Genomic DNA, 57,671 nt, shown 5'->3' on the forward strand with positions numbered 1-57,671 from the left:
GTTCCACTTCTTCCATGATATATGCTTCAACAATGTCGCCTTCTTTGACATCATTGAAGTTTTTAATGGTAATACCGCATTCATATCCAGCAGAAACTTCCTTGGCATCATCCTTGAATCGTTTTAACGCGTCAATCTGTCCTTCAAAGATAACTACGCCGTCACGAATCAATCGCACACCACTATCGCGGGTAATTTTGCCATCAGTAATATATGAACCGGCAATTGTACCAATTTTTGATACCTTGAAGGTCTGACGCACTTCTGCCTGGCCAATAACCTTTTCGGCGTATACCGGATCAAGCATACCCTTCATGGCTGATTCAATTTCTTCGATAACCTTGTAGATTATGCGGTGCAGGCGGATATCAACCTTTTCTGAGTCCGCGGCACGTTTCGCATTATTATCAGGACGTACATTAAATCCAATAACGATACCATTTGAAGCTGCTGCAAGTGTGATATCAGACTCATTGATCGCACCAACACCAGTGTGAATGATTCTTACATTGACGCCTTCAACATCCAGTTTCTGCAATGCAGCAGCAAGTGCTTCAACTGAACCTTGTACGTCGGCTTTAATGATTAGATTTAAATCTTTCATTTCCCCTTGTTTCATATGTTCAAACAAAGTATCAAGGCTTACGCGGGCTTTTTCGCTTCTTTGCGCCTGTACTGCTTGTGATGAACGGATTTCACCAACTTGGCGAGCAGTCTTTTCATCCTCAAAGACAACGAAACGATCTCCTGCCTGCGGCACCTCATTTAATCCTGTAATTTCAACTGGAGTCGATGGACCCGCTTCTTTTACTCTGCGGCCAACATCGTTTACCATTGCCCTTACACGACCAAACGTGTTACCAACTACAATTGGGTCACCAATTTTAAGTGTACCATTCTGAACAAGCAATGTTGCTACAGATCCACGGCCTTTATCCAGCTGTGCTTCAATAACTGTACCGACTGCATTTCTGTTTGGATTTGCTTTGTATTCTTCAACTTCACCAACAAGAAGGATCATTTCAAGCAAGCTATCGATACCTTCGCCTGTAAGAGCAGAAATTGGAACAAAAATTGTTTCTCCGCCCCATGCCTCTGGAACTAATCCATGCTCTGTCAGCTCCTGCATAACACGGTCAGGATTAGCAGTTGGTTTGTCCATTTTATTTACCGCAACAATGATCGGTACCTCGGCAGCTTTAGCATGGTTCAATGCCTCAACCGTTTGTGGTTTAACACCATCGTCTGCTGCAACAACCAGGATTGTAATATCAGTGATTGCTGCTCCGCGCGCACGCATTGTGGTGAACGCTGCGTGGCCTGGGGTATCAAGGAAGGTAATTTTTTTGCCGTTCTCTTCTACCTGATAAGCACCGATATGCTGTGTGATTCCGCCAGCTTCCCCTGCAGTGACCTTAGTGTTCCTGATGGAGTCAAGAAGGGTTGTTTTACCATGGTCAACGTGGCCCATGATCGTCACAACTGATGGTCTTTCCACTAAAGTTGCTGCTTCATCTTCAGTGAAGTAAACTTCAAGATCAGTTGCATCAACTTTGATCTCTTCTTCAACCTCTACTCCATAATCAGTTGCAATCAATTCAATTGCATCTTTATCAAGATCCTGATTAATCGTTGCCATTACACCAAGCATGAACAACTTTTTGATGATTTCAGATGGCTCCCGATACAGCTTTTTAGCAAGCTCTGCAACTGTTAAAGACTCAGTAAAAGTAATTTTTGCCGGCAGCTCTTTTACTTTCTTTACTTGAGGCTGTGCAGCTTGATGGTTTTGTTTGCCTCTGTTTTGGTTTTGCTGGTTTCTATTCTTGTTGTTGTTTGGCTTGTTTTTATTGTTTTTATTAAAAGGCTGGGAGTTTGCTGGCTTCTTAGCCGCCGGCCCACTTTTTACCTTTTCCGGAGTTGTTGCACGGCGCTCATCATCAGAAAAAGCACTTGCAGTTGTTTTAAGCTGTGCCTTAGGCTGTGCTTGATTATTTCTTTGCTGATTCTGGCCTTGGCTGCGAGTTTGGTTTTGGTGCTGTCCCTGGCTGCGGTTTTGCCCCTGGGATTGTTTTGGAGCTTGACCTTGCCCCTGTGCTCCCTGTTGCTTGCTTTGCTGTTGAGGCTTTGCCTGTACTGGTTGTTTTTCTTCTTTTTTATTATAAATGGCGTCTAATCTCCTCACGGTTTCATCTTCCATGGCAGTCATATGGTTTGAAACCTCTACATTCATTTCTTTTAATTTTATAATCACGTCTTTACTCGATAAATTATGCTTCTTTGCATATTCGTAAACGCGTGTTTTACTCATATTTTCACCCCCGCTAGAATTAATCGAGCAACGTCAACATTTTTTTTGCAAAACCCTCGTCCAACAGGGCCACTACAACACGGGCATCCTTCCCAATCGCCTGTCCAAGCAGATACCTGTCCGGAACGACCTTTAATGGTACATGATAGGAATTGCACTTGTCGGTAATCTTCTTTGTCGTGTTTGCGGATGCATCCGCTGAAAGCAAAATGAGCTTCGCCTTACCGCTTCTAATTTCTTTAACGGAAAGCTCTTCCCCTGAAATAATTTTCCGTGCTCGATTGGCTAAGCCAAGCAATGACATCCATTGATTCGAGTTCATCAGGATAGTCTGTTCTCCTTTTCGATGAGATCGTTGAGCTCATCATATATTGCATCGTCCACTTGAGTTTCAAGCTGCTTGGACAATATATTTCGTTTCTTTGCAAGCTGTACTGCTTCTTTATCCTTTGATAGGTATGCTCCGCGTCCTGATTTCTTGCCTGTCAGGTCTATGGATACTTCTCCCTCTTTAGAGCGAACGATGCGAACGAGTTCTTTTTTCGGCCTCATTTCACCGGTTGCGACACATTTTCGCATAGGAACTTTCTTTTTGCTGTTCACCATCATTCACCTCTCATTAATCCATATCTTCATCTTCGAAATCATCATCTGCAGATAACAATGGTTCATTGTCTCGTGGATAGATTCCAGACTCACGCGCATCTGTTTCCGGCTTGATATCGATTTTCCACCCAGTCAGCTTCGCAGCAAGGCGGGCATTCTGTCCACGCTTACCAATCGCAAGAGAAAGCTGGTAATCAGGCACAATGACAGTTGTTGCTTTTTCTTCTTCATTCACAATAACATCAAGAACCTTTGAAGGACTCAATGCATTGGCTACAAAAACAACAGGATCCTCTGACCATTTTACTATATCGATTTTTTCGCCTTTCAGCTCGTTGACCACAGCCTGTACGCGAGTTCCTCTTGGGCCAACGCAAGAACCGACTGGATCTACTTCAGGATTATCTGAATGAACGGAGATTTTTGAACGGTCTCCAGCTTCACGAGCCACAGATTTGATTTCGACGGTGCCATCATAGATTTCAGGAACTTCAATCTCAAATAGTCTCTTTAACAGTCCCGGGTGGGTTCTGGAAACGAAGATTTGCGGACCTTTAGTAGTTTTTTCAACCTTGGTGATGAAAACCTTGATGCGGTCATGAGGTTTGTAATGTTCGTTCGGCATCTGCTCATTAGCTGGCAGGATTGCTTCAATTTTACCCAGGCTAACATAAATGAACTTCGGATCCTGGCGCTGGACGATCCCGGTCATGATATCTTCTTCGCGATCAATGAATTCGGAATAGATAATACCTCTTTCAGCTTCACGCACACGCTGTGTAACGACCTGTTTAGCTGTCTGGGCAGCAATACGGCCGAAATCCTTAGGTGTTACTTCAAGCTCAACTACATCTTCAACCTGGTAGTTTGGATTAAGTCCTTGCGCCTCTTCTATAGAGATTTCCAAGCGTGGATCGAACACTTCGTCAACCACTTCTTTCCTTGCAAAGACACGCATGGAACCATTCCCTAAATTAAGGTCGATCCTTACGTTCTGCGCCTGGTTGAAGTTTCGGCGATACGCGGAGATAAGCGCTGCTTCAATCGCTTCAATCAGGACATCCCTGGAAATGCCTTTTTCTTTTTCGAGTACTGTAAGAGCATCCAACAATTCACTGCTCATGAGATTTGAATCCCCCTTTTTTACTTCCCAATATTCATTTATAAATAAACTTCAGATTGTTGCTGGCCAGATTATGAAAAAGTAACTGCAAGCCTTGCGCTTGCAATCTTGTTAACAGGAAGTTCCACCGTTTTCTTGCGGGTCTTGATTTTGACCTCCACAGTAACGGTTTCTCCATTGTAGTCGGTCAGCATTCCCTCAAACGTTTTTTCACCGTCAATAGGCTCATACGTCTTAATGAATACATTTTTCCCGACTGCCCGTTGATAATCCTTTTCCTTTTTAAGCGGGCGTTCTGCACCAGGAGAGGAGACTTCTAAAAAGTAGTTATGCGGGATTGGATCAAGGGCATCCAGTTTTTCGCTTAAGCGCTCACTGACTAAGCCGCATTCTTCTATATCGATTCCGTTGTCTTTATCAATGTAAATGCGCAGGAACCAGTTCTTTCCTTCTTTCACATATTCGATGTCAACTAATTCAAGTCCATTTTCAGTTAAGATGGGAGTTACCAGCTCTTCCACTACCTCGGTAACCTTGCTCATAAAATCCCTCCTTTGACATAACAGCGTTTACCATTCATTAGCATCATTACTTAAAAGAATCTCTTCCAAAAAAGTGCGTAACAACACGAAAGAGTGGGTTTCCCCACTCTCATCTGCCAGAGTTATCCTTAGTATTTCCAATAAAAATATAACATAACCAGTAATTTATTGCAAATAAAGTAAAGGTATTAGCCTTGACCAGCGCTGGCCGACTATAAACGCCACGTCCTGTGGCAACGTCGGCACTAGAACATCGTGTCCGTCGGAGGGCCAGACATTGAAGTCGTACTTTGACTTCATTGAATGTACCGAAAACGAAAAGTATAGCCGACTGCCCAGAAACGCAGAAACTGGAGACTCCACAAAGAAGCGCTTTTTGCTTCTGCCGGCGGAGTTGAAGTTTCGGAGTTTCCAGGAGGCGAAACTAGACAATAAGAAAAGCGGAGGCGACTGCTTAACTCCGAAAAGCGCTGGAGGGCCTGCCAGTGAAGTCGCTCTTTGACTTCAATGGCAGGACCGAAGCGTCTCGAGGAGTTAGGAGCCGCAGCTAGACAAGCGTTTCGAGGGGCTAGGCGCTGGAGCTGGATTAAGACAACTAATATAGTTATCCACATCAAAATCATTTTATAACTTCCTAAACAATGATAAAAACAAGCCGCAGTTTCCTGCGGCTTGTCTTGGAAGGCTCTTATCTTGCTTGCTTTGCAGCTTCTACTGCTGCTTCATAATCAGGGTGGTCTGTCGCTTCGCTGACATACTCAACATATGTCACTTTGTCGCTGGAATCAACAACAAATACTGCACGTGCAAGTAAGCGAAGTTCCTTGATTGCAACTCCGTATGCTTCTCCGAATGAAAGCTCACGGTGATCAGAAAGCGTCTGGACATTCTCGATTCCAGCTGCTCCGCACCAGCGCTTCTGAGCGAATGGAAGGTCCACGCTGACTGTCAAAATTTTGACATTATCAAGATTGGAAGCTTCCTCATTGAAACGGCGTGTCTGTGCATCACAAACACCTGTATCAAGTGAAGGCACTACGCTGATCAATCTAACCTGCCCCTTAGAATCCTGAAGTGTCACTTCAGATAAATCGTTTGCAAGTACTTTGAAATCAGGAGCCTGATCCCCTACTTTCACTTCATTTCCTAGCAATGTAACTGGGTTCCCCTTAAATGTAATAGATGCCATACCTGCCATCCTCCTTGTCCATTTTATGTACAGTGTTAATATATCTTTTAAAGCCAATTTTTGCAATTATTTTACGATATGGTTTGTGCCTTCAGAATCAATTTAACCGTAAATGGCATAGTAAAGCTGCCTCTCCATGCGAAAAGGCAGCTGCATGTTATAGATCAAGATCAGTTTTAGGTCCATCATAGTCGGATCTGTTGCCCTGGCCGCCATTCTGGTTTCCGTTCTGTTTGTCCTGATCCTTCTTTGCCATCATTTGCTGGATCTTATCAACTGCTTGAGGGGCAAGATCCAGGATCTTTTCATACAAATGAGTGCTTTCGTCAAGATGCAGCATCTTCACGCCATGTGAGCTGACAATCAGGAAGGCAATAGGTGTAATGGATACACCGCCACCGCTGCCTCCGCCAAAGGGATGCTGTGAACCGCCGGACTGCCCTCCGGAACCGCCTGATCCGCCAGATCCGCCTTTCGCGCTGTCCAATACAAATTCGCTTCCACCGGCAGCAAAGCCGAAGCCTACCTTCGAAACGGTCAGGATTACACTTCCATCCGGTGTTTCTACAGGGTCTCCAATGATTGTGTTCACATCAATCATTTCTTTTAAACTTTCCATGGCAGTCGTCATTAGTCCTTGAATTGGATGGTCGGACATTCCTGTTTCCTCCTTGTTTAAACGGTATTAGTTTTATCACCTGAAAGGGCGTTCAATGGCCTTGTTTTAAATTCAGGCCATCCGCCTTTCCAATATTTAACCATCTTTATACCTGCTAAAATAGCATGCCCGACTCTCACCTGAAACATACATTTAAAGCTAGTTATCGAGACAGCATATTGAAAGCTAGGTGTGATAGACATAATCGGCATTTCTCTAAGTTTCATATAGCTGCTGATGATTCCAATGATTCCGCCCTTCACAGCCCAGAAAGCGCCCGTTAGCACCCCTGTGGCAGCAGCATCTCCCACACCAACCATAGTGTGCCATTCAATATTGCGGACGGTGACCTTGGCAAGGAAGCTGCGAACGATTTTGTGAAAGCCGGCAATATGCGCAAGCAAATGCCTAAAATCACTCAGACTGGTGAGCAAATCATTTTTATCCACCTGGGATGTTTTCTCCTTGGTCTCATTTTCACCCGGTCCGGACTGAATCTTCTCCTCTGCAATCAGCGTCGGGGAGTTATCATCAATCTTAATAACCGGGATTTCAACTTTATATTTCAAAAGTCCGCCCCAAGCCTTAAAAGTCACCTTCAAATGATCATTATCATTGCCGTGGAAATAATCTAAAAAAATCTTCACTTTTGTAATAAGAATAATGATTACCAGCAAGATGAAAAGCAGTATGGCAAGCAGCACCCATTTCATCGTCTCCACAACCTTTCAGCTTATTAGTATCAACCATTGCAAAAAAAATAAACCTGCCTGGGCAGGTTTAAATATCAGCGTGGTTCATATATAACAGACGTATCGGCAAAAAGGTCATGCAAACCCTGTTTCTTGTTTGTAAAAGCAACAACGATATACAGGATCATGACGGTGGCTGAAATGAAGCGGCCAATCCACTCCCGAAAAATGACGGTCCCCCATGATAAGCGCTTACCGTCAAGCTCAACGACCTTCAGGCCAAACACCATCTTGCCGAGAGTCTGGCCATAGAACTTGGTCATCAGAACAAAATAAAGGTAAAACACAATGGCAGTCGCAATAGACATCGGCGCGAACATTTCATTTTCAGCAAGCGGCACATCAAGCGCCCTGAATACCGGATTCAAAATCATCCTGTTCACACTGCCGATCACAATCAAATCCAGCAGGTATGCCCAAAGACGCATCCAAAAACCTGCGTACAGACCTTCATATGGAGAGATCACCTTTGTCTCTTTTGAAGGTTCATAGTGGCGGTTCTCATCGATTCTTGCTTTATGCTCAACTGCCTGGGGGTCCTCAGTTCTTATAGCATCAGCTTTTGTGTACGGATCAGTTTGAGGAACTTCAGTGTGTATACCTTGTTCAGAGACACTCATACTTTCACCAGAGCCGGGTACCAGTTTTTCAGAATCGTTCATGTAAGAAGATGCTCCGGTCTGCCCATCTTTTTCAAATTCGTTTGAATTCATTTCCGTCCCCCCTTATTCCGCATACAAATACATTAAACGGGGAGAGTTAGGCTGGGACAGCATTTTCATCAGACCGGCCATTTCTGCGTCTTTCCCCATTATTTTTTGTGCACTCATGCTGAAGAAGGAGCCGATGCCCATACTCTCTGTATATTTTACTACCTGGGCATCACCGAGCTTGTTATCCTTGCGCACCGTATCGATGACATCCTCAAGATAGCCAAAGCCATCAATCAGATTCAGTTCTTTCGCCTGGCGGCCGTCATAGATGCGGCCATCTGCGATTTTTTTCACTTCAGCTGCTGACATGCCCCTGCCTTCGGAAATAACCTTCACAAAGCCTTCATAAGAATTATTGATCATGGACTGAAGGATTTTCCTTTCTTCCTCGGTCATTTCCCTGGTAGGGCTCATGATATCCTTATAAGGCCCGCTCTTGATTGTGTTGAACTCGACACCATATTTTTCAGCGAGACCAGCATAATTGATCCCCTGCATAATCACCCCGAGAGAGCCAGTCAACGTTTCAGGGCTGGCGAAAATTTTATTGGCTGGAGCCGAAACATAATAGCCGCCTGATGCTGCCATCGAGCCCATTGAAATATAGACAGGCTTCTTCGTTTCCTTCTGAATCTCTTTGATTTTGTCGTGAATCTCGGCACTCTCAACTACTCCCCCTCCAGGAGAGTTGACCCTTATGATGACAGCCTTTACATCATCACTTTCCTTTACATAATCAAGCTGCTCCATGAACGCCTTGTGATTATACATCGGACTTTGGAAGAATGATTCCGCATCGCCTGTATCCTGGATTACACCATCAATGGAAAGGACAGCGATTTTACTCAGCATATCCCCTTCCTCGACGACTTCCTCCGCAAACATTTCCTCGGACACAGCAAAAATATCATTGAATGCATTCTCAGCATCGCTGAATGCAAATGTCGACAATAGATTGATGACGGTCGAAGCAATGAATAAACCTGCGGCAATCCCTAATGCCGCCCACCTTTTCCCATTCATGTTTATAGCCCCCCTTATATAGCTCATATTTTTAATAGCTGTGGAAAAATGATAAACTGATATCAATAACATTTATTTTAGCAAAAGTTTTCAAATGTGGGTAAAAATATGGAAAATTACATAATGTTTGGAGGAATCACTCATGTCAGACCGCCGCAATATTTATTTTTACCATAAACCTGATGCAGAAATGCTGGAAAAAGTTAAACCGTTATATGACCTCGCCGCCCAATATGAATTCCATGCCGTTTCTGACCACCGGAACGCCAATATCATTGTCAGCATTGGCGATGACGGGACATTCCTTCAGGCGGTACGAAAAACCGGTTTCCGTGAGGATTGTTTATATGCTGGCATTTCAACAACTGGATCCCTGAATATGTATTGTGATTTCCACCTTGAGGATACAGACAAAATGATTGAAGCAACCAGGAATGCGCAAATAGAGGTTAGACGCTACCCGACAATCGAGGTAACGATTGATGAAGAAACTTCTTTTACCTGCTTGAATGAATTCAGTGTACGTACGGCAATTATCAAGGCTTTCGTCATGGATGTATTCATTGATGATATCCATTTTGAAACCTTCCGCGGAGATGGCATGATCGTTGCTACCCCAACCGGCAGCACAGCCTATAATAAATCAGTCAATGGAGCCATCGTCGATCCGCTGCTGCCATGCATGCAGGTTAGCGAGCTCGCGTCCGTGAACAATAACCATTACCGCACGCTCGGATCATCCTTCATCCTGAGCGGGGACAGAAAGCTTACATTCAAGGTTGCCCAGGATGGAAATGATTATCCAATCATGGGGATGGATAACGAAGCCCTCAGCATCCAGCATGTCGAAAAATTCGATGTCAAATTAAGCGGCCAATTCATCAAGACAGTCAAACTGAAGGATAATTCCTTCTGGGAAAAAGTGAAGAGGACGTTCTTGTAACTAGAGCCATATTATTTTAAAAAGCTCTGGTATAGCTGAATGTTCATTTTTAAACCCTTCTGATTGTAGTGGAAGGCGCGAAGACTCCTTCGGGATGCAGCGTGACAGGTGAGACCCTGGTAGAAATGGCCCGATAAGAAGGGGCCGTTTTAACCCGCAGGAGCAAAGCGACGAGGAGGCTCACCGCACGCCCCAAGAAAAATTTGCTCTTGAAAAAGCCGGTAATTGGGCTTTTTCATAATTTTTCAGAGGAAAGCGCAGCGCCTGGAACGGAAATCAACAGCCTTGTTTAACAGAGCTGAAGAATAAAAAAAAGAGCTGCGGAATAATTCTCCGCAGCTCTTTTTACATATGCATTTCCTTTTGTTTTTTCCATTTGAAGGATGTACCCAGTTTCGTTCTTGACAGAGAGTAAAGAATCAAAGCAGACCAGATAAAGGTGAAAGCTAGCAGATGGACTGATGAAAAGCCTTCATGGTAAACAAAAACTCCGAGAATCAAGGTGAGCGTTGGCGCGATATATTGCAGGATTCCTAGTGTGGCAAGGGGAATCCTTTGCGCCCCCTTCGCAAAGTACAGCAATGGAACAGCTGTTGCAGCTCCTGCTCCAATAAGCAGAAGGCTGGTGGACCATCCTGAAGTAAACAGCGAGTTTGTATCCTGGCTGATCAGGTAGCCGATATAAATAGCTGACAGCGGCATGACTACGAGCGTTTCAAGCGCGAGGCCAACGGTGGAATCAACCTTAATCAGCTTCTTGGCAAGGCCATACAGCCCGAAAGAAACAGCCAGCGAGAGCGAAATCCACGGAAATTGGCCATATGATATTGTCAGCACCAGGACGCCAATTGCTGCAAGGCCAAAGGAAGCATATTGCATTTTGCTGAGCCTTTCCTTTAGAAAAACCATCCCCAGCAGCACACTGACAAGCGGGTTGATATAATACCCGAGACTCGCTTCAATCATCTGGTCTGAATTGACGGCCCAGATGTAGATGAACCAGTTGATACTGATCAGCAAAGATGCTACCGTAAGTGCACCAAGCTGCTTCTTATTCGCAGCAAGCCCCTTCAGCGTTTCGGTGAACATGCCCCATTTCTTATTAATCAAAAGAATCGCCGCAACAAAGAAAAATGACCAGAAAACCCGATTTGCCAGGATTTCGTCCGCATTCACGCTGCCAAGCAGCTTCCAATAAATCGGAAGCACTCCCCACAAAATGTATGAAAATGCTGCATACCATACGCCAGCCTGCAGCTCCGTACGATTATTCATATGTTGACACCCCTAATCTTTCTAGACTCGAAATAATATTCATTATAAGGGGCATCTGCGACACTGACAATCTTTTTCTTTTACTAATAAGAAACAAATTGTTGGGATATTATGAGTTATGGATCATGCAAGGGCATGGTCGATGGCTAAAAACAATTGGCGGCCAAAAACGGGAGAGTTAACTTATTGCAATATTTGTAAATTGGATGGATGACCTAAATTCGAAATCTCTCTAATAACCTCCGGATTGATTGAGACGTGCTTACGGACAGCTTTTCCTTTCCATCCTTGCAACCTGTCCGTTTAGACGCGCTTACGGACAGAACATTGCAACCTGTCCTTTTGTGTCACACATACGGACAGCATTCTATTAGTAAAGTAGTGAGGCACCTAGAAAACAATTCAAAAAAAAATAACCCATTAAGGGCTATTTTTAAACATTCTAAGAATTCCTTGCTTTAAGTTTGAAGTTATAGCCAAAGGTTTCTTCTGCGGAAGAAATCTTGTATCCCATCCCTGGTTTATAGTCCAGGAAAATTCTATCCGGCAAAGACTCTATTGATTTTTTAGGAACAAAGAATTGAACACCGCTTTCGTTGACTGCTGTATCCTCTTCCTGCTTTTCTTCTATCTGAAGCTCAATATCTGTAGCGATCGAGCATGTGCCAACGAATTCAGCAAGGATTCTGATTCCCTCATTTTCATTGAATTGAATTTTAGAGAGCTCGCTTAAAGCTGCCTCTCTGATTACGATTTCCAAATGAATCACCCTTTCCATACTTATATATACCCTAATTTTTGCACAATAAAAAGCAGGCTGCATTCAGCCTGCTTTTAAAATTATTTACTTGCAGCTTCCAATTCCTTTTTCCTTAGCTCAATGCGTCTGATTTTTCCAGATGTGGTTTTGGGAAGATCCTCTAAAAATTCGATTTTTCTTGGATATTTATATGGTGCAGTTAAATCTTTAACATGCTGCTGCAGTTCAGTTACTAGATTTTCCTGGTCAGGGCTAACTCCTTCTCTTAAGACGACAAAGGCTTTTACAATATGACCGCGAATTTCATCTGGAGATGCAACAACCGCGCATTCTTTTACATACGGGTGTTTGACAAGCGCGTCCTCTACCTCGAAAGGCCCGATTGTGTAGCCTGAGCTGATAATGATGTCATCACCGCGGCCCTCAAACCAGAAGTAGCCTTCATCATCCTTGGTGGCCTTGTCACCCGTTACATAGTAGTCGCCGCGGAACTGCATGGCTGTTCGTTCAGGATCCTTGTAGTAGTTCTTAAACAATGCAGGTGTTTCAATATGCACGGCAATATCACCAACTTCGCCAGGCGCACAGGGCTCTCCATTCTCATTGATGATATCTACTCTATTGCCTGGAGTCGGTTTCCCCATCGAGCCTGGCTTCAGTTCCATTCCCTTCGTTACGCCGACAAGCAGAGTATTCTCTGTCTGTCCATAACCGTCGCGAACATCAACATTGAAATGCTTCTTGAAGGTTTCGATTACCTCCCTGTTAAGCGGCTCTCCAGCGGAAACTGCGCTGTGCAGCCCAGGCAGGCCGTAATCCCCGATATTCTCAACCTTAGCCATCAGGCGGTACTCTGTAGGCGTGCAGCAAAGAACATTAACATTGTATTTTTGCAGGAGTGACAAATACTTCTGAGGCTCAAATTTACCGTGATAAACGAGACCTGCAGCACCTGTACCCATGACAGACAGGAACGGGCTCCAGATCCATTTCTGCCAGCCAGGTCCCGCTGTTGCCCATACAGTATCCCCGTCTTCAATTCCAAGCCAGTTAGCAGCTGCTGTACGCAAGTGTGCATAAGCCCAGCCGTGAGTGTGGACAACACCCTTTGGATTGCCGGTAGTGCCAGAGGTGTAGCTCAGGAAGGCCATATCATCACGTTCAGTAGCAGCTATCTCAAATTCAGCTGATGCGGCTTCCATTTCTTTATCAAGATGGATCCAGCCTTCTTTGTCGGCACCAATAACGAACTTAGGAAGATTCTGGACATCCTCAATCTCAGAAAATTCCTCTGTAAAAGGTGCAAAACTTATTACCGCCTTAACATCCCCATGTGTAATGCGGTATTGATAATCCTTAGCCCTTAGCATTTCAGAACTCGGAATGACAACAAGTCCCATTTTCAAAGCAGCAATATAAGTCTGGTATGCCTCAATCAGCCGCGGTACCACTACAAGGACAACATCACCCTGCTTCAGCCCGTGCTTCGAGAAAACGTTTCCAATCTTGTTTGCATTTTTCAGCAATTCACTGTATGTAATTTCTTTAGTATTACCTTCTTCATTTTCCCAAAGGATGGCTTTCCTGCCTTCCTCCTTGGCAAAACGCTCAATTTCCGAGACAAGGTTATACTTTTGCGGCGCAATCAATTCTTCCCTGTTCATACTCTTCCCCCTTAAATTTTTATAGATGTATCCCCACTCTCTCATTATACAAAATTATTTTAAAATTAAAAATTATAAGATAAAAATACATAGGCAAGTTATTACCAAATAGGCCGTCAATTGCATGATGATAATTTGGCGCTTTCCAAGACAATTCAAAGCGAAGAATCACGGGTGAATTGTTACAGCAAGGGACGCCAAGACATTTCAAATTGAAAAATCACGGGTGAATTGTTATAGCAAGGGACGCCAAGACAATTCAAATTGAAAAATCACGGGTGAATTGTTATAGTACGGGCGACCAAGACAATTCGAACCCAAAAATCACGTGTGAATTGTTATAGCAAGGCTCCCAAGACAATTCAAATTGAAAAATCACGGGTGAATTGTTATAGCAAGGGCTCCCAAGACAATTCGAACCTAAAAATCACGGGTGAATTGTTATAGCAAGGGACGCCAAGACAATTCGAACCTAAAAATCACGGGTGAATTGTTATAGCAACGGCTCCCAAGACAATTCAAATCAAAAATTGCGCTTAAATTTCCAGTCATCCTAATCAATAAGTCCGCCCAAAAATAAAAGGAGCAGGGCATCTGCCCCACTCCTTGTAGCCATGTTATTTATTTTTGATTAGCGAGAGAATCCGCCACCAAGTTGTTGTTCAGCCATTTGAACTAAACGCTTAGTGATTTCTCCTCCTACAGATCCGTTAGCGCGAGAAGTAGTTTCTCCACCTAGTTGTACACCGAATTCTGTAGCGATTTCGTACTTCATTTGATCAAGAGCTTGTTGAACTCCAGGAACTAGAAGTTGGTTTGAGTTGTTGTTGTTTGCCATGTGTTTTCACCTCCTTGTGAGTATAGAGTGTGTAGAAACACATGGCTTAATACTGAAGATTAATTGGTAATTGTTCACAAATTTTTAACAAAGTTTATATTGTCTTAAAATAACTCATCCATTAGATCGTCTTTTCTTTCAAATGCCGGTTGTATCACGATGCGCTCTGTTCCTTCTACTGCTTTCTGGATCAGCTCTTCAAAATCAAAGTAACTTTCAAAGTTCTGTACTTTTTCCAATTTCGGCTTTGTTTTTGGCGATGCAGGTACAAAGACGGTACAGCAATCCTCATAAGGGCGGATAGAAATGTCATGTGTATCGATTTCATGGGCGATATCCATGATTTCAAGCTTGTCCATCGTAATTAAAGGCCTGATTATCGGCGTGCTTGTGACTTCGTTGATTGCATACATGCTTTCAAGAGTTTGGCTTGCTACCTGTCCAAGGCTTTCTCCGGTGATGATCGCAAGTCCGCCCTGTTTTTCCCTGATGGCGTCTGTAATGCGGAGCATCAGTCTTCTCGTTGTTGTCATCGTATAGTTTTCAGGCACCTGCTTATGGATCGCCTGCTGAATCTCTGTGAATGGCACGATGTGTAATGCAAAATGGCCAGTGACTTCAGCGAGCTTTTCAGACAGGTCGATTACCTTCTGTTTGGCTCTTTCACTTGTGAATGGAGGGCTGAAGAAGTGGACGCCCTCGACTTCAAGTCCTCTCTTCATTGTCAGATAACCAGCAACCGGACTATCGATACCTCCAGACAGCATAAGCATGCCTTTGCCGCCAGATGCAGCAGGAAGCCCCCCTGCACCTTTGATCGTTTCTGCAGAGATATAGGCAGCTTCCTTCCTGATTTCAATCAGGAGATTGATTTCAGGATTTCTCACATCGACGGTCAATCCGTCTGTATTCCGCAAGATATGGCCGCCGAAAGTCGAGTTAATCCCATTTGTATCAAGCTCAAAGGTTTTATCTGAGCGTTTTGCCGTGATTTTAAAGGTCTGGCCAGGTTTGTGGACTTTCCTGAAAAGCTCCAGAGCAGCATCCTGCATTTTCTCGATATCCTTCTCAACCTTGATTGCTGGGCTGAAGGATTGAATTCCAAAGACTTTCTTGATTCTCTTTCCCACTTCTTCGCTGTCTTCCCCATTCAGGAGAATGAACATGCGGTCGCGGTCTGCCTTGATTTCAGCCTTTGGAAAATCGCTTAAAAGCCTTTTGATATTTTTTCTAAGTCTGTCGATAAATTTATTTCGATTTCTTCCTTTGGTCGATATTTCTCCATACCGGACCAAAATGCGATCATACATCATTTTTTTACTACCTCGCTTAAATGTTTTACTGCCTGTTTGATTGCTTTTACCGCAAGATCAGCTTCCTCAATCGTATTGCTGTAGGTAAGACTGATTCGAATCGCACTTTCTGCCTCATCTGCCGGCACGCCCATCGCCAATAGTGTTTTGCTTGCCGCCTTCTTTTTCGAAGAACAAGCGCTTGTAGTAGAAACAAAAATATCTTTTTCCTCAAGGGCATGGACAAACGTCTCTGCCTTCAATCCTTTGACAGAGAAATTCAAAATATGCGGTGCGCTATTTTCCCATGGGGTATGGACGGTAATTCCCTCTGTCTGGCTGATTCCATCCCTTAATCTTTCCATCACCGCTGTCATTAGATTCAGCTTTTGTTTATGCTCATCCAGCGCCATTCTTAGTGCCTTGGACATCGCAACAATCCCTGCGACGTTTTCCGTGCCGCTTCTCTGCTTCCATTCCTGGCTGCCGCCGGTGAATAATGGGGATAACCGTACTCCTTCTTTTATATAAAGAGCACCGGTTCCTTTCAAACCATGGAATTTATGTCCGGAAATCGTGCATAAATGCACTCCTGCTTTATCTAAATCCAACGGCACCTTTCCGACCCCCTGGACATGGTCAACATGGAAAAGAGATTTAGGATGCTTTTTTAACATGTAGCCAATACCCTCAACAGGCTGGATGGTGCCGACTTCATTATTGACGTGAATGACTGAAACGAGGATCGTATCATCCCTCATTTCGGCCTCTATATCTTCTACACGGATAAAACCATTGGCATCAGGCTTGATGTAAGTAATTTCAAAGCCCAGGGACTCTAGCTGTTCCATGGTATTGTAGATGGAAGCATGCTCAATAGCTGTTGTGATGATGTGCTTCCCTCTTTCCTTGTAAGCCATCGCCACTCCCTTAACTGCCAGGTTGTTGCTCTCCGTACCGCCGGAAGTAAATAATACCTCTGTTTCCTTCACGCCAAGAAGCTTTGCGACCTGGCTCCGAGCTTGCTGAAGCAGCTTTTCTGCCTGGCCGCCAATTTTGTGAAGAGATGAGGGATTTCCGAAAAAGTCGGTTGAAACTTTTAGAAATGAATCCAAAACTTCTTTATAGGGTTTTGTTGTCGCACTATTATCCAGGTAAATCATCGTCTTTCCCCCTATTTTTAAACATCGATGCTAATTAAAAATCTTATCATAATAAATGCTTGCAGGAAATGAAAGCAGCAGCGTGAAAGAGAACCTGCCGTTATTATCTCCAAAATCTTCTGCTTTGGCTTATCAAACAATCCTTTCTGTCACTTAATGTTCAATACGTTGCTGCCCCCCCGTTTACTCTTCCAGAAAGTGTCTCCAAAAAAACAGGTCTCCGTTTTAGGAGACCTGATTGGTTAAGATTTTTTATCTGAAAGCATGACTTCGATTTTCTTCAGGGCGCCCGGTTCGACTTCTTCAATTGAAGTTGCTGCCTGCTCGAGTGCCTGGCGATAATCATAATTCCTGAAGTACTCTTCCGCTTCGCGCAGACCTCTGTCTACAGATGGATAACGGCTGCGGTATCTGTTTCCATATTGAATCACATTTTCCGCGAGCATGACTGTTTCCACAATTTCTTCAGTGGATGCTTCAAGCTTATTTACCGTTAAAACAGCAATCTCAAGATACTGATTCACTGAAGGGATATCTAGCGGCTTTTCGTCCAGCTTTTCATTGACTTGCTTTATGCTTTCGTTTGCATCATCCAAAAGATACTTGTAGTCCTGCGATAACCCTGGCATATTGCTTTTGGACACCTTGCGGATCAAGTCGGTAATCTTTTTGGATAGCTCCTTTACCTTTTCCCTTGCGCCAATTTCGTCCTTGCGGAGGGCGCTCAGCTTTTCCATAAGGGCTTTCTGTTCCTCGACAAGAGCATCAAGCTGCTGCCTAGCCTCTTCAAGCTCTGTTTTGATCAAGCTTTGGGCTGTGTCATTATCTGTGATGCGGTGGTCAATCAATTCAAAACGTTTGATCAATGCCTTCAATTGCTGCTCCACATGACTTTGGGCTTCTAGCTCTTTTTCGGAAAGATGGTAGCTTTCCTGGATATGCTTCGTCTCATCCTTAAGGGTTTTGCTTTCTGTAATCGCCTTAACCAGGATTTCCCTAGACTCATGCTCTGTCTTCGTAATGTATTGCTTTGCCATCACTTCTTGTTCAAGCAGGTCAAACAAATTGTCAACCTTACCCCTTAAGCCATGGATTCCCTCTCTCGCTTTTTCCACATCTCCGCTTTCAAGTGATTCCAGGTATTGAGCTAGTTCTAAGCCAATGTTCTCAAGCTCTTCTTCGCCGTTCAAGTGACCAAGGACATATCCTTGTGCGGACATTTCCCTGATTCCGTCTTTAAGATCACTGACCTGGGCCGGGATCACTGACTGGCAATCATGAAGCAATTCGGGGATTGTGTCCATTTTCTCGGCAGCCTCGTCAAGCTTTGCCTTTATGGAAAGGACCGTCTCTCTTGCTTCAAGATAATTCCCATTCTCGGTTTTATCATCGAACTCGGTAAATTTCGCCTGGATTTCCTCCAGCATCGCTTCAAGGCTTGCTTCCGCCTTCCCGAAGCTGTGGCGGTGTGTCAGCAGATTCTTCTTGCATTCTCTATATTGCTCTTTAAGCCCGTCGATTTCCTCACGGTTCTTTTCTTCGCTTCCGACCAGTTCATTCAGTTCGTGAAGGATTTTTTTGATTTTATCCTCGGTTTCTGTCAGCTTGGTGTCAATCGCAGCGAGCGATTCCTTCGCCTTGCTGAAGCGGTATCTGTCGATATATTCCTCGGCATCGAACAAATAATCCTCAATTCCGGGAAGCTTGGCAGTAACGAGTTCATCCCATTCCTGCCGCCAGCGTTCAAACAGCTCCTCCGTTTGCCCGGTCATGTTCAGCTGCTTCACCTTTGACATTTCCTCAAGAACAGGCCTGTTCATGATGTCGATTTTCCAGGCTTCGTATTTATCTACCTCGCTGTAAAATTTTCGTTTCATAAAGTACCCTATAAAATATACAATGATCAATATAGCAATTCCGCCAATTATGTACTCCATTGTTATCCCCCTGGCCTCACAAATTCCAAGTTCTATACCATCTATATAAAAAAGAATTGATAAATGCGTGTATAATGTATTTATATTACCATGTAAACGACATTTTTTGACTATTAATTTCATATTTTTTGTTGAAATTATCCGAATTAAGCCGATTCGGCTCCCTGCCCTGGTAAATTAATAGCTTTTGGAGGTGCGATTTATGAAAGACGGACATGTACATACTTCTTTCTGCCCGCATGGTACGAAGGATACATTTGATGATTATCTGGAGAGGGCTTTGCAGCTCGGTTACACAGAAATTACTTTTGCTGAACACGCCCCGCTGCCGATTGGGTTCACAGATCCAACCCCTTTCAAGGACAGCGCTATGAAGCACGAGGACCTGGATGATTATTTTACCGCGATTGAAAAAGTAAAGCAGGAGTATAGAGGAAAAATAAAGGTCAACACAGGCTTTGAGGTTGATTTTATCGAAGGATACGAAAGGGAGACAGCTGACTTCCTGAATGAATATGGCCGCTGCCTCGATGATGCTGTACTTTCCGTGCACTTTTTAAAAAATAATCATGGCAAGTACGACTGCATTGATTACAGTCCCGACCATTTCTGGGAAATGATCCGGCACTACGGCTCTGTGGAAGCTGTCCATCAACGGTATTATCAGACTGTAATAAAATCCTTGCAGGCTGATTTGGGGCAGTACAAGCCCAAAAGAATTGGCCATATAACATTGGCAAGTAAGTTCCAGCTAAAGTACCCTCCCCTTCAGAACTTTGAAAAGGAAATCGCGGAAATACTGCAGTGTATTGCAGAAAAAGGGTACGAGCTGGACTATAATGGTGCCGGAACAGCAAAACCCCTGTGCCGGGAGCCATATCCGCCTGAGTGGGTCATCAAAAAGGCAGAGGCATTGGGAATTCCCCTGATTTATGGCTCAGATGCACACCAGGCAAAGGAACTGGGCCAGGGGCTGGATAAGATGCTCAGCCAAAAAAAATAGAAACCGGCTTTTAATCAAGCCGGTTTCTATCTATTTATATATTAATTAACATTTTTTGCGGCAGATGCTGGCTGGCACAGATTGTTCCCTTAATCCACTCGGATATCTCTCTGCCATATCGATCGGCAAAATAGCGCTCATGAGGCAGTACATGGAGAACCTCTGTCACATAATGAGTATTCAAAAATGGCATCGACAGAAGGGATTTCAGCTGCAAAATGACGTATTGGTGGGAAAGGTTCCTGAATTCGCCGTTCTCCATCCCGCGGTCAAGCACAAGCTTGAATAAATACCGCTCCTTCACATGATACGTTGACATGATTTCACGAACAACCTGTGAATCTATTGACATTTCCCTGAGGATAAATCTGGTTAACTGGGTATTCTCACACTGGAACCTTAAAACATTGTCTACCATCGCCTTCAGGCAGATTTCCGCCCCGCAATCCAGCAAAGCGTAGCCTTTCTCCAGCTCCTCCAAATATCGTTCAAAAAAGGCTGTAAAGCAGTTTTCGAGGAGGCCATTCTTATTCTGGAAATAGTAAGAGATATTCGCTGCATTCACATCCGCCTTTGCTGCAATATCCCTGATTGATGTACCATTGAACCCCTTCGTATTAAACAAGCAGATGGCCGCATCAATAATGGCAGCTCTCGAATTTTTCCTCATCTCCACCCCTCGCCTTCCTCACATTTCTTCATAGGTTTACCTTTCTTGAAATCTTTGAAATTCCCTTTAAAAAAAGCTCGACAAAGTCTCCATTGTTTCGCTGTTATTTGATACAATGTATAGTAAAACTTCTTGAATAAGGGGGAAAAACAATGTTTAAAGTCGAAACTTACAGCGATAGCCGTGATAAAAATTACGATCTATTAATAAAGCAGTTAAAAGCTCTGGTCGAGGATGAAAAAAATGCGATTGCAAACTTTAGCAATGCTTCAGCTCTCCTTAACCAATTCCTTGACCGCGTCAACTGGACTGGCTTTTATTTGATGGAGGACGGCGAGCTGGTTCTTGGACCATTCCAGGGATTGCCTGCCTGTGTCCGCATTCCGCTTGGCAGAGGAGTCTGCGGTACTGCGGCAGCAAATAAAGAAACGCAGCGAATCGAAGACGTCCATTTATTCCCTGGCCATATCGCCTGTGATGCGGCATCTCAATCCGAAATTGTCGTTCCAATGATTAAAGATGGTGAAGTAATCGGGGTTCTCGATATCGACTCCCCTGAGAAAAACCGCTTTGATGAGCTGGATCAGCAGAAGCTTGAGGAATTTGTAGAGGTATTAGTGCGGTATATCTAATAAAGACAGGAGGCAGTCACCCACTAATGGATGACTGCTTCTTTTATATTTTCTAATTTGCCGCTGTGAAACTTCGCTGCAGTGCAACAGCCTGATTGGCAGTTTTACAGAATGGGTTTAAAAAGTAACTTATAGAGTGCCGCTTTCCTGCTTACTTTCCTTTCTTACCGCTTCAAAAGCAGCTTCAAGGTCATCGCGCAGATCCTCCCATGCTTCCAGGCCAACCGATAGCCTCAGCATATTATCCTTGATGCCCATTTTTTCCCGTGCTTCCTTTGGTACAACTGCATGAGTCATCGTAGCGGGATGCTGGATCAATGTTTCTGCGTCTCCAAGGCTGACGGCGATTTTAATCAGCTTTAATTGATTCATGAAGAGCTGGGCAGCTTCCTGTCCCCCTTTAATATTGAAGGAAATCAGCCCGCCTGGCTTACGCATTTGCTTTTTCGCAATGCTGTAATCAGGATGCTTAGGGTCTCCTGGAAAAATGACCTCCTCAACAGCTGGATGTTCTGAAAGATAAGCAGCCAATTTTTCCGCATTGTCACAATGGCGATCCATCCTGACTGGAAGCGTCTTCAAGCCGCGAAGCAGCAGCCATGCATCAAATGGCGACATGACTCCGCCTATGTCCTTCTGTGTCGTCATCGCGATCTTGGACATGATTTCCTTTGGCCCAACTGCGATACCGGCAATGACATCCCCGTGACCGCAAATGTATTTCGTTGCGCTGTGAATGACAAAATCACAGCCCAGCTCGATTGGATTTTGCAGATACGGGGAACTGAAGGTATTATCGACGACGACCGGGATCCCTTTTTCCCTGGCAACTTCAGCGACCATTTCCAGGTCCACAAGCCTCATGGTCGGATTGATAGGAGTTTCAATATAAATACATGCCGTCTCAGGCTTAATCGCTGCCAATACTTCTTCTCTCGTTGACATCATCGAGAAATCATGATGAATATCATATTTTTCCTGCATAAGCTGAAGCAGTCCGAACGTACAGCCATATACACCCTGAGAACAAAGGATATGGTCACCGCTTCTGGTCAGTGAAATCAGAATTGCAGAAACAGCAGCCATTCCGGAAGCGAATGCCAGTGCTTTCTCACCTTTTTCAATGGCCGCCATCCTTTCCTCAAGCATCGCGACCGTCGGATTTCCCAGGCGGGAATAAATGAAACCATCCTCTTCGCCAGCAAAGCGCCTTGCACCCTGCTCGGCAGTTTCGAATGTGAATGTGCTCGTTTGGAATAGCGGCGGAGCCAGACTTCCCCTGAATTCGTCTGACTTATATCCTGAATGGATTACTTCTGTTTCGAATCGTTTCTCTGTCATACTAATCCTCCTATACTTTTTGTAACCGCTTACAAAATACTCCCATATTCAGGATATGATATTTAACTCATTATGGAAAGCATTTTATCTCAGGAAAAAAAGGAAGAAGTTCTACACAATAAAAAAGCACTCATTCCTGAGTGCTGATGAAATCGAATTGATTTTCTTTCTGGACAACGACTTTGTTTTTGCCGGAGCTTTTTGCCATGTATAAGGCCTGATCCGCCCTCTTGAATACAGACTTTACTGTATCTTCCTGGCCTTTTACCCAGGCAGAGACACCGCACGAGATCGTGACATTCGGCTGGGTATGCTTTTCTACTTTATCAACAAGCCTGTTTGCAATCATGACGCCTATCTCCATTGGAGCTCCCGGCAAATAAATAGCCAGTTCTTCGCCTCCCCATCTTGCACCAACATCCGTACCGCGGATATTTTTTGCAATTTGGCTGGCCAGCTGGATGAGAATATCATCGCCAACCTGATGCCCGTATTTGTCATTCACGCATTTAAAATTATCAATATCGATGAGAATGAAACTTCCCTGAGCATCCTCAAGCATGCTCAGCTTCATTTTCTCATCAAGGTATTTCCTTGAATACAGCCTTGTCAGATGGTCAGTGACAACCATTTTCTCAAGTTCTTCCCGAAGCAGTGAATTTGTGAAAGCAAGTGTCGAGTGATGAATCAATGACTGCAGCAATTTAAAGGTATCAAATGAAAAATGATATGGTGTTTCGTGCAGGACCAGGGCAAAGCCTTTGAGTTCGCCGCTCTGGATCATTGGCACCCCCATGATGGAGCGAAACTGCAAGGATGGTCCATCTTTTTCAGAATCAAGATCACCGATAAACAATGCTTCTCTGTCACGCTGGATCCTCATGCCAATATCCATGATATACCTGGCAGCATGGCTGGAGAAAAAGAAGCTTGTGCTGCCCTGGAGCACAGAGTAATCATCAGTTTCACCATTCAGCATGATGAAACCGACCTCCTGGGCCTGGAAGGACTTAAGAATCTGTCCGCAGATAAACTTCATCGTATCAGACATGCGCAGGCTGGTATTGAGCTGATGAGAGGTTTCATTGATCAATTGCAGGTCGGAAACCAGCTTTCTTGATTGCTCATACAGCTTGGCATTTTCAAGCGCGCTCCCTGCCGTATTGGCCAAAAGCCTGATGAATTCAACCTCATTTGGCGGGAAAACGAGCGAGTCGGGTGCGATAATTTGCAGCACCCCGTATACCCCCTGCTTCCCTTTTAAAGGAGCGTACAAAATAGAGTTTTTATCGGCAAGAGAATCCTCGAATTGTACCTGTCCGCTTACATAGGACTGCATGGCCGTAATATTCTCTCCGTCATATTCCAGCTCCTTGACAGGGAGACCCGCATAGCCATTGTGGTCATGGGACAGCATCAGATAATAGGTGAAAGCAGGATACATCTCCTTCAGTGTTGAGATGATTTCCCCGAGAACAGCATCCATATCCATTGTTGAATGGAACTTTTCTGTCACCCTGAAAAGCTGCTTGTACCTTTTTTCTTCATGTTCTAATGTTTCTTCCATATGTATCACCTGTTTTTCAATCGCAACAGCGATCGGATGTGACTATTGATTGATCGATTTTTATAACTATTTTTCATATGGCAAAGTGCGACGTATAATTAATATCCAAATTTTGAAAAAATGAAACAATCACTATCAAGTATATCATATACATAGTAAAATAGTATGATTTAATAAGAGAATCTTTTAAGCGCAATCCTATTTCTTTTATGAAATTGCCTTGACTTTAGTCCGATAATAATTATATAATACTCTTTGTGTAAAATATCGCAGCCTATGTGGTCTGCATTATGTATGTATTTTGTTCCTCAAACATGGTTTGATGGTGTATCTCGTAACCCGCTGCTGCTAGGGCGAAGGTACATGAAAACAAAATACCCATAATGGTTAGTCACAATCTGTTTTTATTTTACAAAATAAAAACTAAGGAGGAGTCATTCATGGCTCGTTATACCGGCCCAAGCTGGAAACTATCCCGCCGTCTTGGAATTTCACTAAGCGGTACAGGTAAAGAATTAGAAAAACGCCCTTACGCTCCAGGTCCACATGGTCCTAACCAGCGTAAAAAATTATCCGAATACGGATTGCAACTTCAAGAGAAGCAAAAGCTTCGTCACATGTACGGAGTTACTGAGCGCCAGTTCCGTAACTTGTTCGACAAAGCAGGCAAAATGCCTGGTAAGCACGGTGAAAACTTCATGATCCTTCTTGAAGCTCGCCTTGACAATGTTGTTTACCGTCTAGGTCTTGCTCGCACTCGCCGTGCAGCTCGCCAGTTAGTAAACCACGGCCACATCATGGTTGATGGCGCACGCGTAGATATCCCATCTTACCGCGTAGCTCCTGGCCAGACAATCACACTTCGTGAAAAGTCTCGCAACCTTGATGTAGTTAAAGAAGCAATCGAAGTAAACAACTTCGTACCTGACTTCTTGACTTTCGATGCAGACAAGCTAGAAGGAACTTTCACTCGTATGCCTGAGCGTTCTGAACTTCCAGCTGAAATCAACGAAGCTCTTATCGTTGAATTCTATTCTCGTTAATAGTTTGTTTAATGAAATCCCCTGCCATTTGGCGGGGGATTTTTCGTTTTGGGTTTGTTCGTACCGAAGATTTTTGTTACTTTTTGGGTAAAAATATACGAGTTGCGGAATTGAGTGGCAAATTTGCGGGATTTCGACCAACTTCCGCGGAATCATGAAGGTGATTTGCGGGATTTGGACAAGAATTTGCTGTATCCTAGCTATTCTAAGCTGTCTGCAACGATATGAACGCTGTTACCCACAGTAATATCTCCTGAATTTAAGGAAACCTTATCAATTTTACATAAAAAACAGCCTTCCTGCTCTCCAGGAAGGCTGTTTTCACTAAAACTTAGTATTTAATAAGGAAGTATTTCTTTTTACCGCGGCGCACAATTGTAAATTGACCTTCGATCTTGTCCGCTTCACCGAGCACGTAAGCAGTGTCAGTCACACGCTCTCCATTCAATGATACTGCGCCATTGCTGACGTCTTCACGCGCCTGGCGTTTTGATGGAGAAATTTTCGCGGCAACCAAAAGGTCGACCAGTCCTAATTCCTCTTCTCCTTCTGCTTTGAAGGATGGAACATCTTTAAAACCTTGCTTGATTTCATCGGCTGTCAGGTTTTTCACATCGCCGCTGAATAACGCTGCGGAAATTTTAATTGCCTGCTGCAGTGACTCTTCACCATGAATCAAGCGAGTCATTTCTTCTGCCAAAGTCTTTTGGGCCTGGCGAAGATGCGGTTCTTCCTGAACTGATTTTTCAAGCTTTTCGATTTCTTCTTTTCCTAGGAATGTGAAGTATTTCAGGTATTTAACGACGTCGGCATCTGCTGTATTGATCCAGAACTGGTAGAACTCGTAAGGTGAAGTCTTCTCAGGGTCAAGCCACACTGCCCCGCTTTCGGATTTGCCGAATTTCGTTCCATCTGCCTTTGTTACAAGCGGAATTGTCAGGCCAAATGCCTTTGAACCTTCCGATGACATTTTGCGGATCAGTTCCAGTCCAGTTGTAATATTTCCCCACTGGTCACTGCCGCCGATTTGAAGCTTGCAGTCATGCTTCTCATATAAATGGAAGAAATCCATTGCCTGCAGGATCGTGTAAGTGAATTCTGTAAAAGAAATACCTGTTTCAAGTCTTGAAGCAATTGTGTCCTTTGCAAGCATGTAGTTTACACCGACATGCTTACCGAAGTCACGCAGGAAGGTAACGATGTCCATAGAGCCTGCCCAGTCGTAGTTGTTCACCATTACTGCTCCATTTTCACCCTCAACACTGAAGATTTGCTCGAGCTGCTTCTTGATGCCTGCAACGTTCAGCTGAACTTGCTCAAGAGTCTGCAGCTTGCGCTCTTCACTCTTACCGCTCGGGTCGCCGATCAGGCCTGTGGCTCCTCCAACAAGTACTATTGGTCGATGCCCTGCATTCTGGAAACGGCGCAATGTCAGGAATGGAAGCAAATGTCCGATATGCATGCTGTCTGCAGTCGGGTCAACTCCACAGTATAGTGAGATTTTTTCCTTTGTCAGCAAATCTTTAAGTCCTTCTTCATCTGTCTGCTGGTAGACGATCCCGCGCCATTCCAGGTCCTGTAATAAATCCATTTTCCTTCCTCCATTCAATCTTTTCTTTCTATTCATACCAGGTATCAGGGCAAATAAAAAACGCCCCTGCAATAAATGCAGGGACGCTATATATGCGCGGTACCACCCGGCTTGAAAACAAATTTTGTCTTCCACTCAATAATGTAACGGTTATACCGGCCGCAGCTACTATGTGTCCTGTTCACTCGCGGCGCTCGGGGAGGTAATTCATCCTTCTGTTTGTACCGGCTCACAGCAACCGCCGGCTTTCTGGAACATGGACAGAAGCACTACTAATTCCCTTCACAGCTTTTACTATAAAGTTAATAAAGCATTTTTACCATAAAGTTATATCAGTTGTCAAATTCGACATAAATTTTCTGAAAAATGGCGATTCGTGACTTTTCGGATGCTTGTTTATGCTATAATGTATGTGATTTTAGGGGGAATGATACGAATGCAAGATGAAAAACAGCCTTGGAAAGAGAAAATAAAATCCTTGGGTGCTTTTTTTACGAATAAAAAAACCGTAAAAGGGGCCAGGATTACCTACTCGGTTGTCTGGAACATGCTGCTGTTATTGATGATCGTCCTGGTTCTTGGTGCCGGATTTGCCGGCGGAGCCGGAGCCGGATACTTTGCGTCCCTTGTGAAAGATGAACAAATCAGGCCTTACGAAACGATGAAGAAAGATATATACAACTACGAAGAAACTTCGGACTTATACTTCGCCAATGATGTTTATCTCGGCAAGCTCCGGACAGACCTCTACCGTGAGGAAGTCAAGCTGGATAGTGTATCCCAACATCTTGTCAACGCGATAGTGGCGACAGAGGATGAGTATTTCTATGAGCATGACGGCGTTGTGCCAAAGGCAATCATGCGCGCACTCTTCCAGGAAGTCACGAACTCGGCGACATCTTCCGGGGGAAGTACACTGACCCAGCAGCTTATCAAAAACCAGATCCTGACCAATGAGATTTCCTTCGCGCGTAAAGCGAAAGAAATCCTGCTGGCACTCCGTCTGGAGAAATTTTTCGATAAAAAAGAAATTTTGGAAGCGTATTTAAATGTCGCAACGTTTGGCCGTAATGCAAACGGCAGCAATATTGCCGGTGTCCAGGCAGCGGCAAAGGGAATCTTCGGAAAGGATGCCAAGGATTTGACTCTGCCCCAGGCAGCGTTCATCGCCGGTCTTCCTCAAAGTCCCTTCGGCTATACGCCATTTAGCAGCAATCACGGTGTCCTTAAAGATGCTGCCGGCCTTGAACCGGGATTGACCAGGCTCAAAACGGTTCTGACGAGAATGCATGGTGCCGGCTTCATCACCGACCAGGAGTTTAAGGAGGCAATAAACTATGATATTACCAAAGACTTCGTAAAAGAAGTCCCTAGTGATAACACTGTTGAAGAGTATCCTTACCTCACTTTTGAAATTGAGTCCCGTGCTGTTGAAATTTTAGCAGGTATCCTTGCAGAGCGTGATGGTTATGAACTAGAGGATTTGAAGAATGATGATGATCTGAGAAAAGAATATGATGCTCTGGCAGATCGTGATCTTCGCCAGAACGGATATAAAATTTATTCGACCATTAACAAAGATATCTACAACAAGATGCAGGAAACGGCAAAAAATTATAAGTATTATGGCAGTGATAAACCACAGGAAGTTCCTGATCCTGATGATCCGAATAAGACAATCACGATTATGGAACAGGTTGAAATCGGTGCCATGATGATTGAAAACAAAACTGGCAGAATCATCAGCTTTGTCGGCGGTCGTGATTTCAAGCGCCAGCAGGCAAATCATGCAACGTTTACGGAAAGGCAAAATGGCTCTACAATGAAGCCGCTGCTTGTTTATGCCCCTGCGATGGAGCTTGGTAAGCTGCATCCAGGAACGATTTTACCGGACGTTGAAGTGTTCCTATACGGGCCTGGAAAACCATGGCCGCATAACTATGACATGAAATATAGCGGATTGACATCAGCAAGGTACGCACTGACAAAATCCTATAACGTGCCTGCCGTCCTTGCCTACAAGAATATTCTTGGGCAAAAACCTGCTACTTTCCTGGATAAAATGGGCTTCTCCAGTCTGGGAAGAGATGATTACTCCAATCTTGCGACTGCAATTGGTTCGCTGCAGGGTGGGGTAACAGTAGAGGAAAACACAAATGCATTTGGCACATTTGCAAACGGCGGAAAGTTCATCGACGCTTACCTCATTGAAAAGATTGTAGATAAACATGGCAATATCGTCTATCAGCATAAATCCGAGCCTGTAGACGTGTTCAGCCCTCAGACAGCCTATTTGACGATCGATATGATGAGGGATGTTATCCAGCGCGGAACGGCGACTGCTGTCAACGGGCGCCTTAAGTTCGCTTCAGACTGGGCAGGAAAAACAGGTACGGGTCATGAATATTACGATTCATGGTTCGTAGCAACCAACCCGAATGTATCCATGGGCGTATGGCTTGGCTATGACCACAACAAGCCGCTAGAAAAGAAATATAAAGGACTTTCCTATGGGGTCCGCACCCAGTATATCTGGGCTGACTTAGTGAATGATGCTTATGATGTCGCACCACAACTGGTCGATCCGGCTGACCGCTTTAAAATGCCTGGCGGAATCGTGAAGAGAGATTATTGTGCTGTATCAGGCTTACTGCCATCCAGCGCATGTTCGAAAGCTGGCCTGGTTCAGTCCGATTATTTCATAGCCAAGTATGCACCTACAAAAGTAGATGACAGCCTAGTGGAAAGCAAATTTGTCTATGTGGGTGACAAGCGCTATCTCGCATTGGATTCAACTCCAGCAGAATTTGCTGAAACAGGCGTCATCCTGAATCCTGAATATATGGAAAGCATCATCGGCCATAAAATCCGGGATGTTTCCCAGCTCCTTCCTAAGAAGGATGCCTGGTCCAAAATTCTTGTTGCTGAAGATAAGCTTAGTGAAAACGGCAAAGCACCTGCAGCTCCAGGAATCAAACTATCAGGCAATTCGATTGTCTGGGCTAAACACCCTGAAAATGATATTGTCGGATACAGAGTCTATAACGGAAAACAAAAGGTCGGCAGCATCAAAGCAGGTGCAGACCTAGTGTTCAAAGCAGGCAGCGGAGCATTCTACGTTACCGCAGTCGATATTGCCGGGAAAGAATCAGCACCATCCAATATCATAGAGATAGGAGCGCCAAAAGATCCAAAACCAGCCGATCCACCGACAGATCCAAAACCAGACGAACCACCAACCAATCCAAAACCGAAGGACCCACCTACCCCACCACCACCAGGAGGCGGCGATGGTGACGGAAACGGTAATGGAAACAGAAACGGCGGCGGCGGCAATTAAAAGGAAGAAGCAAAGGGACGTACCCTTTGCTTCTTTTTTGGTTAATAGAAGCATGGGGACGTACCCATTGCTTCTATTTTCACCCTTACATAGCGATCAATTATTGAATTGCTCAATCAAAAAAGGAAGCATGAGATACGTCCCCATGCTTCACTCTTCATCACTTCGATATTCTAATATGTCTCCCGGCTGGCATTCTAAGGCCTTGCAGATAGCTTCCAACGTGGATAGGCGAATCGCTTTTGCCTTTCCATTCTTCAATATTGATAGGTTGGCCATGGTGATTCCAACCTTCTCCGAAAGTTCTGTTACACTCATTTTCCTTTTGGCCAGCATCACATCAATGTTGATTATAATCGCCATTTCACTCACCTCAGACTGTTAAATCATTTTCAGATTTTATGTTAATAGCTTCCTGCAGAAGTCTTTGGAGTACGGCCGCAAAGACTGCGATCACCATCGAAGCAAAAATAAGGAGCATCCCAATCAGGATGATACCCGGTGCATCGTCTCTCTCTGCTACAAGATAGAAAAGGGGCAAACCTGCCGCAAATATCGTACTGATTGCGATTGCAGAGTATTTTATATTCATCAATGCCCTGACTGATAAATCCGAGAAAGCATCATTTCTGTCAATAAGGTTTAAAAGTTTAAAAGCCTGATACAAAGCAAAGTAAAAAGGAATGCTTGCTGCATAAAAATCAATGAACACGAGGTATTTAATAAATGTCATCTCAGGATACAATTCAGCCGCAAACCCAGCTATCTCCGGCACCAGAAAAATGCATAACGCTATAACGGGAACTCCCATAAGAATAACAGCCAGCTTTAAAAATAGTGTAGAACTGTGTTTCATACAAAGCACCTCTTTTGGATTATTGTAGATTGATTTTACCATCACATTTATCGATTTACAATAAATTATTTATGTTTTTCATGTTATTTTTATTGTTGGTTCTCATGTTTTTGTTTGAAACTATAAAGAGTGATACTATTTCTTAGCAAAAACAAAAAGCCTTCCAAACCAGGTTTAGAAGGCTTTCATAGGGCTTTTAAAATACCGTTCAGTGACAATAACAAAGGCCTTTCCCAATGTTAAAATTGTCGGAAAGGCCGCATTTAATTTTACAGGGTAATCGATATAGTTTTTAAGCTTTTTTTACCTACAAGGAATTAACCAAAGAGCGGAATTAGAATGTCAAGCTAACATCTGCATCTGTTGCAAATTCCAGGAATGTTACAGCTCCGCCTACTTCGATTCCATCGATGAATGCCTCTTTTTCAAGTCCCATTACATCCATTGTCATTTGGCAGCCAATGAATTTAACGCCCATTTCTTTCGCCATATCAACCAATTCCGGAATAGCAGGAACATTAGCTTTGGCAAAACCTTCTGCAAAATGCTCCTTGCCTTCTGGCATAGGAAGCTGCTTATACGCTTCCTTATGTATTAAATTCAATCCTTCAAATGTGAAGAACACAGCTACTTCCTGATCAGTGGCAGCCGCTGCCGTTGCGATATTGAATACTTTATATGCGTCAAATAAACCACCATTACTTGCGATGATTGCTACTTTTTTACTCATTTTAAATTTCCTCCTTTATTTCGTTCATGTTTTTGCTAATAAAGCCAAATTGTTGTTTCTTAAATACCATTACCCCTATATGTATAATATTAACGTATAAAAAAAATAAGGTCAAGAGCGACGTTTTCCTTGCTTCCTATATTGTCACTTTCCTTTGTTTAAGTTACCTTAATCCTGCTTCTTTAGCTTTAGCTCAAATAGAAAGTACACAAAATGTCGCGTTAACCTCTATGAATTAAATTCAAGCGTATATTTTTACAGCGTACACTTTAAATTACAAAGTGAAGTGGAATAAGCCTACATTTATTTATGCAAAAGCTCTGTTAAACTAGGCTGTTGATTTTCGCTCCAGGCGCTCCGCTTTCCTCTGAAAAATTATGAAAAAGCCCAATTGCCGGCTTTTTCAAGAGCAAATTTTTCTTGGGGCATGCGCTGAGCCTCCTCGTCGCTTTGCTCCTGCGGGGTCTCACCTGCCCGCTTCATCCCGAAGGAGTCTGCGCGCCTGGAACGAAGAGAAACAGGGGTTAAAAATCAACATTCGGCATTAACAGAGCCTATGCAAAAAAAAGCCACAATAAAAGCTTATATATGACCATAGCAGGAAGTTCTAATATTGCCCTCTCCCTCTTTCCAATGCCAACTTTTCCATTCTTCAAACAAAGCAAGGAGGTTAGCATCCCAGGAATGCAAACAACCCATCCTATGCATTAATATGCTTTAAAAGGCTGTTCAGCTGTTGTTCACTTATATCTTCGAATGGTGAAAAGTCCCTTCTAACTGCAGTTCCGAAATGAAACTCAGGAGCTTGGGTTTCTTTCATTATAATTTTTATATTCTCAAAAGTTAGTCCGCCGCCAACTAGAATTTTTATATGTTTGGAGTGATCGATCATTTGCCGAATCACTTCAATGTTATCCTCTACCCTTCCTTTTCCTCCAGATGTGAGAATCCTGTCAATCTCTCTATAACCGGACAGCTTTTTGACCCCTTCTGCAGGATTGAGCAAATCGTCAATTGCCCGATGGAAGGTAACCTCCAGTCCGTCGGTTACATGGAGGAGCTGTTGAAGGCTCCTTTCGCATATTTCACCTTTGCTAGTCAAGGTTCCTAAAACAACCCCATTTGCACCAAGTTCCTTCACTACTTTTATATCATGAATCATGATGCCTATTTCTTCCTCGGAATAGACAAACGATTTTGAATGTGGTCTTATCATAACATTAACCGGGATTTCCACTGCCTCTACAGCCATTTTTATAAGGCCATAGCTTGGGGTCAGCCCTCCCTCCGATAGAGCGGAAACCAGTTCGATCCTGTCACCTCCGAACTGCTCAATTTTTTTTACATCTTCAATGCCTGCTGCGATAATCTCAATCATCACGATACACCTGCCTTATTTTTATTGTTTGAGCTTTATTTGTGGCAACAGTTTTTTCCTCTGCTGCCTTTCTCTTATTACGCCATTAAAAGGATGCCAAATGACCAAAAGAGCCGCTTTTCTTTATCCCTTGACTGAAACGGTTCTCATCCAATGGAATGTTTCTCGCCTTTTTATAATCTGTCAGATTATAACCTTTTTTATTTAGCTTATTGATAAGGTGAAGATTAGATAACATCTTGGCACCTTTTTCAATTGTATACTGGAAAACTAAAACCTAGACATATGTTCATACTACATGTCTAGGTTGTACCCATGAATTTCTTTTTATAGGTTCATTAGTGGCTTTGCCTAATTTGATATAAATTACTACCAGCATGTAAGACGAATAATGTTTAATAAAAAGATTCAATACAATGGGACATGATCCCTTTTAAGCAAAAATGATTTATTCCAAGCAAAGTAAAAGGACCAAATCGCTAACATAGCAATTTGGTCCACGAAGGCATTTTAAACTGCAAATTCAGTTGGAGTAATAGGTATCCGAAGCCGAAATTCTCTGCTGGCGCTTTCTTTTAAACAAAAGCATTAGAAACGTCCCGGTGCTTCCATCCTAATTATCGTTTTCTGATTCCATATCAGATTCCTGGTCATCCTGTTGTTCTTCCATGTTCTCCATATTGTTTTGATTTTCCATATGGTCTTGTTCTTCCATGTTCTCCATGTTGTTCTCATCTTCTGGCGGCGGATTTTCGTCCGCACCGCATCCTGCTAAAAGTAATCCTGCACCTAATGGAATCGACAGCAGTACATTCTTGAATTGCATTCTTGTCATCTCCCTTTTGCAGTATTTTATCAGTTGTCCTTTTCCCTATTACCGCCTATATAAACTTGGAACCTGAGGATTCCCCTTTGCTTCCTTTGTAAAGAAGTGCTTTGTACAAATAAAAACAAGCTTTCTATGTAAACAAAAAGGAAGCACTGGGTACGTCCCCGTGCTTCCATGGATTATTTATTTACGTATTGCATCAGTGTTTCGGGATCGAAGCCGAGTACCCAGTGGCCGTTTACTTTGGTCTGGGGTACGCCCATTTGTCCGGTTTCTTCTACTAGCTTATGGGCTGCTTCTTGGTCGAATTGTACGTTTACTTCTTTGTAGTTTAATCCTTGACCCTCAAGGAATTGTTTCATCATTGTGCAGTACGGTCAAGTATTGGTTGTATAGACTGTAATATCATTCATTCTGCATGCCTCCAAAAGGATTATTGTTTCATCCCAGAAATGATTTTGGTGAAAAGCATTTCCGGGACTTACCTATGTTTTTCCCTATTTTGATAAAAAGAAACAGAGGCCGGGGTATCCTCTCTTGTTTTCCGAAAACTGCATGCTAACCAATACCCCTTTAATCCTCTTTAGACATCAAAACTTAATCCGCTTACCTTCCATTCATCGTTGACCAATTTAAAGGTCAAATTTAAGAATGTCGGCGGACTTACAGGCTCTCCTTCTGCATTTGTGTAAAATTCTCTTATATGTATCATATAAGTATTATTATCCTTATTATATTGAAATCCTTGGATAACCCAGTCATCGAGTTTATCACCAACAGTGAATACCTGCCACTTATAGTTAGTATCATCTTCTATATACAAAGTGTGTTCAATTTGTTCCAGCACAAGTTCATCAGACAATAGAGTTTGCAGCGTTTCTATGTCACCTGAAGTATGCGCACTAACAAACTGTCTTGATAGATCACTGAAATTGGGAAACATCTCAACTTCCTTTTGGTAATTCTCAACTTGCTGTTCTAGTTCTGTCACTCTCTGGGCTAATTTTTCCTGGACAGCTTTATTTTCATTTAAACTCGACGTCAGTTTTTCTTTCTCCTCTTTCAGCTGACTTACGGCCTCTTCACTATTTGTACAGGCTGTAATCAAAGAAACACTGAAAACCAGCATAATTAGAAAACGCTTTTTCATATTTTCTCCCCCAGCTTCTCTGTAGTTTTTCCAATAACACATTCACCGGACATTTTCAGCAAGGTGTATGATTCCCTGTGTTTCATCACTATCCGAAATCACGAATAAATAATCCGCTTCATCTCCCGACGGTGCTGTAACATCAGGGTTTGAAGATTAAGCTTGCTGCCTATCAAGGACCTCTTCGAAAGTGAAGGCACTCCTGAAAATAGTGGTACTGCGGATGCTTTCTGCAATTCTTGTTCGCAGAATATCGTCAGGTATGTTGAAATGAATGAGAATGGTGGTAAAATCTTTATCTTTCAAATAACTTAATAATTGCCGCCGTCCTTTTTGATTTCGATTGGAATTACAGAGAATGAGATGGGACTGTGTCTGTTCGACAGCATGATCAACGATGGTTTTCGTGATCGCATATTTAAGCGTATTAGCTCCTTGTTTCGGCAGGAGCTTTTTATAAAATGTGTTAAGGAACTCGGCATGGTTATCCTGGTCAATCACGATGGAGTTGTTCAGTGCTTGTTCTAAAGCATGCGCGAATGTAGTTTTTCCGCTATGAGTTAAACCGACCGTAATAATGGCAATCCTATTCATTTTAGTCAAATGGACTTCCCTTCTGTCCAGCATGTCTTTTGTAAAAACTGCTCCTCAAATACATCATATTTTACCTCTGAAAAGTTTCTAATCAGAAGCTCTTCATGTACAGAGTCTCCTGTCCTTTTATCGACGACCTTTCTCCAAATTTCGTTTTCGCGGAAGGTTTTGTTGTTTTGTTTCAGAAAGCGATGTTTTTTCTCGAGAATATGATAGGAATATGCTAAAACAGTATCAGAGAAAATTGCTCCCTTTAAATGCTTGCTGGTAACCCAGGTTCTAATCTGGAACGATTGGTCTGAAGGATTTTTAAACCGGAGATCGATGTAATTATAAAATACGCTTGCGCCACTCCCAAATGGCAGCACTCTGCCTTCATCAGGAAAAGGGTCAAAGCTGTGATGATGCCGTTCTGCTATTTCTAGTGGAGTATGGAGAGCCATCCAATACAGCAGATTCGCCAGCTGACAGATTCCGCCGCCTACTCCGGTTTTAACTTCTCCCCTGGAGAGCTGCATTCCCTCAATATAACCTTTTTCTCTTGTCGTCTTTCCGACCAATTCCCAAAATGAAAAGGTTTCACCAGGTTTAATGATAATGCCATCAATTTTGCTGGCAGCAAGCTTCAGGTTTGTGATTTTGTTTTCCTGGAGCTGCGGGTCACTGTTCCCCAGCTTCCTCCTCAAGAGGGATTGATGTTTCTTGCAAGTGTATGGAAAGGATTCCTTACTAAATGATTTAGCGAAGATTTTTCGGTTCTTTATATTTTGAAAAGAGCGGAAAAGCTGCTTTTGTCTAATCCTCAGATGATAAAATATTGGATGGATCTTGGAGATTCTCATTTTTCACCTCGGCTCCTGCTAGAAAGCTCCCTAGCAAACCCTTTTATTACCATATTATCATAAACTAAAATAAAAAATTTTTTTTAGAAAAATTGTTTTGTTCACAAATAGAACAGCAAAAAGAGCATGATATCAATTCATGCTCTTTTATCATAATAGCTCTGTTAAACTAGGCTGTTGATTTTCGTTCCAGGCGCTTCGCTTTCCTCGGGGCGTGCGCTGAGCCTCCTCGTCGCTTTGCTCCTGCGGGGTCTCATCTGCCCGCTTCATCCCGAAGGAGTCTGCGCGCCTTCCACTACAATCAACAGGGTTAAAAAACAACTTTCAGCATTAACAGAGCCATCATAATTAAACGATCAGTCTTCCATTGTGGACAAGTCACCAGTTGGAAGGTCAAGCTCCCATGCTTTCAAGACACGGCGCATAATCTTACCGCTTCTTGTCTTAGGCAGCTTGTCGCGGAATTCGATTTCTCGCGGAGCTGCATGTGCTGCCAGGCCTTTTTTAACAAACTGTCGGATTTCTTCAATCAGTTCATCTGATTGCTCATAGCCGTCACGAAGCGCGATGAAAGCTTTGATGATTTCCCCGCGGACTGGGTCTGGCTTGCCGATGACTCCAGCTTCCGCTACTGCAGGGTGCTCTACTAGCTTGCTCTCAACCTCGAAAGGACCAACGCGCTCGCCTGATGTCATGATGACATCATCAATGCGTCCCTGGAACCAGAAATATCCATCCTCATCCATATACGCTGAGTCACCGGATACATACCAGTCGCCAGGCATGAAATAGGATTCATATTTCTGCGGGTTATTCCAGATGGTATGCATCATGGACGGCCAGCCCTTCTTGATGGCCAGGTTGCCCATTCTGTATGGAGGCAGTTCATTGCCCTGGTCATCGACAATCGCTGCTTTCACTCCTGGTATCGGCTTGCCCATCGAACCTGGTTTGATCTCCATGCTTGGGTAATTACAGATTAGCTGAGCTCCAGTTTCTGTCATCCACCATGTATCATGTATACGCAGATGGAACACCTTCATGCCCCAGCGGACAACCTCCGGATTCAAAGGCTCTCCAACACTCAGGATGTGGCGAAGTGAGCTCAGGTCGAATTTCTTCACTACCTCATCCCCTGCCCCCATCAGCATCCTGAAGGCTGTTGGCGCACTGTACCATACCGTCACTCCATACTCCTCGATCATCTTGTACCATGTCTCAGGGTTGAAGCGGCCGCCAATAATGACATTGGAAGCTCCTGCAAGCCACGGGCCAAAGATTCCGTATGAAGTACCTGTTACCCAGCCAGGATCGGCTGTACACCAGTAAACATCCTCTTCCTTAAGGTCAAGGACCCATTTGGCTGTCTGGTAATGCTGGATCATGGCGTTATGGACATGAAGGACTCCCTTCGGCTTTCCAGTCGAACCAGACGTATAATGTAAAATCAATCCATCCTTGCGGTCAACCCACTCAACATCAAGCTTGCTGCTCGCTTCAGATAGCTTCTGTTTGAAATCGATGTATTCTCCATTGCCCTCCAGATTGTCGCCAACCAAAAGAACATGCTTTAAGTCAGGCAGCTCGCTGACCGGCACCCTTTCCAAAAGCTCTGGAGTCGTTACCAATACCTTCGCTCCGCTATCCTCAAGCCTGTCTCGGACAGCACCTTCCATGAATGCTTCGAATAAAGGTCCTACGATGGCACCGAGCTTGATTGCGCCAAGAACTGCGAAATACAGTTCTGGAGAACGAGGCATGAAGATGAAAACACGGTCCCCTTTTTCAACATCAGCATATGTCTTGAAGACATTCCCAGCCTTATTGGACATCTCTTTCATTTCTTTGAAGGTGTACTTTTCCTTGCGTGTACCATCCTGATAATACAAAGCGACCTTATTTTTTCTGAAGCCCTTGGCATGTCGGTCAATTGCCTCATATGCCAAATTCACTCTCCCTGTTTCATGCCAGGAGAATTCTTTCTCGGCATCAGCCCAATCAAATTGGCCATGGAATTCCTCATAATCTTTAAGATTGTGTTCTCCCTGTGTTACTGGCAGCGCTTCCACTTTCATATATCCATCCCCCTTGTCTTTTTTATTTAAAATACATTATAGTATAAAAATTCTCTTTTCTCAATTTTTAAAATATTCGTAGACAAAATATATCCTTAAGATTTATTAATACCTAGTAATTTTTAGTTCTAGATGCTAACAAGCTCTGAATTTTATTCAAGCCTGTCGATTGTAGTGGAAGGCGCGTAGACTCCTGCGGGCGCAGCTGGTAAGTTGAGCCCCCGCAGGAGCAAAGCGACGAGGAAGCTCAACACCAGCCCCGCGGAAAGCGAAGCGCCTGGAACGAAAATCAACAGCCTTTTATAAAAGCATTTAATAAAACAGAAAATTTTGTGAAAGCGCTTTTATCTGTTAGATTTTATGTATAATAGAATTATCGTTTGAAATGTTGACGGGTGGTGACTGAATGGAACATAAAAAGACTTACAACGCAAAAGAATTGAAAACTCCTCATGGTCCTTTAATCATTGAAGGTCCCATTTCTCCTGAAAAACTGGCAAGCTATGAATTCCATAAGGATTTGGTAGCTTTTCGCCCTCCTGCCCAGCAGCATAAGGCGCTTGTTGAAATTGCCGGGCTGCCTGAAGGAAGGATTATTGTAGCCCGTTCAGGTCATATGATTGTAGGATATGTTACATACCTCTATCCGGATCCGCTTGAGCGCTGGTCTGAAGGCGGCATGGAGGATCTAATCGAGCTGGGCGCAATTGAGGTAATCCCTGAATTCCGCGGCAGCAGAGTCGGGAAAAATCTGCTTGTCGTTTCCATGATGGACGATGCCATGGAGGACTACATCATAATCACGACCGAATATTACTGGCACTGGGATTTAAAAGGCACTGGCCTGAATGTTTGGGAATACCGCAAAGTCATGGAAAAAATGATGAATGCGGGCGGCCTTGTCTGGTACGCCACTGACGACCCTGAAATCAGTTCCCATCCCGCCAATTGCCTGATGGCACGAATCGGGAAAAGAATTGGAGCTGAATCCGTCCAGAAGTTCGACCAGCTCAGGTTCATGAACCGTTTTATGTATTAAAAGCTGTTTAATAGACTTTTATATAGCAATTGCATTGCACGTTCGCATTGTATGCGATGATTGATGCCTCACTTAAGGAGGAAGAAGCATGATCATAGAAGAAATTATGAAGGTAAATGTAGCCTCTCTTTTTCCAGAAAATACGATAGCTGAAGCAATCAAGCTGATGGCTGATAAAAAAATCCGCCATATCCCGATCGTCGATCAAAATAAAAGCATTGTTGGACTGGTCTCTGACCGTGATATCAAGGATGCGGCTCCTTCTATCTTCCATTGGGATGAGCACAAGAGTGAGCTTGAGAAGCCAGTCAGCAGCATCATGACGACAGATGTCATAACTGGACACCCTCTTGATTTTGTAGAGGAGATTTCGGCTGTCTTTTACGAGCACAATATCAGCTGCCTTCCAATCATCAAGGATAAGAAGCTGGTTGGAATCGTGACCGAGACAGACCTCCTTCATACATTGGTGGAGTTGACCGGTGCCCACCAGCCCGGCTCGCAAATTGAAGTAAAGGTGCCAAACAAGGCCGGAATGCTTTGTGAAATAGCCTCGGTGATCAGCATGAGAAAAGCCAATATCCAAAGCGTGCTGGTATACCCTGATAAAAAGGATGAGCATTACAAAATTCTGGTCGTAAGAATCCAGACGATGAACCCGATTGCGGTAATCGAGGATCTAAAAAAGGCCGGACACAACGTGCTGTGGCCTAATCTTCCGGGGATTTCGCCATGAGCGACCGCTCCGTGTTCGTATTTTCAGAGGAGCTGCTGAATTACCGATTCAACAACCATCATCCTTTTAATCAGATGCGGCTGAAACTTACTTTGGATTTATTGCAAAAATTAGGGGCTATCAGCGATGATCAAATTGTGCCTCCGCGGATGGCGACGGACGAAGAGCTAGCCCTTATCCATGATCCCAGCTTCGTGAATGCAGTCAAGCTGGCCGGACAGGGCAAGCTGAAAGGTGATGCAGCGGAAAGCTATGGATTGGGAACAGAAGATACACCAATTTTTGCGAATATGCATGAAGCCAGCGCCTTATTGGTTGGAGGCACCCTGAATGCTGTTGATTATGTCATGACCGGGAAGGCCAATCATGCCCTGCATTTGGGCGGCGGACTGCATCATGGCTTCAGGGGAAAAGCATCTGGTTTTTGCATTTATAATGACAGTTCTGTAGCCATCAAATACCTGCAGGAAAAATATAATGCACGGGTCTTGTATGTGGATACGGATGCCCATCATGGAGACGGCGTACAATGGTCATTCTATGACGATCCCAATGTTTGCACGTTATCGATTCACGAAACCGGCCGATATTTGTTCCCGGGTACAGGGAATGTCAATGAACGCGGGCAGGGAAAAGGCTATGGATTTTCCTTCAATATTCCTGTAGATGCCTTTACAGAGGATGACTCCTGGCTTGATGCGTATAAGAACGCACTCACTGAAGTGGCTGAGTTTTTCAAGCCTGATGTGATCCTCACACAAAACGGCGCCGATGCACATTATCTGGACCCTTTGACACACTTGTCCGCTACCATGAAAATTTATCGGGAAATTCCAAAGCTCGCCCATGAAATAGCCCATAAATATTGCGGAGGAAAGTGGATTGCAGTCGGAGGCGGCGGCTACGATATCTGGCGCGTCGTACCAAGAGCATGGTCATTAATCTGGCTTGAAATGATTGAAAACTCAAACTGTTATGGCAGCTTGCCACAGGCTTGGATTGATGAATGGAAGGAAAAGGCACAGACCGAGCTCCCGACTCAATGGGATGATCCGGCTGACCTGTATCCTCCGATTCCGAGAAAACCTGAGATAACAGAGAAGAACGCTCAAACAGTAGAAAAAGCTTTGTATCCAATCAGGTCAAATAAAAAGTCTGAAACCGTATAATGGGCTCGGAAATAAACACAGATCTCTTTGTCCTGTTTTTAATTAGAGAATTGATTAGTGGCCTAATAAAACCAGATTAAGGATCGCACTTATACCATGAGTGCTGCTTGATAGGGAAAATACTAGTGTCAGCCGAAATATCCCTAATTAACTTACAGTAAATTAGCAATATAAATGGCAAGAAAAAACGCTCAGGAACACCTGAGCGTTTTTTTACCGGGATAGTATTTACAGTTAGTGAATTATTCATTTATAACTTTTGCAAATACGCTTCTATTCTAGTGGTTTTAGTAAGTCCCCTATTAATTCGTTTGATATGCTTAATGCTTCTTTTCTACTTGTTGCTGGTCCAGATATTAATAGCCCGTCTTCAGGATCCCACCTATAAGAAGCATTATCTCTTCCTGATTCAATGAGTTCATGAACAATAATGGAAAGTTCACTAAAATCTTTGTTTACATAAAGAAAACCGTAGGGGGCATCCCCGAACAATAAAGAACCTCTGTTTTCAATAAAAACAACTTCAACTGGTTTCTTATCAATTATTATATTTGTCGGCACCTTTCCATTTATATCAATAGTTCCTTTAAAACGATCTTGGTTAAAAAATTTTTTATATAATTTCCCTTTAATTGTAATTGTAACTTCTTTATTTATTTGATTACTTTTACTTCCGACTCCGTAAACGATTCCGTCAAATGCCTGATTGATTTCTTTTGGTATGGAATACCAAACTATAAAGCTAACTATACCTACAACACATATGAAAACAAAATACAACTTCTTCAGTTTTATAGGAATAAACCTCCTGATTATTATTAATTATTTTATTGCACCGATTTCGATTTATTATCCTTTTTATATAAAGACCTCACCATTTATGAATATTCAACATTAACAGAAGATTCCCTTATTATGAAATATATTGCACCATTTGTTTATAAAAAAAAGGCGGTTAATCCTTTGTGGATCAACTCACCCTATAGCTCAATAAGGAGCATCATCAATAATGCACTAACTTTGTACTGATCACTGAAATCTTCCATTACTCACCTTAATTTTGTTCTAGTTCTGTTTCCAACTCCAAATAATGAACCAATTCAATTTTATACTTATTGTCATGTTCCCGTATTTCCCAATAACCAGAATCGTATTTACATAATACTGTATAAGCCTTGCCCTTATACCAGACCAAATTATCCATCCTGGTTCCTCCATTAATAATAATAGTAATTAAGTATTACCCCCCTCTAAGTATTTTTACTCATAAAGTGAAATTCCCGAGATAAAAAACTGACTTTTTACATAAACAATTCGATGTTTAACTAACCTGTCCCGTTCATTAGTTTTTTCGAAACTGTATTCCACAAAGGTTGGGTCTAAACCAATTCATCGAAGTTGCCAAAAATATCACATTCCAGTTCAGATTTCGTGATTATTTTGCCAGATTAGGTCGTGGCCGACACATCCATCTTTTCAGCAGCCTTCAACAAACATTACTTTTCTGCTTATCCCTTCGAATGACATACCATCTTCTAATGTTATTTTTCTAAGATGGGAAAGACGCTCCGTTAGGTACATCAGCAAATTTTTTTAAAGTATTCATGAATTCATAACTTTACAAAATATTTTCACCTGAATCCAAAAAGACCCTTGCACATTGGCAAGGGTCTTTCGTTTACTACTTCGTAGAATTTCTGTTTTCAATGCGGTGTGGCAATACCACGATATTCTCATCCACATTCTCTTTGTTCATATATTTTGTCAGCAAGCGCATCGCGACTGCACCAATGTCATATAGAGGCTGGACAATCGTTGTCAGCTGCGGGCGCACCATCAGTGTCAACCTAGTATTGTCTGAGCTGATGACCTCGAAATCATCAGGAACACTGTAGCCGCGGTCAAATGCGCCATGAACCACTCCCAGTGCCATTTCATCAGAGCCAACAAGGATTGCTGTAGGTTTTGTTTCCAGCTCAAGAATCCTTTCGATTGCTTCCAGGCCAGAATCATAGGTATAATCGCCTTCAACAACGAAGTCTTCTTTAAACTCGATGCCTGCTTCACTTAAAGCCCTCTTATAGCCTTCAAGCTTCTTATCCTTGTTGATTGGCTCGTGATAAGGACCGACAACGAATGCGATTTCCTTGTGGCCCTTTTCAACAAATGCAGTAACTGCATCAAAGGATGCTTGTTCATAATCAATGTTGACAGACGGAATCTCGCCTGTTTCTTCAATTGAACCAGCCAGAACGATTGGAACTGGAGACTTTTTGAACTGCTCTACATGCTCTTCTTTAATATTTCCACCCATGAATACAATCCCGTCAACCTGTTTTCCGAGCATCGTATTTAAAAGGTGCAATTCCTTTTCAATGTTCTGGTCAGAGTTGCTCAAGATAATATTGTATTTATACATCGTTGCGATATCTTCAATTCCGCGTGCAAGTTCAGCAAAAAACGGGCTTGAAATATCCGGGATGATGACGCCAACGGTGGTTGTCTTTTTGCTGGCAAGTCCTCTGGCAACCGCGTTCGGCCTGTATCCAAGGCGATCGATAACCTCCATAACCTTCTTTCGCGTAGCAGGTTTAACATTCGGGTTCCCATTGACTACACGTGAAACCGTTGCCATCGATACGTTGGCCTCTCTCGCTACATCATAAATTGTGATATTCATCTATTTCCACTCCTTCAGCTAATAAACGGCATATATTTTTTATAGTTTACAGCAAATATTGCCACAATAATCATTTTTTAAGTTTGTGATTATATGTACAAGTTTAATTATGTTATTAATGATACGATATCCGCATAAATCCCGCAATCTGAAGCGCTTATTTTAACAAAGATTTTATAAAATTGCACGTTTGCTGATCTGCACATCCATTTTAAAAGTAGAATCACAGTTGATATTCCCTATTCCTAAAAAGAAAAACGATAAAAAACCCTCCTGGCGAACCAGGAGGGTTTAAGATATTTTATACTCTCACAAAAGGAGATGACTTCAGTCCGCTCAAGAATTCGTCGAATTGTTTCAAGTCCATCTGCTGAGCGTTGTCTGATAAAGCTACTGCCGGATCCGGGTGGACCTCTGCCATAACTCCGTCAGCCCCGATAGCAAGTGCTGCTTTCGCTGCCGGAAGAAGAAGGTCTCGGCGGCCAGTTGAATGGGTAACGTCGACCATTACTGGCAGGTGAGTTTCTTTCTTCAAGATTGGCACTGCGGAAATATCCAGTGTATTTCTCGTTGCACGTTCGTAAGTACGGATTCCTCGTTCACAAAGAATGATCTGGCCATTGCCCTGTGCCATAATGTATTCTGCTGCATTGATGAATTCTTCAATCGTTGCCGCAAGCCCGCGCTTCAACAGGATTGGTTTGTTCACTGCACCAGCAGCTTTGAGCAATTCAAAGTTTTGCATATTCCTTGCGCCAATCTGAATCACATCAAGGTAATCTACAGCAATTTCTATGTCATTAGGTGTAACAATTTCACTGATGACAGCCAGGTCGTACTCATCCGCAACGCGTTTTAGTATCTTAAGGCCTTCGATTCCGAGACCCTGGAAATCATAAGGGGATGTTCTTGGCTTGAACGCACCGCCTCGAAGCAGCTTGAATCCTTTAGCTTTTACTGCTTCTGCAACAGTCGCAACCTGTTCATAGGACTCAACTGAACATGGACCAAACACAAAATCAGGAGTTCCATCACCGATTTTTAATCCCTTCACATCGATCACTGTATCCTCCGGCTTTTTCTTCCGGGAGACAAGAAGTGCCTTTCGATGGTCATCTGATTGGAGCTCAAGTCCGGCTTTAAAAATCTCCTTGAAGATATGTTCAATTGTTGAACTCTCAAAAGGACCGTTATTGTTTTCCTTGATCAAATCGAGCATTTCTCGCTCACGAACCGGATCATAGCGGTACACACCCTGTGTTTCTTTTGCGCGGCCAATTTCCTGGACGAGCAAGGCTCTTTCGGTAATTAATGAAAGAAGCTCTAAATTCAGTTCGTCAACTCGGTTTCTTAGCTGGTCTAGATTTTTACTCATTTTCCGTCCCGTCCTTTCGAAATTCATTTTAGTCCTAAATCTGCTGATCATCAAGAAAAGAAACCTGGGCTTCCTTTCATTTCCATTACTGCTCTTGGGAAAGATTTCGTTATCTGAATCTTCTTTAATGGGACAGCAATGTGTGATACATTTTAATAGAAAAAAGCAAGCATCACAGCCGGCGAAGCAGCCTGGCTGGAGCTGGACAATTTAATAAAAGTAATTATATCTGAATTAGTTTTAATTGTCACGCAATTTTCTTTAATGATTGAACGCTTTTAAGTAATAAAGCATCGTATGATTAATTAAGTTAGAAGGTGCGTTGATTTGCAGGGAAAAGATAAGCTGTTCGCTCTTGATATTGGAACTCGCTCCGTTGTAGGGATTATCCTCGAGGAAAGTGATGGCCGCCACGAGGTTATTGACATCCTTGTCCGCGAACACAAGGAACGCTCGATGCTTGATGGTCAAATTCATGATGTCTTATCAGTATCTGAGATCATCAAGGAAATAAAAACAGAGCTTGAAGCAACTCATGGCCCGCTAACCAAAGCGTGTGTAGCCGCTGCCGGCCGAGCCTTGAAAACTGAGGTCTCAAAGGCTGTGGCGGATATATCCGGCCAGCCAATGCTATCCAATCAGGATATCCTCCATCTGGAATTGAGTGCTGTCCAGCTTGCCCAGGCTGCGGTTGCCGGTGAAAAACACAACGAAAATAGCCATCACTATTATTGTGTCGGATATTCTGTACTTTATTACCAGCTTGATGGGGAAGAAATCGGCAGTTTGATCGACCAGAGGGGGAACGAAGCGTCTGTAGAGATCATTGCTACTTTCCTTCCAAAGGTTGTTGTTGAATCTCTGTTATCTGCTTTGGACCGCGCCGGACTGGAAATGGATGCGCTGACCCTTGAGCCAATCGCGGCCATCAACGTATTGATTCCTGCTTCGATGCGAAGACTGAACGTAGCGCTAGTTGATATTGGTGCAGGTACCTCAGATATAGCACTGACAGACTCCGGGACAGTGATTGCCTATGGAATGGTTCCGGTTGCCGGTGATGAAATCACGGAAGCAGTAAGTGACGAATTCCTGCTTGATTTCCCCCTTGCTGAAAAAGCAAAGCGTGAGCTGTCTGACCAGGAAAATATTATCGTGAAAGATATTCTTGGTTTCGAGGAAGAAATCAGCAAAGAAGAAGCCATTTCACGCATCAGCACAGCCATCGACCGGCTGGCTGCAGCCATTGGTGATGAGATTTTAAAACTTAATAACTATAAATCTCCTAAAGCAGTCATGCTTGTCGGCGGGGGAAGCCTGACACCAGAACTGCCGAAAAGGCTTGCCAGCAAATTGAACCTGCTGGAAAACAGAGTAGCGATCAGGGGACTCGATGCTATTTCTTCTGTCACATTTGCAGACCATATTGAAAAAGGGCCAGAACTTGTCACGCCAATCGGAATAGCCATCGCTGCTAAAAAGTCGCCTGTTCAATACCACACTGTTTATGTAAATGGACAGCCAGTAAGGCTATTTGAGGTAAACAAGCTGACTGTCGGTGATTGCGTGCTCGCGGCTGGAATTAAAATGAACAGGCTATATGGAAGACCAGGGCTGGCAATGATTATCTCCCTGAATGGAAAGAACGTAACGATTCCTGGCAAGCATGGAAAGCCGCCAATCCTTATGCGAAACGGTTTGCCGTGTTCTTTTGACGATGAAGTACATAGCGGTGACGAAATCACTGTCATCAAAGGAGAAGACGGAGCAAAAACGGTCATGACACTCTTTGACTTAATTGAAGATTTACCCGCAAAAGCTGTCATCATCAATGGCAATAAGCATGAAATCAGCGCCGCGCTTAGCTGTAACGGCCTGCCGGTTCCAATGTCCAAGGAGCTTGAAGACAGGGACGAGATTATTTTTGAGATGCCAAGAACGATTGAAGAGCTGCTAAAACAGCTCAGCCTTGCCGATCTTCTGAATGAAGCCCGCCCTTTCCATCTGACCATCGATGGAAAAATGGCAAAGATCCCTGATTTTACCGGGAAAATTTTTGTGAATGGCCGTGAAGTTAGTATTAAGGAGCACTTCGACCATCTTGATGATATTCGGATTGAAAGAAGCTCGCAGCCTTTATTGATGCATGCTGCTGAATCCCTAAATATAAAAATGAATGAATCTTTGCCGGTCTTTTTTAACGGGCAGGAATTGACCCTGAAAAAAGAAGTGGTTGAATTCTTCAGGAATGGCACCAAACTGACCGAGGTTGATCTCCTTTTAAATGGTGATGTACTCACTACCAAACTAAAGAAGCTATCCCCGTTCATATTCCAGGATATTTTCAATTTTGCACAGGTAGAGATTCCGATGGATAGCGGCCGGTTCACTCTGTTGAAAAACGGGGAAAGTGCAGCATTTAACGATACCCTAAATGCTGGCGATGAACTAAGCATTATTTTTGATAAAAAACAGTAACTAAGAGCAAAAAAAACATCCAACCGGATGTTTTTTTTGTTTATTTAACGCTTTCTTCCTTGGCAGCTGCCATGCCTTTTGCTGTAATTTTAAAATGGGAAGCATGCCATGCGACATCTGAATTAACAAACAGGAATGCCTGCGGGGACTCGTGCTTGACATGGAATTTTTCAGCAATATGGTTTGACAGCTCGCGTGAATCCTGGACAGTCAGGAAGTATAATTGATCATTTCCGTTACTATCAAATTTCGCGAATTCATCATATCCTGCCTGGCTGATTGGGCACGTTGTACTATGTTTTAGAAAGAAGAAGGTTTCACCAGAATCTACAAGCTGGTCGAATTGTTCAATGGAATCGATTTTTTGCATTTTGCTGCTCTCCTTTTTAAATAGCCGTATTAGCTGACGATAGAGTCAATTAACTAATTTAGCCAAAAAATAAACGGTGAAGTAATCTTACCACTTCACCGTTTTTATGACAAACTTACTGATTCAATTTGCTCTCTGTTTCGTCAAAAGCTTTCTGGGTTTCTTCAAGCTTTTTTTGAAGTTCCTCACCTGTTGCTGTGTGAGTGTTTGCCATTGTGCTTGTCTCAGCCATGGACGTAGGAACTTCCTGAAGTTCATCTTCTGCTGATTGTGAAGTGTCAGTATTTTGCTGGTTTTTCATGTCCTTCACTTTGTTGACGATGGTCGAAGACTGCTGTGAGACAGTTTCCTTCAGCCCGCTCGCCTTTTCCTTTGCCACTGAAGCAAGGTCGATTCCCTTGCTCTTCAGCGTGGAGGTCTGCTCATTTAGGTTGCCTCTTAGCTCTTTCCCTGACTTGGGTGCCAGCAATAATGCTGCAAGAGCACCTGCCAGCCCGCCTACGATCGCTCCAGTTACGAAGTCCCTTGAATTGCTGCTGTTTTCTCTGGTTGTGCTGTTTACGTCATATTGCCTTGTTGAATTGTTCGGATCATACTGTGTGTACTCTCTGTCTCTGTTATTCATGTTTATCTCCACCTTTCTTTAATACCTGGCTCTTTCACGCTGCCTTGCAACCATTTGTTCAGCAGCCAATTGATCTTGTTCAATTTGCTTTTCGATCATTTGGTGATCAATCTGTCCTGTTTTTTTTGTCTTCCACTTATCCTTTAATTCAAGGAATACATTGCTCCACTGAACAACCTGGGAGATTTTATCCTTATTCTTGTCAAGCTGCACGTCAACCATTGCATGTACATTGTGGATTGACTGGTTGAAACGCTGTACAGTATTCCCAACATCCTTAACAGCATTTACGACGCTATTCAGGCTTTCTGATTTCCTGGAAATGTCATCTGCAAGATTATTCGTCTTATGAAGAAGCTCCGTTGTTTCACGAGTCACCCCATCCAATTGCTTCTCAAGACCATCAAGAGTGCCTGACACACTGTCTAAAGTTGTTTGTAAGGATTTCAGTGTTTTCGATAATGAAACGACCAACACTAAAAATGCAATTGCTATTACAGCAACACTTAAGTATAAAATAATTTCCACTGTTTATACACCTCCGTTAGCATATGTACATTTTACCCCGCAAAATGTGACATAAACCATCTTGTCCAATAAGTATTTCCATATAGATGTCCCCTTTTCCTTCCTCAAAAAGAATATCTTTCTATTTCATGAATTCTGTAAGTTTACTTAATTAGTAGTCATTGTCGAATAAGAGGTAAAATCCATAATAGCTTAGTTTTTTCCAAATGTAATTTTTATAAAATCATGTTGATTGTAGTGGAATGCGCGCAGACTCCTACGGGATGTAGCAGACAGGTGAGACCCCGCAGGAGCAAAGCGGCGAGGAGGCTCACCGTCTGCCCCGAGGAAAGCGAAGCGCCTGGAACGGAAATCAACAGTTAAAAAAAAGTACAAAAATAATTGTTTCAGGTTACAATATGTATATGTGTCCAATTTTACTAAAAATAGGAGTGATTTTGTGAAAGACCCACGTATTCAAACACTGGCCAAAAACCTGATTAACTATTCTGTTAAGCTGCAAAAAGGCGAGAAGGTCCTGATTGAGAACTTTGGCCTGCAGCGTGAATTAGTCACTGCACTTGTCAAAGAAGCTTATGCTGCAGGCGGCTATCCTTTTGTATCCTTGAAGGATCATCAAGTAGACAGAGCTTTGCTTATGGGTGCACAACAGGAGCAATTTGACATGATTGCTGATTTTGAAGCTAATGTCATGAGCAAAATGGATGCTTATATTGGATTGCGTTCCGGCGATAACATTAATGAACATGCAGATGTGCCAGCGGATAAAATGAAGATTCATGGCAGCACAGTCGGCAAGAAAGTACATAGAGATATCCGTGTTCCAAAGACGAAATGGGTTGTGCTCCGTTATCCAAACTCTGCAATGGCACAGCTGGCTAAAATGAGCACTGAGGCATTCGAGGACTTTTATTTCGATGTCTGCAACCTTGATTATGGAAAGATGGACAAGGCAATGGACAGCCTTGCTGAATTAATGAACCGTACGGACAAGGTTAGAATCACAGGACCTGGAACAGACCTAACTTTTTCTATTAAAGATATTCCTGCGGTTAAGTGTGCAGGCGAGCTGAACATCCCGGACGGAGAGGTTTACACTGCTCCTGTACGTGATTCAGTTAATGGAGTGATTACTTATAATACGCCATCTCCATACCAGGGCTTTACATTTGAAAATGTGAAATTAACCTTCAGGGACGGCAAGATTGTTGAAGCAGAATCAAATGACAGTGAGCGCATCAACAAGATTTTTGACACAGACGAAGGTGCTCGTTATATCGGGGAATTTGCAATCGGCGTGAACCCGTATATCCTTCACCCGATGCAGGATATCCTGTTCGATGAAAAAATCGATGGCAGCTTCCACTTCACACCGGGACAATGCTATGATGATGCTTTCAATGGCAACCATTCCAACATCCACTGGGATATGGTGAACATCCAGCGTCCGGAATACGGCGGAGGAGAAATTTATTTTGACGATGTCCTGATCCGTAAAGATGGCAGATTTGTCATTCCAGAACTAGAAGGACTGAATCCGGAGAACCTTAAATAATAACGAAAATAAAAAGGATGCACCCAGCCGGGTCGCATCCTTTTTCATATTCTTAAACATTCAATTGTTTTTCATAAGCTTCCTGGAATTTCTGGATATCCCCAGCTCCCATGAATAGGACCACACCGTTTTCATGTGTTTTGAGAACCGATGTATCATCCTCGGCAATGATTTCTGCTCCATCTATTTTATCCTTCAGGTCGGTAATGGAAAGCTTTCCATGAACCTCACGTGCTGATCCAAAGATTTCGCAAAGATATACTTTATCCGCTTTATTCAAGCTTTCCGCAAACTCAGTCAGGAATGCCTGGGTCCTTGTGAACGTATGAGGCTGGAACACCGCTACGATTTCACGGTCTGGATATTTTTGCTGCGCCGCTTCAATCGTTGCTTTTATTTCAGTAGGGTGATGAGCATAATCATCAATGATGATCTGGTTTCCAACCTTCTTTTCGGAGAACCTTCTCTTCACACCTTCAAAGCTTTCCAGCTGTTCCTGAATCACCTTCGACTCAATGTTTTCATAGTGGCAGAGGGCAATGACCGCCAGTGAATTCAAAACATTATGGTCACCGAATGCCGGAATCGTGAATGTATCATAGAATGTATTCCTCACAAAAACATCAAAGGTAGTCCCAGTTGTTGATTTAATTATATTCCTTGCCTGGAAATCATTTTGTTCTCCAAAGCCGTAAAACACTACAGGCACCTTTGCCTGGATTTTCTGCAGCTGTTCATCGTCGCCGCATGCGAAAATACCCTTTTTAACCTGCCATGACATCTCCTGGAAAGCAGAGAACACATCGTCAATGTTGGCAAAATAATCCGGGTGGTCAAAATCAATATTTGTCATGATTGCATAGTCCGGAAAATAGGAAAGAAAATGGCGGCGATATTCACAAGCTTCGAATACAAAGTATTGTGCTTCCCTGTCACCCTTCCCAGTTCCATCGCCAATCAGGAAGGACGTAGGCTTGGCGCCTCTCATGACATGCGCAAGCAGGCCTGTCGTCGACGTCTTGCCATGTGCTCCGGTAATCGCCACACTTGTGAAATTCTGCATGAAGTCTCCAAGGAATCTGTGATATCTGATAATTGGAAGTCCATGCTTCATTGCCTCCTGGATTTCCTCATGCGTATCAGGGTAAGCATTGCCCGCAATGATCGTCATTCCAGGCTGTATATTTTCCTTATTAAACGGAAGGATCTTTATTCCGGATTTCTCAAGGGCCACTTGGGTAAAAAAGTGCTTGTCATAATCGGAGCCCTGCACCTGATAGTCCATATCATGGAGAACTTGAGCTAACGCACTCATTCCAGACCCCTTTATACCTACAAAATGGTAAATAGTCATATAAAGAACCTCCAACAACGTCTGTATGTAACACAGTATATGACAGATATCCTGTTTTGCTCATTGTGCTGGATGGGCCTAAAAAAGCCATAAAAGCAGCTGCAACGAAACACAGGGGTTAACTTTAATCTATCTGTTTTCATGTATTGAATCATTATAACATCATTTTGTATGAATATCATAATGCACGATTAATCATATTCCTGCATAACTGTACATTTTCCCTAATTCATACTTTTTAAAACAATCTTAATCCAAAGTTACAGTTACAATTCAACTTTTTCAAGACGAGGGTTCGGCCTGAACTTCCTCCCCGATTTTGCCTGGTGTTTTCCATCAAGCATGACATTATCTCCTGTAAAACCGATTGACAATTTTAACAGGCTGCCGCCGACGCCGTACATATCTACCGGCACATCATGCTTTTCGAAATCGAGAATTCTTTGTTCGCTAAAGCCGCCGCTCACTACAATTTTCACGTGGCTATAGCCTTCATCATCCAATGCTTTCCTCAGTGCGAAAATCAGCTCAGCATTAACCCCGCGCGGATCGAAGGTGCCCAGGAGATGCTGGTTGCGCAGGAAATATTGGTCAATCATCGTACGTGATGTATCCACTCTGACTCCTTTGAGCTTTTCGCCAAACTCTCTTGCGACTCTTAAAGAATCCGTAACCGCATCATTATTATAATCGACTAAAGCAATCAAATCATCATTCGGAAAGGTCTCATGATAGGCTTGTGTCGCAGCAACAATATCTCCATTGAAAAGCTGGATCATAGCATGCGGCATCGTGCCCATTCCCTGTTTCCCCCACCATTCGTTCATCGCGTGTGTTGCCTGGGCAGTCGCACCGCCTATGTATGCTGCATACCCATCTCCGGCTTGAGTGGTGTAATGGTCATCCCGGTCTCCCATGAAAATGACAGTTTTTTGTTTTCCAGAATAACTGGCTGCCTTAACAACATTGTATACATTCGTCGCAACAGAAGTCCTTCTTGCCAGGATTCCATCGATGATCCCCTCAAGGTAACCGAAATGCTGGTATGGACCTGTAATCGTCAAAACGGTTTCGAACGGGGCGATTTTATCCCCGTCCTTCAGAGAATAGATTTCCAGCTCCTCAGGATTGTCAGCGAATGTCTGCACAAGAGCGATGACTTCATCAGTCCCGCAGAGCACTGCCTCATCCTTTTGGAAAAACTGCATAGTCACGATATTCTCTTCATGATATTTCTTTACAAGCTCTCTAGTCTTAAGAAAATACACGGCCGAAAACCAGCCATCCCTGATCCTTTCATCAAATTTGAAAGTATGATTGGTCAGGCGGCTGATTTTCCCCTGCATTTTCAATTCTATTTCTTTCATCCAAAAGCTCCTTCAATCTGAACCCTAAGCGGGCTTAAGCTCACTATTCTTATTATAAGAATATGCACATAAAGAATACCACTAATTAATTAAATGTACTAGTATCCTGAAGAGACTCCAGATCAGCTGCGGTAATCAGGACATCACGCGGCTTGCTGCCCCGCCCTTCAGATATGAAGCCTTGCTGTTCCATCATCTCAATTAGCCTTGCTGCCCGGTTATAACCAATTTTGAAGCGACGCTGAACACTAGAAGTAGAAGCACCGCCCTGTTCGACGACAAACTCACAGGCTTCGTAAAATAGCTCGTCCTCATCTTCAGTAATCTGCGCCTTCTTCAATAGCTCTTCCTGCTCAAACAGAAATTTAGGGGCACGCTGGTCTCTTGCAAAAGCCACTATATCATCAATCTCATTATCTGTCACAAAAGTTCCCTGCAAGCGGAAAGGCTTTGAGGATCCATTTTCAAGGAAAAGCATATCGCCGCGGCCAAGCAGCTTCTCAGCACCGCTAATGTCAATGATCGTCCGTGAATCGATCTGTGAGGATACAGAGAACGCAATCCTTGTCGGCACATTCGCTTTAATCAGGCCTGTGATGACATCAACAGATGGGCGCTGTGTCGCAATGATCAAATGGATTCCACAGGCGCGGGCCTTTTGCGCGATCCGGCAGATCGCTTCTTCCACATCCGCTGGAGCCATCATCATCAGGTCTGCTAGCTCATCGATGACAATGACGATATACGGCAGCTTTTCCGTGAATCTGCGGTGCTTAATGGCGAGTTCATTAAACCTGCCGATATCCCGCACGCCAGTATGCGCGAACAGCTCGTATCTCCGCTCCATTTCCTCGACTGCCCATTTCAGCGAGGCTGTTGCTGCCTTAACATCAGTAATGACCGGGCTGACCAGGTGAGGAATATTATTGTATGGCGCCAATTCCACCATTTTCGGGTCTATAAGCAATAGCTTCACATCGTCAGGATGTGCTTTGTATAGAAGGCTGACAAGCATAGTATTGATACATACACTTTTACCGGATCCTGTTGCACCAGCAATCAGGCCATGCGGCATTTTTTTCAGGTCAGTGATGATCGGATTTCCGGCGATGTCCAAACCAAGCGCTACTGCCAGCGGTGATTCATGCTCCATGAATAGATCACCCTGTAAAATTTCACTCAATAATACCGGCCTGCTTGTATGGTTTGGCACCTCAATTCCGATCGTATGCTTGCCGGGAATAGGCGCCTCAATCCGGATATCCTTCGCAGCCAGGCTCAGTTTGATGTCATCGGATAAATTCGTGATTTTATTGACTTTTACACCTGGCTCAGGCTGAACCTCAAACCGGGTCACGGAAGGTCCCTGGGTCACGTTAACAACCTTTGCACCAACATTGAAATTCCTCAGAGTCTCATTTAGCATTTGCTCCCGTTCGGCAAGCCACTCAGGATCCGCTTCCTTGAAAACCGGAGGATTCAACAAATCAAGCCTTGGAAACTCGTAATCTCCTGAAAACAGTTCTTCCTGCGGAACAGCAGTAATAGCAATTTCCTTTTCTGCAGAATGATTGCTGTTTGATCCTGGCTGTCCGTTCATCGGCATAAACGATTCGGTTTGCGCTGGCTGCTGAGAAACAACTTCGGACTGTCTTTCAGGCATGGAGGCATTTTGTTGCTGATCTGCTAATGATGATGGCTGTCTGGTTGATGATTCTATGTCAGCATTTTCATTCATTACTGGTGGGTGAGTATTTTCCATAGAATTTGCAGGTGTCGTTACTTCCTCAGTACGTGAACTCTGCTCTTCTTGAACAGCAATATTCTCACTTGGCCCATTGCTTTCTGTTCCAGCTTCCTGGCTAACCGGTTTGCTTGTATCCGCCTGGTCCTGAACAGGTCTCCTCTGTGGAGCTCGCTCCGACACATTATCCCTGTTTCCTTGAGTCATAAAGGAAGGATATTTCGACGTGTTCCGCTCTTCCCACTTTTTCTTGTCCTGCTTCAGCATGAGGACATTGAAAGGGAGCTGTCTCTTAGGGCGTTCAACAACTTCAGCGTTATGACCCGCCGCTTCTCCCGCTGAATCTTTTTCTTCAGCAACAATGATTGGCTGATCCGGCTTTTCTTGAACTTCATCACTCACTTCACCTGCATTTTGGACGGCGTCAGGTAAGTTCGTTTCTGTTTCTATTAGGGCTTTTGTTTCTATTTCTGGTTCTGCTGCTGTTTCTGTTTCTAATTCTATTATGGCTTTTGTTTCTATTTCTGCTGCTGATTCTGTTTCAATCTCAGCATAAGAATCAGATTCGATTTCCGCAGAAAGGTCGATAACTGCTGTTTCATAGTTTGATTTCAATTCTTCTGTTTCTTTTATCAGGTCATTATCACGTTGTTCTTCCACAGCTTCCGCCAATTCGTGATTTGTTTCAAGTCCAACTCCCATAGCTGCCTCTGTCTCACTTTTTTCAGCCGCTTCAATATCCAGGTCCGCCTCAAAAATCTGATTTAACGCTTCGGTTTCTAAATCAAATTGTTCTTTATCAATAGACTCTTCGGGTACTCGAGCATTGCTATAATCATTGGACGCTGGCAGCTCTTCCTTTATGTAACCTGATACTTTCTCTGATTCATAGAGAGGAGGCGAGTCCTCAGGCGCCGGTCCAGCATCTTCATTATGGACCACGTTAATTTCTTCATTTTCCTGCATTGGTTCAAAGCCAGTTAATTCGTATTCGATTTCTTCCATTAAGGTCTCTTGCTTTTTTCTTTGCGGCGGTCTGTTATAAGCATAGATCGGTGAAGGGATTTCCGTTGGCCTGAAAGGCTGCCTGGATTTGGATCCGATGTCCTTCCGAATGTCATACTTGAACTTCCCGCCCTGCTCCTTAATGGGTTCAGGTTTACTTACTTGGGAATTGTCTTTTACCGGCTGTTGCGTTTTTATAATGGTGGGATGCTTAACAGGCTGAGGCCTGTTCGTTATGTTCAAAGGTCCCTTTTCCTTGATTAAAGGCTTAACTTCCTTCCCTGGATGTCCAGGTTCTTCTCGTTTCTTTTTTACTTGTGGCCTTGGTGGAGCTGTACCCTCATCCGGTATTAACGGGAAACGAAATTGTCCTTTCGGATATTGATATAGCACTCTGGCTTCTAAATCCTTCTTTTGATTACTTTCCTGCTTAAGTATCTTCTTTGGTTCAGCTTTAATATCATCAAATTCTTCGTCATGTTCAGTTTGGAATTTTTTTAAGATCTTTTTAATCCAACTCAATTTAAATCACTCTTTCTTTCGCATTTCATTATTATTTTAACAGTTAATTCGTTTTTTTCGAGATAAAATGAAAGAATGAGCATTTTTTACGAGGCTGAGCCCATTTATAAAATGAACTTTCGGCTCACATATTTACAATACCTTACAACCCATGAACATTAAGGAAATAACCTGTATGAAACCGGGTCATCTAATTAAAGCGCTATTCGTAAGCTGTCGATTCGGGGGACTTATATCCAATTTAAAAACCGCATATCGGAGGCTTAAAAAATGAGATTTATTATCCAGCGCGATTCATTGCTTCAAAGCGTCCAGGACGTAATGAAGGCAGTAACGAGCAGAACAACTATTCCAATTTTGACGGGGATCAAGATTAAATGAAAAAGCCCGTACAAATCCGGGCTTTTGCTTTTTAATCTTTTTTTGTCTTACCCATAATGAAGATCGGCTCCAATTCTCCATTTTCATATAGGAAGGAAAGTGCTGTAATAGGAACCCTGCCACTCGCAAAAAAGCTCATCGTCATCTGGGCGAGGATATCATATCCGGTGTTATTTTCAACATCCGCTATGATCAGGACATCCTGATGCGGTACTGCGACCGCCATTGTGCCTTTCATCCTCTTTTTCATTTCATTCAGGAAGCTTGTGTTCAAGATTCTGCTGGCATCGTACCCATCGTTCTTATTTAAAAA

General features: G+C 43.3%; 52 protein-coding genes, 1 pseudogene and 1 other annotated feature (2 of these 54 running past the window's edge). Of the genes and pseudogenes, 12 read left to right on the top strand and 41 right to left on the bottom strand.

The window, feature by feature from the left end; genetic code table 11:
- The 5 genes from infB to rimP form a co-directional block, all read right to left on the bottom strand.
- Positions 1–2,311 carry the 5' portion of a translation initiation factor IF-2 gene (gene infB, locus AC3EBE_RS00560; protein WP_488593088.1) on the bottom strand. 5 nt of this gene lie to the left of the window's left edge, so 2,311 of the gene's 2,316 nt are visible here — the first part of the coding sequence; it begins with the start codon at positions 2,309–2,311; its stop codon lies off the left edge, out of view.
- Between the two features lie 19 nt (positions 2,312–2,330).
- Positions 2,331–2,633 carry a YlxQ family RNA-binding protein gene (locus AC3EBE_RS00565; RefSeq protein WP_488593089.1) on the bottom strand — a complete coding sequence of 101 codons (303 nt, stop codon included), beginning with the start codon at positions 2,631–2,633 and terminating at the stop codon, positions 2,331–2,333.
- Positions 2,633–2,914: an RNase P modulator RnpM gene (rnpM, locus tag AC3EBE_RS00570; RefSeq protein ID WP_488593172.1), complete on the bottom strand. Its 282-nt coding sequence runs from the start codon at positions 2,912–2,914 to the stop codon at positions 2,633–2,635. Before rnpM ends, AC3EBE_RS00565 begins: the two co-directional genes overlap by 1 nt.
- 16 nt (positions 2,915–2,930) lie before the next feature.
- A complete protein-coding gene (gene nusA, locus AC3EBE_RS00575; RefSeq protein ID WP_488593090.1) occupies positions 2,931–4,040 on the bottom strand; it encodes a transcription termination factor NusA in 1,110 nt (369 codons plus the stop codon).
- 71 nt (positions 4,041–4,111) lie between these two features.
- Positions 4,112–4,582 (bottom strand): ribosome maturation factor RimP, encoded by a 471-nt coding sequence (gene rimP / locus AC3EBE_RS00580; RefSeq protein ID WP_488593091.1) that lies wholly within the window; start codon positions 4,580–4,582, stop codon positions 4,112–4,114.
- 277 nt (positions 4,583–4,859) lie between these two features.
- On the opposite strand from rimP, the gene AC3EBE_RS00585 reads away from it, so the two are divergent.
- Positions 4,860–5,084, top strand: a complete 225-nt coding sequence (locus AC3EBE_RS00585; protein WP_488593092.1) for a hypothetical protein — start codon at positions 4,860–4,862, stop codon at positions 5,082–5,084.
- A 186-nt stretch (positions 5,085–5,270) separates the two neighbouring features.
- Here the strand turns inward: AC3EBE_RS00585 and tpx are convergent, their stop codons facing one another.
- From tpx to sppA, 5 genes are all read right to left on the bottom strand, one after another.
- Complete coding sequence (gene tpx, locus AC3EBE_RS00590; protein WP_488593093.1) at positions 5,271–5,771, bottom strand: thiol peroxidase; 501 nt, start codon at positions 5,769–5,771, stop codon at positions 5,271–5,273.
- Between the two features lie 157 nt (positions 5,772–5,928).
- A complete protein-coding gene (gene ytfJ / locus AC3EBE_RS00595; protein WP_488593094.1) occupies positions 5,929–6,429 on the bottom strand; it encodes a GerW family sporulation protein in 501 nt (166 codons plus the stop codon).
- Positions 6,430–6,446: 17 nt separating this feature from the next.
- Positions 6,447–7,142 carry a DUF2953 domain-containing protein gene (locus tag AC3EBE_RS00600; RefSeq protein WP_488593095.1) on the bottom strand — a complete coding sequence of 232 codons (696 nt, stop codon included), beginning with the start codon at positions 7,140–7,142 and terminating at the stop codon, positions 6,447–6,449.
- Positions 7,143–7,216: 74 nt separating this feature from the next.
- Positions 7,217–7,690 carry an RDD family protein gene (locus AC3EBE_RS00605; protein WP_488593173.1) on the bottom strand — a complete coding sequence of 158 codons (474 nt, stop codon included), beginning with the start codon at positions 7,688–7,690 and terminating at the stop codon, positions 7,217–7,219.
- Positions 7,691–7,906: 216 nt separating this feature from the next.
- Positions 7,907–8,917 (bottom strand): signal peptide peptidase SppA, encoded by a 1,011-nt coding sequence (gene sppA, locus AC3EBE_RS00610; RefSeq protein WP_488593096.1) that lies wholly within the window; start codon positions 8,915–8,917, stop codon positions 7,907–7,909.
- 142 nt (positions 8,918–9,059) lie between these two features.
- Here sppA and AC3EBE_RS00615 point away from each other — a divergent pair, with 142 nt between their 5' ends.
- Entirely contained in the window at positions 9,060–9,860 is an 801-nt protein-coding gene (locus tag AC3EBE_RS00615) for an NAD kinase (RefSeq protein ID WP_488593097.1), read from the top strand.
- 345 nt (positions 9,861–10,205) lie between these two features.
- Here the strand turns inward: AC3EBE_RS00615 and rarD are convergent, their stop codons facing one another.
- The 7 genes from rarD to ezrA form a co-directional block, all read right to left on the bottom strand.
- Complete coding sequence (gene rarD, locus AC3EBE_RS00620) at positions 10,206–11,135, bottom strand: EamA family transporter RarD (protein ID WP_488593098.1); 930 nt, start codon at positions 11,133–11,135, stop codon at positions 10,206–10,208.
- A gap of 442 nt (positions 11,136–11,577) precedes the next feature.
- A complete protein-coding gene (locus tag AC3EBE_RS00625) occupies positions 11,578–11,895 on the bottom strand; it encodes an iron-sulfur cluster biosynthesis family protein (protein ID WP_488593099.1) in 318 nt (105 codons plus the stop codon).
- An 80-nt stretch (positions 11,896–11,975) separates the two neighbouring features.
- Entirely contained in the window at positions 11,976–13,559 is a 1,584-nt protein-coding gene (mbcS, locus tag AC3EBE_RS00630) for an acyl-CoA synthetase MbcS (protein ID WP_488593100.1), read from the bottom strand.
- 631 nt (positions 13,560–14,190) lie between these two features.
- Entirely contained in the window at positions 14,191–14,397 is a 207-nt protein-coding gene (locus AC3EBE_RS00635) for an alpha/beta-type small acid-soluble spore protein (RefSeq protein ID WP_125479516.1), read from the bottom strand.
- A gap of 104 nt (positions 14,398–14,501) precedes the next feature.
- Positions 14,502–15,710 carry a tRNA uracil 4-sulfurtransferase ThiI gene (thiI, locus tag AC3EBE_RS00640; RefSeq protein WP_488593101.1) on the bottom strand — a complete coding sequence of 403 codons (1,209 nt, stop codon included), beginning with the start codon at positions 15,708–15,710 and terminating at the stop codon, positions 14,502–14,504.
- On the bottom strand, positions 15,707–16,852 hold the full coding sequence (locus AC3EBE_RS00645; RefSeq protein WP_488593102.1) for a cysteine desulfurase family protein: 1,146 nt from the start codon (positions 16,850–16,852) through the stop codon (positions 15,707–15,709). Before AC3EBE_RS00645 ends, thiI begins: the two co-directional genes overlap by 4 nt.
- Positions 16,853–17,094: 242 nt before the next feature.
- Positions 17,095–18,789 carry a septation ring formation regulator EzrA gene (gene ezrA / locus AC3EBE_RS00650; RefSeq protein ID WP_488593103.1) on the bottom strand — a complete coding sequence of 565 codons (1,695 nt, stop codon included), beginning with the start codon at positions 18,787–18,789 and terminating at the stop codon, positions 17,095–17,097.
- Positions 18,790–18,991: 202 nt separating this feature from the next.
- Between ezrA and hisJ the strand changes: the two genes are divergently transcribed.
- The gene (gene hisJ / locus AC3EBE_RS00655) at positions 18,992–19,792 is read left to right on the top strand and encodes a histidinol-phosphatase HisJ (RefSeq protein WP_488593104.1); all 801 of its coding nucleotides are present in this window, start codon (positions 18,992–18,994) and stop codon (positions 19,790–19,792) included.
- Positions 19,793–19,826: 34 nt separating this feature from the next.
- On the opposite strand, the gene refZ is transcribed toward hisJ, so the two are convergent.
- Positions 19,827–20,462 carry a forespore capture DNA-binding protein RefZ gene (refZ, locus tag AC3EBE_RS00660; protein ID WP_488593105.1) on the bottom strand — a complete coding sequence of 212 codons (636 nt, stop codon included), beginning with the start codon at positions 20,460–20,462 and terminating at the stop codon, positions 19,827–19,829.
- A gap of 152 nt (positions 20,463–20,614) precedes the next feature.
- Between refZ and AC3EBE_RS00665 the strand changes: the two genes are divergently transcribed.
- The gene (locus AC3EBE_RS00665) at positions 20,615–21,094 is read left to right on the top strand and encodes a GAF domain-containing protein (RefSeq protein ID WP_488593106.1); all 480 of its coding nucleotides are present in this window, start codon (positions 20,615–20,617) and stop codon (positions 21,092–21,094) included.
- 129 nt (positions 21,095–21,223) lie between these two features.
- Here AC3EBE_RS00665 and megL read toward each other — a convergent pair whose 3' ends face one another.
- Positions 21,224–22,435 (bottom strand): methionine gamma-lyase, encoded by a 1,212-nt coding sequence (gene megL, locus AC3EBE_RS00670; protein ID WP_488593107.1) that lies wholly within the window; start codon positions 22,433–22,435, stop codon positions 21,224–21,226.
- Positions 22,436–22,565: 130 nt separating this feature from the next.
- Positions 22,566–24,002 (bottom strand): sensor domain-containing diguanylate cyclase, encoded by a 1,437-nt coding sequence (locus tag AC3EBE_RS00675; RefSeq protein WP_488593108.1) that lies wholly within the window; start codon positions 24,000–24,002, stop codon positions 22,566–22,568.
- A 440-nt stretch (positions 24,003–24,442) separates the two neighbouring features.
- Between AC3EBE_RS00675 and rpsD the strand changes: the two genes are divergently transcribed.
- Positions 24,443–25,045, top strand: coding sequence for a 30S ribosomal protein S4 (rpsD, locus tag AC3EBE_RS00680; RefSeq protein WP_079510073.1), 603 nt, complete (start codon positions 24,443–24,445; stop codon positions 25,043–25,045).
- Positions 25,046–25,376: 331 nt separating this feature from the next.
- On the opposite strand, the gene tyrS is transcribed toward rpsD, so the two are convergent.
- Positions 25,377–26,636: a tyrosine--tRNA ligase gene (gene tyrS, locus AC3EBE_RS00685; RefSeq protein ID WP_488593109.1), complete on the bottom strand. Its 1,260-nt coding sequence runs from the start codon at positions 26,634–26,636 to the stop codon at positions 25,377–25,379.
- A 76-nt stretch (positions 26,637–26,712) separates the two neighbouring features.
- Positions 26,713–26,931: a binding site (T-box leader), on the bottom strand.
- Between the two features lie 141 nt (positions 26,932–27,072).
- On the opposite strand from tyrS, the gene AC3EBE_RS00690 reads away from it, so the two are divergent.
- Positions 27,073–29,976 carry a transglycosylase domain-containing protein gene (locus AC3EBE_RS00690; RefSeq protein ID WP_488593110.1) on the top strand — a complete coding sequence of 968 codons (2,904 nt, stop codon included), beginning with the start codon at positions 27,073–27,075 and terminating at the stop codon, positions 29,974–29,976.
- Positions 29,977–30,126: 150 nt separating this feature from the next.
- On the opposite strand, the gene AC3EBE_RS00695 is transcribed toward AC3EBE_RS00690, so the two are convergent.
- From AC3EBE_RS00695 to acsA, 10 genes are all read right to left on the bottom strand, one after another.
- Positions 30,127–30,339, bottom strand: a complete 213-nt coding sequence (locus AC3EBE_RS00695; protein ID WP_488593111.1) for a helix-turn-helix domain-containing protein — start codon at positions 30,337–30,339, stop codon at positions 30,127–30,129.
- A gap of 10 nt (positions 30,340–30,349) precedes the next feature.
- Positions 30,350–30,832, bottom strand: coding sequence for a DUF2975 domain-containing protein (locus AC3EBE_RS00700; protein WP_488593112.1), 483 nt, complete (start codon positions 30,830–30,832; stop codon positions 30,350–30,352).
- A gap of 334 nt (positions 30,833–31,166) precedes the next feature.
- Complete coding sequence (locus AC3EBE_RS00705; RefSeq protein WP_488593113.1) at positions 31,167–31,562, bottom strand: DsrE/DsrF/DrsH-like family protein; 396 nt, start codon at positions 31,560–31,562, stop codon at positions 31,167–31,169.
- A 700-nt stretch (positions 31,563–32,262) separates the two neighbouring features.
- Positions 32,263–32,940: a copper homeostasis protein CutC gene (locus tag AC3EBE_RS00710; protein WP_488593114.1), complete on the bottom strand. Its 678-nt coding sequence runs from the start codon at positions 32,938–32,940 to the stop codon at positions 32,263–32,265.
- 613 nt (positions 32,941–33,553) lie between these two features.
- Positions 33,554–33,766: a hypothetical protein gene (locus AC3EBE_RS00715; protein ID WP_488593115.1), complete on the bottom strand. Its 213-nt coding sequence runs from the start codon at positions 33,764–33,766 to the stop codon at positions 33,554–33,556.
- A gap of 182 nt (positions 33,767–33,948) precedes the next feature.
- Positions 33,949–34,182 carry a glutaredoxin family protein gene (locus tag AC3EBE_RS00720; protein ID WP_488593116.1) on the bottom strand — a complete coding sequence of 78 codons (234 nt, stop codon included), beginning with the start codon at positions 34,180–34,182 and terminating at the stop codon, positions 33,949–33,951.
- A gap of 170 nt (positions 34,183–34,352) precedes the next feature.
- Positions 34,353–34,919, bottom strand: coding sequence for a hypothetical protein (locus tag AC3EBE_RS00725; protein WP_488593117.1), 567 nt, complete (start codon positions 34,917–34,919; stop codon positions 34,353–34,355).
- Between the two features lie 156 nt (positions 34,920–35,075).
- Positions 35,076–35,513 carry an ATP-binding protein gene (locus AC3EBE_RS00730; protein ID WP_488593174.1) on the bottom strand — a complete coding sequence of 146 codons (438 nt, stop codon included), beginning with the start codon at positions 35,511–35,513 and terminating at the stop codon, positions 35,076–35,078.
- A gap of 5 nt (positions 35,514–35,518) precedes the next feature.
- A complete protein-coding gene (locus AC3EBE_RS00735; protein WP_488593118.1) occupies positions 35,519–36,355 on the bottom strand; it encodes a VanW family protein in 837 nt (278 codons plus the stop codon).
- A gap of 356 nt (positions 36,356–36,711) precedes the next feature.
- Positions 36,712–38,430, bottom strand: a complete 1,719-nt coding sequence (acsA, locus tag AC3EBE_RS00740; protein ID WP_488593119.1) for an acetate--CoA ligase — start codon at positions 38,428–38,430, stop codon at positions 36,712–36,714.
- Between the two features lie 406 nt (positions 38,431–38,836).
- On the opposite strand from acsA, the gene AC3EBE_RS00745 reads away from it, so the two are divergent.
- The 3 genes from AC3EBE_RS00745 (at position 38,837) to AC3EBE_RS00755 (ending at position 41,374) form a co-directional block, all read left to right on the top strand.
- Positions 38,837–39,469 (top strand): GNAT family N-acetyltransferase, encoded by a 633-nt coding sequence (locus tag AC3EBE_RS00745; protein WP_488593120.1) that lies wholly within the window; start codon positions 38,837–38,839, stop codon positions 39,467–39,469.
- A gap of 88 nt (positions 39,470–39,557) precedes the next feature.
- The gene (locus AC3EBE_RS00750; RefSeq protein ID WP_488593121.1) at positions 39,558–40,205 is read left to right on the top strand and encodes an acetoin utilization AcuB family protein; all 648 of its coding nucleotides are present in this window, start codon (positions 39,558–39,560) and stop codon (positions 40,203–40,205) included.
- Positions 40,202–41,374 carry an acetoin utilization protein AcuC gene (locus AC3EBE_RS00755; RefSeq protein WP_488593122.1) on the top strand — a complete coding sequence of 391 codons (1,173 nt, stop codon included), beginning with the start codon at positions 40,202–40,204 and terminating at the stop codon, positions 41,372–41,374. Before AC3EBE_RS00750 ends, AC3EBE_RS00755 begins: the two co-directional genes overlap by 4 nt.
- A gap of 273 nt (positions 41,375–41,647) precedes the next feature.
- On the opposite strand, the gene AC3EBE_RS00760 is transcribed toward AC3EBE_RS00755, so the two are convergent.
- From AC3EBE_RS00760 to AC3EBE_RS00770, 3 genes are all read right to left on the bottom strand, one after another.
- Entirely contained in the window at positions 41,648–42,154 is a 507-nt protein-coding gene (locus AC3EBE_RS00760) for a hypothetical protein (protein WP_488593123.1), read from the bottom strand.
- Between the two features lie 901 nt (positions 42,155–43,055).
- On the bottom strand, positions 43,056–44,054 hold the full coding sequence (gene ccpA / locus AC3EBE_RS00765) for a catabolite control protein A (protein WP_488593124.1): 999 nt from the start codon (positions 44,052–44,054) through the stop codon (positions 43,056–43,058).
- A 301-nt stretch (positions 44,055–44,355) separates the two neighbouring features.
- Positions 44,356–45,429 carry a bifunctional 3-deoxy-7-phosphoheptulonate synthase/chorismate mutase gene (locus AC3EBE_RS00770; RefSeq protein ID WP_488593125.1) on the bottom strand — a complete coding sequence of 358 codons (1,074 nt, stop codon included), beginning with the start codon at positions 45,427–45,429 and terminating at the stop codon, positions 44,356–44,358.
- Between the two features lie 327 nt (positions 45,430–45,756).
- Here AC3EBE_RS00770 and AC3EBE_RS00775 point away from each other — a divergent pair, with 327 nt between their 5' ends.
- Complete coding sequence (locus AC3EBE_RS00775) at positions 45,757–47,907, top strand: cell division FtsA domain-containing protein (RefSeq protein ID WP_488593126.1); 2,151 nt, start codon at positions 45,757–45,759, stop codon at positions 47,905–47,907.
- Between the two features lie 40 nt (positions 47,908–47,947).
- Here AC3EBE_RS00775 and ytxJ read toward each other — a convergent pair whose 3' ends face one another.
- From ytxJ to AC3EBE_RS00790, 3 genes are all read right to left on the bottom strand, one after another.
- Positions 47,948–48,277: a bacillithiol system redox-active protein YtxJ gene (ytxJ, locus tag AC3EBE_RS00780; protein WP_488593127.1), complete on the bottom strand. Its 330-nt coding sequence runs from the start codon at positions 48,275–48,277 to the stop codon at positions 47,948–47,950.
- Between the two features lie 115 nt (positions 48,278–48,392).
- On the bottom strand, positions 48,393–48,902 hold the full coding sequence (locus tag AC3EBE_RS00785) for a YtxH domain-containing protein (RefSeq protein ID WP_488593128.1): 510 nt from the start codon (positions 48,900–48,902) through the stop codon (positions 48,393–48,395).
- Positions 48,903–48,920: 18 nt separating this feature from the next.
- Positions 48,921–49,430 carry a DUF948 domain-containing protein gene (locus AC3EBE_RS00790; RefSeq protein WP_488593129.1) on the bottom strand — a complete coding sequence of 170 codons (510 nt, stop codon included), beginning with the start codon at positions 49,428–49,430 and terminating at the stop codon, positions 48,921–48,923.
- Between the two features lie 439 nt (positions 49,431–49,869).
- Between AC3EBE_RS00790 and AC3EBE_RS00795 the strand changes: the two genes are divergently transcribed.
- The gene (locus AC3EBE_RS00795; RefSeq protein WP_488593130.1) at positions 49,870–50,985 is read left to right on the top strand and encodes an aminopeptidase; all 1,116 of its coding nucleotides are present in this window, start codon (positions 49,870–49,872) and stop codon (positions 50,983–50,985) included.
- 52 nt (positions 50,986–51,037) lie between these two features.
- Here AC3EBE_RS00795 and murC read toward each other — a convergent pair whose 3' ends face one another.
- The 3 genes from murC to AC3EBE_RS00810 all read right to left on the bottom strand — a co-directional run bounded on the left by murC (position 51,038) and on the right by AC3EBE_RS00810 (position 56,977).
- Entirely contained in the window at positions 51,038–52,339 is a 1,302-nt protein-coding gene (gene murC, locus AC3EBE_RS00800) for a UDP-N-acetylmuramate--L-alanine ligase (RefSeq protein ID WP_488593131.1), read from the bottom strand.
- Between the two features lie 266 nt (positions 52,340–52,605).
- Positions 52,606–53,706, bottom strand: a complete 1,101-nt coding sequence (locus tag AC3EBE_RS00805) for a nicotinate phosphoribosyltransferase (RefSeq protein WP_488593132.1) — start codon at positions 53,704–53,706, stop codon at positions 52,606–52,608.
- Between the two features lie 85 nt (positions 53,707–53,791).
- A complete protein-coding gene (locus AC3EBE_RS00810; RefSeq protein ID WP_488593133.1) occupies positions 53,792–56,977 on the bottom strand; it encodes a DNA translocase FtsK in 3,186 nt (1,061 codons plus the stop codon).
- A gap of 270 nt (positions 56,978–57,247) precedes the next feature.
- Between AC3EBE_RS00810 and AC3EBE_RS00815 the strand changes: the two are divergent.
- Positions 57,248–57,352 (top strand): annotated as a pseudogene (locus AC3EBE_RS00815) (hypothetical protein); the annotation flags it as partial.
- Between the two features lie 37 nt (positions 57,353–57,389).
- Here AC3EBE_RS00815 and AC3EBE_RS00820 read toward each other — a convergent pair.
- Positions 57,390–57,671, bottom strand: partial view of a DUF1444 domain-containing protein gene (locus AC3EBE_RS00820; protein WP_488593134.1) — the 3' end only. It continues 513 nt past the right edge of the window; 282 of the gene's 795 nt are visible here — the last part of the coding sequence; the start codon falls outside the window, past its right edge; it ends in the stop codon at positions 57,390–57,392.

This window comes from Mesobacillus sp. (assembly GCF_057785455.1).

What these genes read in the sequence shown, in the direction of transcription:
- mbcS (WP_488593100.1), bottom strand. Translation starts at nt 13,559, where the DNA reads ATGAACAGGGAAGAATTGATTGCGCCGCAAAAGTATAACCTTGTCTCG.
- AC3EBE_RS00750 (WP_488593121.1), top strand. Translation starts at nt 39,558, where the DNA reads ATGATCATAGAAGAAATTATGAAGGTAAATGTAGCCTCTCTTTTTCCA.
- hisJ (WP_488593104.1), top strand. Translation starts at nt 18,992, where the DNA reads ATGAAAGACGGACATGTACATACTTCTTTCTGCCCGCATGGTACGAAG.
- AC3EBE_RS00735 (WP_488593118.1), bottom strand. Translation starts at nt 36,355, where the DNA reads ATGAGAATCTCCAAGATCCATCCAATATTTTATCATCTGAGGATTAGA.
- sppA (WP_488593096.1), bottom strand. Translation starts at nt 8,917, where the DNA reads ATGAATGGGAAAAGGTGGGCGGCATTAGGGATTGCCGCAGGTTTATTC.
- AC3EBE_RS00715 (WP_488593115.1), bottom strand. Translation starts at nt 33,766, where the DNA reads ATGCAATTCAAGAATGTACTGCTGTCGATTCCATTAGGTGCAGGATTA.
- AC3EBE_RS00565 (WP_488593089.1), bottom strand. Translation starts at nt 2,633, where the DNA reads ATGAACTCGAATCAATGGATGTCATTGCTTGGCTTAGCCAATCGAGCA.
- AC3EBE_RS00725 (WP_488593117.1), bottom strand. Translation starts at nt 34,919, where the DNA reads ATGAAAAAGCGTTTTCTAATTATGCTGGTTTTCAGTGTTTCTTTGATT.
- ytfJ (WP_488593094.1), bottom strand. Translation starts at nt 6,429, where the DNA reads ATGTCCGACCATCCAATTCAAGGACTAATGACGACTGCCATGGAAAGT.
- ytxJ (WP_488593127.1), bottom strand. Translation starts at nt 48,277, where the DNA reads ATGCAAAAAATCGATTCCATTGAACAATTCGACCAGCTTGTAGATTCT.
- AC3EBE_RS00785 (WP_488593128.1), bottom strand. Translation starts at nt 48,902, where the DNA reads ATGAATAACAGAGACAGAGAGTACACACAGTATGATCCGAACAATTCA.
- rarD (WP_488593098.1), bottom strand. Translation starts at nt 11,135, where the DNA reads ATGAATAATCGTACGGAGCTGCAGGCTGGCGTATGGTATGCAGCATTT.
- AC3EBE_RS00755 (WP_488593122.1), top strand. Translation starts at nt 40,202, where the DNA reads ATGAGCGACCGCTCCGTGTTCGTATTTTCAGAGGAGCTGCTGAATTAC.
- AC3EBE_RS00700 (WP_488593112.1), bottom strand. Translation starts at nt 30,832, where the DNA reads ATGAAACACAGTTCTACACTATTTTTAAAGCTGGCTGTTATTCTTATG.
- refZ (WP_488593105.1), bottom strand. Translation starts at nt 20,462, where the DNA reads ATGAGGAAAAATTCGAGAGCTGCCATTATTGATGCGGCCATCTGCTTG.
- AC3EBE_RS00730 (WP_488593174.1), bottom strand. Translation starts at nt 35,513, where the DNA reads ATGAATAGGATTGCCATTATTACGGTCGGTTTAACTCATAGCGGAAAA.
- megL (WP_488593107.1), bottom strand. Translation starts at nt 22,435, where the DNA reads ATGACAGAGAAACGATTCGAAACAGAAGTAATCCATTCAGGATATAAG.
- thiI (WP_488593101.1), bottom strand. Translation starts at nt 15,710, where the DNA reads ATGATGTATGATCGCATTTTGGTCCGGTATGGAGAAATATCGACCAAA.
- AC3EBE_RS00805 (WP_488593132.1), bottom strand. Translation starts at nt 53,706, where the DNA reads ATGAAAGAAATAGAATTGAAAATGCAGGGGAAAATCAGCCGCCTGACC.
- AC3EBE_RS00615 (WP_488593097.1), top strand. Translation starts at nt 9,060, where the DNA reads ATGTCAGACCGCCGCAATATTTATTTTTACCATAAACCTGATGCAGAA.
- AC3EBE_RS00705 (WP_488593113.1), bottom strand. Translation starts at nt 31,562, where the DNA reads ATGAGTAAAAAAGTAGCAATCATCGCAAGTAATGGTGGTTTATTTGAC.
- rimP (WP_488593091.1), bottom strand. Translation starts at nt 4,582, where the DNA reads ATGAGCAAGGTTACCGAGGTAGTGGAAGAGCTGGTAACTCCCATCTTA.
- AC3EBE_RS00770 (WP_488593125.1), bottom strand. Translation starts at nt 45,429, where the DNA reads ATGAGTAAAAATCTAGACCAGCTAAGAAACCGAGTTGACGAACTGAAT.
- nusA (WP_488593090.1), bottom strand. Translation starts at nt 4,040, where the DNA reads ATGAGCAGTGAATTGTTGGATGCTCTTACAGTACTCGAAAAAGAAAAA.
- AC3EBE_RS00635 (WP_125479516.1), bottom strand. Translation starts at nt 14,397, where the DNA reads ATGGCAAACAACAACAACTCAAACCAACTTCTAGTTCCTGGAGTTCAA.
- ezrA (WP_488593103.1), bottom strand. Translation starts at nt 18,789, where the DNA reads ATGGAGTACATAATTGGCGGAATTGCTATATTGATCATTGTATATTTT.
- AC3EBE_RS00665 (WP_488593106.1), top strand. Translation starts at nt 20,615, where the DNA reads ATGTTTAAAGTCGAAACTTACAGCGATAGCCGTGATAAAAATTACGAT.
- ccpA (WP_488593124.1), bottom strand. Translation starts at nt 44,054, where the DNA reads ATGAATATCACAATTTATGATGTAGCGAGAGAGGCCAACGTATCGATG.
- rpsD (WP_079510073.1), top strand. Translation starts at nt 24,443, where the DNA reads ATGGCTCGTTATACCGGCCCAAGCTGGAAACTATCCCGCCGTCTTGGA.
- AC3EBE_RS00690 (WP_488593110.1), top strand. Translation starts at nt 27,073, where the DNA reads ATGCAAGATGAAAAACAGCCTTGGAAAGAGAAAATAAAATCCTTGGGT.
- acsA (WP_488593119.1), bottom strand. Translation starts at nt 38,430, where the DNA reads ATGAAAGTGGAAGCGCTGCCAGTAACACAGGGAGAACACAATCTTAAA.
- AC3EBE_RS00600 (WP_488593095.1), bottom strand. Translation starts at nt 7,142, where the DNA reads ATGAAATGGGTGCTGCTTGCCATACTGCTTTTCATCTTGCTGGTAATC.
- AC3EBE_RS00745 (WP_488593120.1), top strand. Translation starts at nt 38,837, where the DNA reads ATGGAACATAAAAAGACTTACAACGCAAAAGAATTGAAAACTCCTCAT.
- murC (WP_488593131.1), bottom strand. Translation starts at nt 52,339, where the DNA reads ATGACTATTTACCATTTTGTAGGTATAAAGGGGTCTGGAATGAGTGCG.
- AC3EBE_RS00675 (WP_488593108.1), bottom strand. Translation starts at nt 24,002, where the DNA reads ATGGAAGAAACATTAGAACATGAAGAAAAAAGGTACAAGCAGCTTTTC.
- tyrS (WP_488593109.1), bottom strand. Translation starts at nt 26,636, where the DNA reads ATGGATTTATTACAGGACCTGGAATGGCGCGGGATCGTCTACCAGCAG.
- tpx (WP_488593093.1), bottom strand. Translation starts at nt 5,771, where the DNA reads ATGGCATCTATTACATTTAAGGGGAACCCAGTTACATTGCTAGGAAAT.
- AC3EBE_RS00645 (WP_488593102.1), bottom strand. Translation starts at nt 16,852, where the DNA reads ATGATTTACCTGGATAATAGTGCGACAACAAAACCCTATAAAGAAGTT.
- AC3EBE_RS00695 (WP_488593111.1), bottom strand. Translation starts at nt 30,339, where the DNA reads ATGGCGATTATAATCAACATTGATGTGATGCTGGCCAAAAGGAAAATG.
- AC3EBE_RS00710 (WP_488593114.1), bottom strand. Translation starts at nt 32,940, where the DNA reads ATGATTGAGATTATCGCAGCAGGCATTGAAGATGTAAAAAAAATTGAG.